The 56918-nt window shown below is 68.2% G+C and carries 51 protein-coding genes (2 of these 51 cut by a window edge); 27 read left to right on the top strand and 24 right to left on the bottom strand.

What is annotated here, in order from left to right; all coding sequences use genetic code 11:
* Positions 1–317: the 3' portion of an SRPBCC domain-containing protein gene (locus tag B7P44_RS14120; RefSeq protein ID WP_084905125.1), read on the top strand. Its footprint begins 766 nt before the window's first position; the window shows 317 of its 1083 coding nt (coding positions 767–1083); its start codon lies off the left edge, out of view; its stop codon occupies positions 315–317.
* Positions 318–438: 121 nt separating this feature from the next.
* Here B7P44_RS14120 and argF read toward each other — a convergent pair whose 3' ends face one another.
* On the bottom strand, positions 439–1368 hold the full coding sequence (argF, locus tag B7P44_RS14115) for an ornithine carbamoyltransferase (protein WP_059749657.1): 930 nt from the start codon (positions 1366–1368) through the stop codon (positions 439–441).
* 412 nt (positions 1369–1780) lie between these two features.
* Here argF and B7P44_RS14105 point away from each other — a divergent pair, with 412 nt between their 5' ends.
* Entirely contained in the window at positions 1781–2101 is a 321-nt protein-coding gene (locus B7P44_RS14105; RefSeq protein WP_084905124.1) for a DUF3579 domain-containing protein, read from the top strand.
* 156 nt (positions 2102–2257) lie between these two features.
* On the opposite strand, the gene rpsT is transcribed toward B7P44_RS14105, so the two are convergent.
* Positions 2258–2530 carry a 30S ribosomal protein S20 gene (rpsT, locus tag B7P44_RS14100; RefSeq protein WP_006398494.1) on the bottom strand — a complete coding sequence of 91 codons (273 nt, stop codon included), beginning with the start codon at positions 2528–2530 and terminating at the stop codon, positions 2258–2260.
* A gap of 301 nt (positions 2531–2831) precedes the next feature.
* Here rpsT and murJ point away from each other — a divergent pair, with 301 nt between their 5' ends.
* Both murJ and B7P44_RS14090 read left to right on the top strand, forming a co-directional pair.
* Positions 2832–4382: a murein biosynthesis integral membrane protein MurJ gene (murJ, locus tag B7P44_RS14095; protein WP_084905122.1), complete on the top strand. Its 1551-nt coding sequence runs from the start codon at positions 2832–2834 to the stop codon at positions 4380–4382.
* An 8-nt stretch (positions 4383–4390) separates the two neighbouring features.
* Complete coding sequence (locus B7P44_RS14090; RefSeq protein ID WP_084906692.1) at positions 4391–5233, top strand: SirB1 family protein; 843 nt, start codon at positions 4391–4393, stop codon at positions 5231–5233.
* Between the two features lie 81 nt (positions 5234–5314).
* On the opposite strand, the gene B7P44_RS14085 is transcribed toward B7P44_RS14090, so the two are convergent.
* From B7P44_RS14085 to lpxK, 5 genes are all read right to left on the bottom strand, one after another.
* Positions 5315–6073 carry a 3-hydroxyacyl-CoA dehydrogenase gene (locus B7P44_RS14085; RefSeq protein ID WP_084905120.1) on the bottom strand — a complete coding sequence of 253 codons (759 nt, stop codon included), beginning with the start codon at positions 6071–6073 and terminating at the stop codon, positions 5315–5317.
* Between the two features lie 186 nt (positions 6074–6259).
* Entirely contained in the window at positions 6260–6922 is a 663-nt protein-coding gene (gene adk, locus B7P44_RS14080) for an adenylate kinase (RefSeq protein ID WP_084905119.1), read from the bottom strand.
* A gap of 208 nt (positions 6923–7130) precedes the next feature.
* A complete protein-coding gene (gene kdsB, locus B7P44_RS14075; protein ID WP_010090897.1) occupies positions 7131–7922 on the bottom strand; it encodes a 3-deoxy-manno-octulosonate cytidylyltransferase in 792 nt (263 codons plus the stop codon).
* A gap of 98 nt (positions 7923–8020) precedes the next feature.
* Complete coding sequence (locus B7P44_RS14070; protein WP_010090898.1) at positions 8021–8215, bottom strand: Trm112 family protein; 195 nt, start codon at positions 8213–8215, stop codon at positions 8021–8023.
* The gene (gene lpxK / locus B7P44_RS14065; protein ID WP_084905117.1) at positions 8196–9224 is read right to left on the bottom strand and encodes a tetraacyldisaccharide 4'-kinase; all 1029 of its coding nucleotides are present in this window, start codon (positions 9222–9224) and stop codon (positions 8196–8198) included. Before lpxK ends, B7P44_RS14070 begins: the two co-directional genes overlap by 20 nt.
* A 449-nt stretch (positions 9225–9673) precedes the next feature.
* Here lpxK and xseA point away from each other — a divergent pair, with 449 nt between their 5' ends.
* The 5 genes from xseA (at position 9674) to B7P44_RS14040 (ending at position 15838) form a co-directional block, all read left to right on the top strand.
* Entirely contained in the window at positions 9674–11056 is a 1383-nt protein-coding gene (gene xseA / locus B7P44_RS14060) for an exodeoxyribonuclease VII large subunit (RefSeq protein WP_084905115.1), read from the top strand.
* Positions 11057–11236: 180 nt separating this feature from the next.
* Positions 11237–11815 (top strand): superoxide dismutase [Fe], encoded by a 579-nt coding sequence (gene sodB / locus B7P44_RS14055; protein WP_017333980.1) that lies wholly within the window; start codon positions 11237–11239, stop codon positions 11813–11815.
* A gap of 264 nt (positions 11816–12079) precedes the next feature.
* On the top strand, positions 12080–12931 hold the full coding sequence (locus B7P44_RS14050) for a hypothetical protein (protein WP_133117958.1): 852 nt from the start codon (positions 12080–12082) through the stop codon (positions 12929–12931).
* Positions 12932–13160: 229 nt separating this feature from the next.
* Positions 13161–14471, top strand: coding sequence for an MFS transporter (locus B7P44_RS14045; RefSeq protein WP_084905111.1), 1311 nt, complete (start codon positions 13161–13163; stop codon positions 14469–14471).
* A 17-nt stretch (positions 14472–14488) separates the two neighbouring features.
* Complete coding sequence (locus tag B7P44_RS14040) at positions 14489–15838, top strand: MFS transporter (RefSeq protein WP_084905109.1); 1350 nt, start codon at positions 14489–14491, stop codon at positions 15836–15838.
* Between the two features lie 42 nt (positions 15839–15880).
* Here B7P44_RS14040 and B7P44_RS14035 read toward each other — a convergent pair whose 3' ends face one another.
* Entirely contained in the window at positions 15881–16594 is a 714-nt protein-coding gene (locus tag B7P44_RS14035) for a Crp/Fnr family transcriptional regulator (RefSeq protein WP_084906689.1), read from the bottom strand.
* 82 nt (positions 16595–16676) lie between these two features.
* On the opposite strand from B7P44_RS14035, the gene B7P44_RS14030 reads away from it, so the two are divergent.
* The 3 genes from B7P44_RS14030 (at position 16677) to B7P44_RS14020 (ending at position 18920) form a co-directional block, all read left to right on the top strand.
* Entirely contained in the window at positions 16677–17204 is a 528-nt protein-coding gene (locus B7P44_RS14030) for an Mpo1 family 2-hydroxy fatty acid dioxygenase (RefSeq protein WP_084905107.1), read from the top strand.
* A gap of 7 nt (positions 17205–17211) precedes the next feature.
* Positions 17212–18219, top strand: coding sequence for a 2-dehydropantoate 2-reductase (locus B7P44_RS14025; RefSeq protein WP_193834329.1), 1008 nt, complete (start codon positions 17212–17214; stop codon positions 18217–18219).
* Between the two features lie 95 nt (positions 18220–18314).
* Positions 18315–18920 (top strand): class I SAM-dependent methyltransferase, encoded by a 606-nt coding sequence (locus tag B7P44_RS14020; protein WP_084905105.1) that lies wholly within the window; start codon positions 18315–18317, stop codon positions 18918–18920.
* Between the two features lie 49 nt (positions 18921–18969).
* On the opposite strand, the gene B7P44_RS14015 is transcribed toward B7P44_RS14020, so the two are convergent.
* Positions 18970–20244, bottom strand: coding sequence for an EAL domain-containing protein (locus B7P44_RS14015; protein ID WP_084905104.1), 1275 nt, complete (start codon positions 20242–20244; stop codon positions 18970–18972).
* 182 nt (positions 20245–20426) lie between these two features.
* Positions 20427–21863: a multidrug transporter subunit MdtD gene (gene mdtD, locus B7P44_RS14010; protein WP_084905102.1), complete on the bottom strand. Its 1437-nt coding sequence runs from the start codon at positions 21861–21863 to the stop codon at positions 20427–20429.
* A gap of 245 nt (positions 21864–22108) precedes the next feature.
* Between mdtD and B7P44_RS14005 the strand changes: the two genes are divergently transcribed.
* Entirely contained in the window at positions 22109–22432 is a 324-nt protein-coding gene (locus B7P44_RS14005) for a DUF2917 domain-containing protein (protein WP_084905100.1), read from the top strand.
* Here B7P44_RS14005 and B7P44_RS14000 read toward each other — a convergent pair.
* Entirely contained in the window at positions 22405–23637 is a 1233-nt protein-coding gene (locus B7P44_RS14000) for a citrate/2-methylcitrate synthase (RefSeq protein ID WP_084905098.1), read from the bottom strand. The two genes, B7P44_RS14005 and B7P44_RS14000, sit on opposite strands and share 28 nt — an antisense overlap.
* 139 nt (positions 23638–23776) lie before the next feature.
* Here B7P44_RS14000 and B7P44_RS13995 point away from each other — a divergent pair, with 139 nt between their 5' ends.
* On the top strand, positions 23777–25171 hold the full coding sequence (locus tag B7P44_RS13995; protein ID WP_084905096.1) for a CoA transferase: 1395 nt from the start codon (positions 23777–23779) through the stop codon (positions 25169–25171).
* A gap of 24 nt (positions 25172–25195) precedes the next feature.
* Here the strand turns inward: B7P44_RS13995 and B7P44_RS13990 are convergent, their stop codons facing one another.
* Positions 25196–25942 carry a GntR family transcriptional regulator gene (locus B7P44_RS13990; protein WP_084905094.1) on the bottom strand — a complete coding sequence of 249 codons (747 nt, stop codon included), beginning with the start codon at positions 25940–25942 and terminating at the stop codon, positions 25196–25198.
* A gap of 166 nt (positions 25943–26108) precedes the next feature.
* Between B7P44_RS13990 and B7P44_RS13985 the strand changes: the two genes are divergently transcribed.
* Both B7P44_RS13985 and B7P44_RS37940 read left to right on the top strand, forming a co-directional pair.
* Positions 26109–26954: an aldo/keto reductase gene (locus B7P44_RS13985; RefSeq protein WP_084905092.1), complete on the top strand. Its 846-nt coding sequence runs from the start codon at positions 26109–26111 to the stop codon at positions 26952–26954.
* A gap of 37 nt (positions 26955–26991) precedes the next feature.
* Positions 26992–27321: a hypothetical protein gene (locus tag B7P44_RS37940; protein WP_205128700.1), complete on the top strand. Its 330-nt coding sequence runs from the start codon at positions 26992–26994 to the stop codon at positions 27319–27321.
* A gap of 1480 nt (positions 27322–28801) precedes the next feature.
* Here B7P44_RS37940 and B7P44_RS13960 read toward each other — a convergent pair.
* From B7P44_RS13960 to B7P44_RS13940, 5 genes are all read right to left on the bottom strand, one after another.
* A complete protein-coding gene (locus tag B7P44_RS13960; RefSeq protein ID WP_084905088.1) occupies positions 28802–29812 on the bottom strand; it encodes a HoxN/HupN/NixA family nickel/cobalt transporter in 1011 nt (336 codons plus the stop codon).
* A gap of 163 nt (positions 29813–29975) precedes the next feature.
* The gene (gene fusA, locus B7P44_RS13955) at positions 29976–32090 is read right to left on the bottom strand and encodes an elongation factor G (RefSeq protein WP_084905086.1); all 2115 of its coding nucleotides are present in this window, start codon (positions 32088–32090) and stop codon (positions 29976–29978) included.
* Between the two features lie 198 nt (positions 32091–32288).
* On the bottom strand, positions 32289–32789 hold the full coding sequence (locus tag B7P44_RS13950; protein WP_084905084.1) for a DUF192 domain-containing protein: 501 nt from the start codon (positions 32787–32789) through the stop codon (positions 32289–32291).
* Positions 32790–32950: 161 nt separating this feature from the next.
* Positions 32951–33175: a hypothetical protein gene (locus tag B7P44_RS13945; RefSeq protein ID WP_071733224.1), complete on the bottom strand. Its 225-nt coding sequence runs from the start codon at positions 33173–33175 to the stop codon at positions 32951–32953.
* Between the two features lie 267 nt (positions 33176–33442).
* A complete protein-coding gene (locus B7P44_RS13940; RefSeq protein ID WP_084905082.1) occupies positions 33443–34021 on the bottom strand; it encodes a pseudouridine synthase in 579 nt (192 codons plus the stop codon).
* Positions 34022–34294: 273 nt separating this feature from the next.
* Here B7P44_RS13940 and icd point away from each other — a divergent pair, with 273 nt between their 5' ends.
* Both icd and B7P44_RS13925 read left to right on the top strand, forming a co-directional pair.
* Entirely contained in the window at positions 34295–35551 is a 1257-nt protein-coding gene (icd, locus tag B7P44_RS13930; RefSeq protein WP_084905079.1) for an NADP-dependent isocitrate dehydrogenase, read from the top strand.
* A gap of 221 nt (positions 35552–35772) precedes the next feature.
* A complete protein-coding gene (locus B7P44_RS13925; protein ID WP_084905077.1) occupies positions 35773–38001 on the top strand; it encodes an NADP-dependent isocitrate dehydrogenase in 2229 nt (742 codons plus the stop codon).
* 84 nt (positions 38002–38085) lie between these two features.
* Here B7P44_RS13925 and B7P44_RS13920 read toward each other — a convergent pair whose 3' ends face one another.
* Positions 38086–38310: a hypothetical protein gene (locus B7P44_RS13920; protein ID WP_084905075.1), complete on the bottom strand. Its 225-nt coding sequence runs from the start codon at positions 38308–38310 to the stop codon at positions 38086–38088.
* 603 nt (positions 38311–38913) lie between these two features.
* Here B7P44_RS13920 and B7P44_RS13915 point away from each other — a divergent pair.
* The gene (locus B7P44_RS13915; RefSeq protein WP_084905074.1) at positions 38914–40518 is read left to right on the top strand and encodes a multicopper oxidase family protein; all 1605 of its coding nucleotides are present in this window, start codon (positions 38914–38916) and stop codon (positions 40516–40518) included.
* 284 nt (positions 40519–40802) lie between these two features.
* Here B7P44_RS13915 and B7P44_RS13910 read toward each other — a convergent pair whose 3' ends face one another.
* Positions 40803–41006, bottom strand: coding sequence for a cold-shock protein (locus B7P44_RS13910; RefSeq protein ID WP_004196460.1), 204 nt, complete (start codon positions 41004–41006; stop codon positions 40803–40805).
* 541 nt (positions 41007–41547) lie between these two features.
* Between B7P44_RS13910 and clpS the strand changes: the two genes are divergently transcribed.
* From clpS to B7P44_RS13890, 4 genes are all read left to right on the top strand, one after another.
* Entirely contained in the window at positions 41548–41862 is a 315-nt protein-coding gene (gene clpS / locus B7P44_RS13905) for an ATP-dependent Clp protease adapter ClpS (RefSeq protein ID WP_006398529.1), read from the top strand.
* On the top strand, positions 41859–44159 hold the full coding sequence (clpA, locus tag B7P44_RS13900; protein ID WP_084905072.1) for an ATP-dependent Clp protease ATP-binding subunit ClpA: 2301 nt from the start codon (positions 41859–41861) through the stop codon (positions 44157–44159). Before clpS ends, clpA begins: the two co-directional genes overlap by 4 nt.
* Positions 44160–44262: 103 nt before the next feature.
* Positions 44263–45642 (top strand): amino acid permease, encoded by a 1380-nt coding sequence (locus B7P44_RS13895; protein WP_084906685.1) that lies wholly within the window; start codon positions 44263–44265, stop codon positions 45640–45642.
* A 122-nt stretch (positions 45643–45764) separates the two neighbouring features.
* Positions 45765–46532 carry a COG4705 family protein gene (locus tag B7P44_RS13890; protein WP_084905070.1) on the top strand — a complete coding sequence of 256 codons (768 nt, stop codon included), beginning with the start codon at positions 45765–45767 and terminating at the stop codon, positions 46530–46532.
* 46 nt (positions 46533–46578) lie between these two features.
* Here B7P44_RS13890 and dut read toward each other — a convergent pair whose 3' ends face one another.
* The 5 genes from dut to B7P44_RS13865 all read right to left on the bottom strand — a co-directional run bounded on the left by dut (position 46579) and on the right by B7P44_RS13865 (position 52808).
* A complete protein-coding gene (gene dut, locus B7P44_RS13885; protein WP_084905068.1) occupies positions 46579–47025 on the bottom strand; it encodes a dUTP diphosphatase in 447 nt (148 codons plus the stop codon).
* A gap of 57 nt (positions 47026–47082) precedes the next feature.
* The gene (gene coaBC / locus B7P44_RS13880; RefSeq protein WP_084905066.1) at positions 47083–48294 is read right to left on the bottom strand and encodes a bifunctional phosphopantothenoylcysteine decarboxylase/phosphopantothenate--cysteine ligase CoaBC; all 1212 of its coding nucleotides are present in this window, start codon (positions 48292–48294) and stop codon (positions 47083–47085) included.
* Between the two features lie 80 nt (positions 48295–48374).
* A complete protein-coding gene (gene lspA, locus B7P44_RS13875) occupies positions 48375–48875 on the bottom strand; it encodes a signal peptidase II (protein WP_084905064.1) in 501 nt (166 codons plus the stop codon).
* Complete coding sequence (gene ileS / locus B7P44_RS13870; protein ID WP_084905062.1) at positions 48876–51713, bottom strand: isoleucine--tRNA ligase; 2838 nt, start codon at positions 51711–51713, stop codon at positions 48876–48878.
* Positions 51714–51815: 102 nt separating this feature from the next.
* Complete coding sequence (locus B7P44_RS13865; protein ID WP_084905060.1) at positions 51816–52808, bottom strand: bifunctional riboflavin kinase/FAD synthetase; 993 nt, start codon at positions 52806–52808, stop codon at positions 51816–51818.
* Between the two features lie 122 nt (positions 52809–52930).
* On the opposite strand from B7P44_RS13865, the gene purN reads away from it, so the two are divergent.
* From purN to B7P44_RS13845, 4 genes are all read left to right on the top strand, one after another.
* Entirely contained in the window at positions 52931–53593 is a 663-nt protein-coding gene (gene purN, locus B7P44_RS13860) for a phosphoribosylglycinamide formyltransferase (RefSeq protein ID WP_084905058.1), read from the top strand.
* Positions 53590–54855, top strand: coding sequence for an RsmB/NOP family class I SAM-dependent RNA methyltransferase (locus B7P44_RS13855; RefSeq protein WP_084905056.1), 1266 nt, complete (start codon positions 53590–53592; stop codon positions 54853–54855). Before purN ends, B7P44_RS13855 begins: the two co-directional genes overlap by 4 nt.
* Positions 54856–54873: 18 nt before the next feature.
* Positions 54874–56232: a mechanosensitive ion channel family protein gene (locus tag B7P44_RS13850; protein ID WP_084906682.1), complete on the top strand. Its 1359-nt coding sequence runs from the start codon at positions 54874–54876 to the stop codon at positions 56230–56232.
* Positions 56233–56423: 191 nt separating this feature from the next.
* Positions 56424–56918 carry the 5' portion of a DesA family fatty acid desaturase gene (locus B7P44_RS13845; RefSeq protein ID WP_084905053.1) on the top strand. The gene runs 702 nt beyond the window's last position, so the window shows 495 of its 1197 coding nt (coding positions 1–495); it begins with the start codon at positions 56424–56426; its stop codon lies beyond the right edge, outside the window.

Raw genomic sequence — 56918 nt, 5'->3', positions numbered from 1 at the left:
CGATGGTGCGCCGCTACGTGCTGCAGTACGTGTTTCCGAAGGGCGAGAACGGCCAGCCCGATCACGCGGTGATCGACGCTGCGCTGCCCGACATCGACAAGCATCTGCAGGTGTTCGATGCGGCGTACGGCGCGCGCGACTATCTGGTCGGTACGGCGCTGTCGATGGCGGACCTGTTCCTCGCGCCGATCCTCGCTTACGTCGGCATGTTTGCCGAGGGCGCCGAGCTGTTGAAGAAGTATCGCAACATCGAGCGTGCGCAGGCGGCGATGCGGGCGCGGCCGAGCTTCACCGCCACGCAGCCCGTGACGGGTTGACGCGAAGCCGCATGACGCGCGCGGCCGGTGCGTGCGCGCGACCGTCGTGCCGAAGCAGGCGGGCAAATGAAAAAGCGCCGATCGTCGATCGGCGCTTCTCTTCGTCAGGCGGTGCCCGTGGTCAGTGCTTGAGCTGGCCGAGCAGCAGGAATTCCATCAGCGCCTTCTGCACGTGCAGGCGGTTCTCCGCTTCGTCCCAGACCACGCTTTGCGGGCCGTCGATCACGCCAGCCGTCACTTCCTCGCCGCGGTGCGCGGGCAGGCAGTGCATGAAGAGGGCGTCGGGGTTCGCGTGGCCCATCATTTCCTCATCGACGCACCAGTCGGCGAACGCCTGCATGCGCGCCTCGTTCTCGGCCTCGAAGCCCATGCTCGTCCACACGTCGGTCGTCACGAGATCGGCGCCCTTGCACGCTTCGTTCGGATCGTCGAAGACTTCATAGAACGGCGCGCTTTCCGGCGCGACCAGCTTCATGTCGAGCGCATAGCCCGGCGGCGTCGACAGGCGCAGCTTGAAGCCGAGGATTTGCGCAGCCTGGATCCACGTGTACAGCATGTTGTTCGCGTCGCCGACCCATGCGACCGTCTTGCCGGCGATCGGGCCGCGGTGCTCGTAGTAGGTGAAGATGTCGGCGAGCACCTGGCACGGGTGGAATTCGTTGGTCAGGCCGTTGATCACCGGCACGCGCGAATTTTCGGCGAAGCGCTGGATGATCTCCTGCTCGAACGTGCGGATCATGATGATGTCGACCATCCGCGAGATCACCTGCGCGGAATCTTCGACCGGTTCGCCGCGGCCGAGCTGCGTGTCGCGGGTGCTCATGAAGACGGCATGGCCGCCGAGCTGGAAGATGCCGGCCTCGAACGACAGGCGCGTGCGCGTCGAGCTCTTCTCGAAGATCATCGCGAGCGTGCGGTCGTGCAGCGGGTGATAGGTCTCGTAGTTCTTGAACTTGCGCTTCAGGATTCCCGTGCGTTCGAGCACGTACTCGTAGTCTTCCAGCGAGAAATCCTTGAACTGCAGGTAGTGACGAATGGTCTTGGCGGTCATGAAACGAAATGCGGCGGGTTCTACCCGGCCGCCGGGGCCGGACGGCGCCGCCGTCGGATGTGGATAACTTCAAAGCAGCATAAAGGATTTTCTGTGCTTTGACGAGCCACGCCGAAAACCGGGGCGTGATCGTTGCAGACCGTGTCGGCGCGCCGCAGAGGGTGCGCAAAACGACGCGCGATGGCGCGCTGCGGTATAATTGCGCGGTTTTCTCAAGCCCGGCAGGCAAGCATTCCCCCGCTCTGCCGGACACAAGCCGTGCGCTGCACAAATCCGGTGCGGCGTGCCGGGCGGATCGTGCCGACGGCCTGTCTTCAGGCATGCGGCGCGGGCTTACCGGCTTCTTCCTGCTTCGTGTTTGCGTGTCCAGGCCGTCGCCTGCGCATCGCCGGGCCGTCACCTGGGTAACAACATGGCTGAAACCCCTCCGACCGAATACTTCATTCAGGGCATCACGAAAGATGGGAAAACGTTTCGCCCGAGCGATTGGTCGGAGCGCCTCGCTGGCGTGATGGCATGTTTCGGGCCCGGTGCAAGCGGTCCGAATGCGCGGCTGAAGTATTCGCTGTACGTGCGTCCGACGATGCTGGGCGGCACGAAATGCGTGATTCTCGATTCCCGTCTGCGCGACGTCGAGCCAATGGCCTTCGATTTCGTGCTGTCCTTCGCAAAGGACAACAACCTCGTCGTCACCGAGGCGTGCGAGCTGCCCGACTACAGCGAAAAGAAGTAAGTGCCGCGCGCGGGCGCATGCTGCGCCCGGCCGGTGCGTCCATCCGCGCGTGCCGCGTATCGGCGGACGCCGAACCAAACAAAAAAGCCCGCGCATGCGGGCTTTTTCATCGATCGCAGGAAACAGGAACGCCCGCGCGAGGCGGGCGCACCGGATTTACGCTGCTGCCTGCAGGCCCTTGACGGCTGCGGCGAGGCGGCTCTTGCTGCGAGCGGCCTTGTTCTTGTGAACGATCTTCTTGTCGGCGATCGTGTCGATCGTCTTCACGGCAGCCTTGAACAGCTCGGCAGCCTTGGCTTGGTCGCCGGCGTCGACAGCCTTGCGAACAGCCTTGATCGCGGTACGGAATTTCGAGCGCAGCGCCGAGTTGTGCGAGTTTGCCTTCGCTGCCTGACGGGCGCGCTTGCGTGCTTGTGCGGAGTTAGCCATGACGGTTCCTTATCCTGTCCTGTTTCCAGAGCTTGGAGCCTGACGGCCAAGCGCTGCTTTTCGATCCGTCCCCTGAGAGCGATTGCCCAGGGGCGCATAAAAAACGTTGGTTTTATCCGAGACCGAGACACGAAAACGGCAGGTGCCGCGCATGCAACAGGCTCAGAAACCGATGATTATAGCAACAAAATCAAGCGCGTGGCAAGTTTGGCGTCGCTTGCCGCGGGGAAAGGGCGCAACGGACGTCCTTTTCGGCCTGCACCGTCGCCGGGCCGCGCAACGTCCGTATAATAAGCGCCCCATGAATCTATTCCGAGCCCTGCTGACGGTCAGCGGCTTCACGCTGCTGTCGCGCGTGACCGGACTGGCCCGTGAGACGCTGATCGCCCGTGCGTTCGGCGCCAGTCAATATACCGACGCGTTCTACGTCGCTTTCCGCATACCGAACCTGCTGCGCCGCCTGTCCGCGGAAGGCGCGTTCTCGCAGGCGTTCGTGCCGATCCTTGCCGAGTTCAAGAACCAGCAGGGGCACGATGCGACGAAGGCGCTCGTCGACGCAATGTCCACCGTGCTCGCGTGGGCGCTCGCCGTGCTGTCGGTGGTCGGCATCGTCGGCGCCTCGTGGGTCGTGTTCGCGGTCGCGTCCGGGCTGCGCACCGACGGGCAGGCGTTCCCGCTCGCCGTCACGATGACGCGCATCATGTTCCCGTACATCGTGTTCATCTCGCTGACGACGCTCGCGTCCGGCGTGCTGAACACGTACAAGAGCTTCTCGCTGCCCGCGTTCGCGCCGGTGCTGCTCAACGTCGCGTTCATCGTCGCGGCGGTGTTCGTCGCGCCGCACCTGAAGGTGCCCGTGTACGCGCTCGCGTGGGCGGTCATCGCCGGCGGCGTGCTGCAGTTCCTGGTCCAGCTGCCCGGTCTGAAGAAGATCGACATGGTGCCGCTGATCGGGCTCAACCCGCTGCGCGCGCTGCGGCATCGCGGCGTGAAGCGCGTGCTCGCGAAGATGGTGCCGGCCACCTTCGCGGTGTCGGTCGCGCAGCTGTCCCTCATCATCAACACCAACATCGCGTCGCGGCTCGGGCAGGGGGCGGTGTCGTGGATCAACTACGCGGACCGGCTGATGGAGTTCCCGACCGCGCTGCTCGGCGTCGCGCTCGGCACGATCCTGCTGCCGAGCCTGTCGAAGGCGCACGTCGACGCGGACGCGACCGAGTATTCGGCGCTGCTCGACTGGGGGCTGCGCGTCACGTTCCTGCTCGCCGCGCCGAGCGCGCTCGCGCTGTTCTTCTTCGCGGCGCCGCTCACGGCGACGCTGTTCAATTACGGCAAGTTCGACGCGTTCACCGTGACGATGGTCGCTCGCGCGCTTGCGACCTACGGGATCGGTCTCGTCGGCATCATCCTGATCAAGATCCTCGCGCCGGGCTTCTACGCGAAGCAGGACATCAAGACGCCGGTGAAGATCGCGATCGGCGTGCTCGTGGTCACGCAGTTGTCGAACTACGTGTTCGTGCCGCTGATCGGCCACGCGGGCCTCACGCTGAGCATCGGCGTCGGCGCGTGCCTGAATTCGCTGCTGCTGTTCATCGGCCTGCGCCGGCGCGGCATCTACCTGCCGTCGGCGGGCTGGTTGCGCTTCTTCGCGCAGCTCGCCGGCGCATCGCTCGTGCTCGCGGGCGCGATGCACTGGTTCGCGATCAGCTTCGACTGGACCGGGCTGCGCGCGCAGCCGATCGAGCGCATCGCGCTGATGGCCGCGTGCCTCGTGCTGTTCGCTGCACTATATTTCGGTATGTTGTGGGTGATGGGCTTCAAATACGCTTACTTCAGAAGGCGCGCCAAGTGACGACCGCAATGACCCGCGTCCTCGATTATTTCAGCACGCTCGTGGCGGAGGACGAAAGTCTGCCCGTCACCGAGGCGGCGCTGTCGCTCGCGCAGGACGCGTACCCGGACCTCGACCTGCAGGGCACGCTCGCCGAGCTCGACATGCTCGCGGCGCGCCTGCGCCGGCGGCTGCCCCACGACGCGGGCCTGAAGGACCGCGTCGTTGCGCTCAATGCGTTCTTCTTCAGCGAACTGGGCTTCGCGTGCAATCACAATGACTACTACGATCCTGACAACAGCCACCTGAACATCGTGCTGAAGCGGCGGCGCGGCATCCCGATCTCGTTGTCGGTGCTGTACCTCGAACTCGCGGAGCAGATCGGCGTGCCGGCGCGGGGCGTGTCGTTCCCGGGCCACTTCCTGCTGCGCGTGACGCTGTCGGACGGCGACCTGATCATCGATCCGACCAATGGCCATTCGCTGTCCGAGGCCGAGATGGTCGAGATGCTGGAGCCGTACGTCGCGCGCGCGGCCGGCGCGGTCGACAGCGCGTTGCGCGCGCTGCTGCAGCCGGCGACGAGCCGCGAGATCATCGCGCGGATGCTGCGCAACCTGAAGACGATCTATCTGCAGACGGAACGCTGGCAGCGGCTGCTCGCGGTGCAACAGCGGCTCGTGATCCTGTTGCCGGGGCAGCCCGACGAAGTGCGCGACCGCGGCTTCGCGTATGCGCGTCTCGACTACCTGCGGCCGGCGCTCGAGGATCTCGAGCATTATCTCGACGAGCGGCCGGACGCCGACGACGCGACCGTCGTCGAGTCGCAACTGACCGAATTGCGGCAACGGATGCAGCGCGGCGACGAAGACTGAGCGCGCCACACCCCCGGATGCGAAACGCCCGCCATGCGCATTGCGCGTGGCGGGCGTTTTTTCTGGCGCGCGGGCCGCGCGTTATTTCGGCTGCATCCGGATCGCGCCGTCGAGGCGGATCACCTCGCCGTTGAGCATCGGATTCTCGACGATCTGCCGGACCAGCATCGCGTATTCGGCCGGCTTGCCGAGCCGCGGCGGGAACGGCACCATCGCGCCGAGCGCATCCTGCACCTCCTTCGGCATGCCGAGCAGCATCGGCGTCTCGAAGAGGCCGGGCGCGATCGTCATCACGCGGATCGCGTTGCGCGACAGGTCGCGCGCGATCGGCAGCGTCATGCCGGCGACGCCCGCCTTCGACGCCGCATAGGCGGCCTGGCCGATCTGGCCGTCGAACGCGGCGACCGACGCAGTGCTGACGATCACGCCGCGCTCGCCGAGCGCGTTCGGTTCGTTCGCCGACATCGCGACGGCGGCAAGGCGGATCATGTTGAACGTGCCGATGAGGTTCACGTTGATCGTCTTCGCGAACACGTCGAGCGGATGCGCGCCGTCCTTGCCGACGGTCTTCGCGGCGGGGGCGATGCCCGCGCAGTTCACGAGGCCGCGCAGCGTGCCGGCGCGCGTCGCGGCGTCGATCGCCGCCTGCGCGTCCTCCTCGCGCGACACGTCGCACTTGACGAACACGCCGCCCAGTTCCTGCGCGAGCGCCTCGCCCGCTTCCTGGTTGAGGTCGGCGAGCACGACCTTGCCGCCTTCCTGCGCGAGCATCCGGGCGGTGCCCGCGCCGAGGCCCGATGTGCCGCCCGTGATCAGAAAGACGTTCCCGCGAATCTCCATGACTGTCTCCTTGCTGGTGTACGCGCCGGCCGGCCCGCCTGCATGCGGGCGGCCGAATACGATCGATCCGGCCGATTGTACGGGGCGCCGCTGTCGACCGGAGAAAAGCGAACGATCGTGCGAATAATGCCGGCGCGAAAAAAAAGCCGCCTGGCTCAGGCGGCTTCGCGATGCGGGACGCGGCGCTTACTTCAGCGCGTCGAACGCACGGTCGCGGATCTCGCCGACGGTGCCGAGACCGGAGATCTTCCGGTACTGAGGCGCCTTCAGGCCGTTCTCCTCGCCGCGCGTCGCCCAGTCGCCGTAGTAGGTGATGAGCGGCTTGGTCTGCGCTTCGTACACTTCGAGACGCTTCTTGACCGTCTCTTCCTTGTCGTCGTCGCGCTGGATCAGCGGCTCGCCGGTGACGTCGTCGATACCTTCGACCTTCGGCGGGTTGAACTTGACGTGATAGGTGCGGCCCGACGCCGGATGCGTGCGGCGGCCGCTCATGCGCTCGATGATTTCCGAGAACGGCACGTCGATTTCCAGCACGTAGTCGATCGCGACGCCGGCTTCCTTCATCGCGTCGGCCTGCGCGATCGTGCGCGGGAAACCGTCGAACAGGTAGCCGTTCGCGCAGTCCGCTTCCTTCAGGCGCTCCTTCACGAGGCCGATGATCAGATCGTCCGTCACGAGCTTGCCTTCATCCATGAAGCGCTTCGCCTCGATGCCGAGCGGGGTGCCGGCCTTCACGGCCGCGCGCAGCATGTCGCCCGTCGAGATCTGCGGGATGCCGAATTTTTCCTTGATGAAGTTTGCCTGGGTGCCCTTTCCCGCGCCGGGCGCGCCCAACAGGATCAAACGCATGGTGATATCTCCAAGTATGTAGATTCGTATGGCGAGGCTCAAAGGCGTCGGCAACAACGTGCGCGGGGCTTGCCTGGCGCGCGGCGGGACCGGTCTGACGCGGCGCGTCGGCTCGGCGACGCGCGGCTGCCGGCAGGGCCGCGGGCGGGGTCAAGCGAGGACGCGCAGGTTGCGGACGGCTCGCACAACCGTCCGATTATGCCACGGCTTATTTTGAATCCGGCCGAAAAAGGGCCTGCACGCGTTCGAGATCGGCCGGCGTATCGATGCCGGCTTCGGGCGCGTGCGCGGTGATCATCACGGCGATCCGCTCGCCGTGCCACATCGCGCGCAGCTGTTCGAGCTGCTCGGCCTGCTCGATCGGCGCCTGCGCGAGCGACGGATACGTGCGCAGGAAACGTGCGCGGTACGCGTAGAGGCCGATGTGCCGGTACACCGGAAACGCCGGCGCGGGCATCGCCGCGACGTCGGGCCAGTGCGGCTGGTACGCGTCGCGGCTCCACGGAATCGGCGCGCGCGAGAAGTAGAGCGCGACGCTTTGCGCGTCGAGCGCGACCTTCACGATGTTCGGGTTGAACACGTCGGCCGCCGTGTGGATCGGGTGCGCGGCGGTCGCGATCGCGCAGGCCGGATGCGCGGCCAGGTGCGACGCTACGTCGCGGACCAGCGCCGGGTCGATCAGCGGCTCGTCGCCCTGCACGTTGACGACGACCGTGTCGTCGCTCCATCCGAATGCGGCCGCGACTTCGGCGAGGCGGTCGGTGCCGGACGGATGGTCGGCGCGCGTGAGCACCGCCTCGAAGCCGTGCTCGCGCGCGGCGTCGAGCACGCTCTGCGCGTCGGATGCGACGAGCACCTGCTGCGCGCCCGCTTCGCGCGCCCGTTCGGCGACGCGCACGACCATCGGCTTGCCGCCGAGGTCGGCGAGCGGCTTGTTCGGAAGCCGGGTCGAGGCGAGCCGGGCGGGAATGACGGCGATGAAGGGCTGCGGGTGAGTCATCGGATGGAGCGCAAGCGGGTGACGGAAGCGGCGGGCGGCGCGGGTGCGGCGCCCGCGGGGCGGCAGGGACGCGCCGGGGCCGGGATGAGCGGTCGGGTTTAACGACCGGCCGGGTCGACCGGCGTGCCTTCGACGGTCTGGCGCGCCTCGTCGACCAGCATCACGGGAATGCCGTCGCGGATCGGATAGGCGAGCTTGTCCGCGTTGCAGATCAGCTCCTGCGCGGCGCGGTCATAGTGGAGCGGGCCTTTGCAGATAGGGCACACAAGGATTTCAAGCAGGCGAGCGTCCACGGAGTTTCTCCACAACGAGGGCAATGAGGCGAGGATCGAGCGCGGCTTCGACGGGGACAACCCAGATTCGAGCGTCGCGCCAGGAAGCGCCCAATTTTACTGCATCCTTCTCGGTGATCAGGATCGTGTCGACCTGATCGTCGTCGAACGGATTGTGCGCGAACGCGTAGTGGTCGGGCAGCGCGCGGGTCGCCGGCGCGAGGCCGGCCGCGCGCAGCGTCGCGAAGAAGCGTTCGGGCGCGCCGATGCCGGCCGCCGCGAGCACGCGCTCGCCGGCAAACTGCGACAGCGGGCGGCGCAGCGCCGGCTGGTCGAGATGCCACGCGGCGCCGGGCGCGAGCGCGAGCGCATAAGTGTCGGGCCACGGCGGCAGCGCGCCGCTGTACGGATCGTTGACGAGGGTCGCGTCGCGGCGCCGCGACAGCGGCTCGCGCAGCGGTCCGGCCGGCAGCAGGAAGCCGTTGCCGCCGAGCCGGTGGTCGAACACGACGAGCTCGACCGTGCGCGCGAGGCGGTAGTGCTGCAGGCCGTCGTCGCTAACGATCACGTCGACGTCCGGGTGCGCGGCGCGCAGCGCCTGTGCGGCCGCGACGCGATTCGGGCAGACCCAGACGGGCGCATCGGTGCGGCGGGCGATCAGCAGCGGCTCGTCGCCGGCCTCGCTCGCGCGCGAGCCGGGCGTCACGGGGGTCGGCGTGCGCACGTTCGCGCCGTAGCCGCGCGACACGACGCCGGGCGTGAAGCCCGCGGCGCGCAGCGCATCGACGAGCGCGATCACGGTCGGCGTCTTGCCGGTGCCGCCGACGGTCACGTTGCCGACCACGACGACCGGCACGCCGACGTCGACCGGCTTCTTCCAGCCTTGCGCATAGGCTGCGCGGCGCAGCGCCGCGCACAACCCGAACACGCAGGCGAACGGCGTGAGCGCCCACGCGAGCGCGCCGCGGCGCTGCCATTCGCGCGTGAGGCGCGTCTCGAGCCGGGCGAGCGGGCCGCCGGGCGTGCTCATCGGTCGGCGCGCGGCATGTGGCGCCGCGTGGCGTGGGACGGGGTCGTCAAGGCGAATTCTCCGGATGGCGGCACAGGCCGCGGGTTCTGCGGAAGGCGGCACTCTAGCGCGCGGCGAGCCGGCCCGGCAAGCGCCGCACCGCCACGCCGCAGGCGGGGCCGGATCGCGCGGGCTTGTGGATAACTCTGTGAAGAACCCGGCGGGCGATCGCCGCACATGCCCGTGGGGCGGACCTCGAATCGGATGAGAATCATTCCGGAAGTTTTAAAACGTTTTAAAAATCAAGGCGTTGTCACAAATTGTCAGGGGTTTTGGGGAGTTTTGCGGGGTTTTTTGCAGTCGATTGCCGAGGTGTGGACACTTTCCGCTTTGTGCAATGCACCCAGCGCCGCTGGACGCCGGGCGGATGTCGGACTATCGTGTCGCCGCCAGCATTCAACCGATCGTCCATGCAATCCGACTCCTCATTTACCGCGCCGGGCGCGACGCGCGGCGGCGACGAAGTGATTCCCGTCTCGGCCCTCAACCGCGCGATCTCGACGATGCTCGAGCGCTCGTTTCCGCTGCTGTGGGTCGCGGGCGAAGTGTCGAACTTCACGCGCGCCGCGAGCGGCCACTGGTATTTCTCGATCAAGGACCAGCAGGCGCAGATGCGCTGCGTGATGTTCCGCGGCCGTGCGCAATACGCGGAGTTCACGCCGCGCGAAGGCGACCGGATCGAGGTGCGCGCGGTCGTCACGATGTACGAGCCGCGCGGCGAGGTGCAGCTCAACGTCGAGGCCGTGCGGCGCACCGGGCAGGGGCGTCTGTACGAGGCGTTCCTGCGGCTCAAGGCGCAGCTCGAGGCGGAAGGCCTGTTCGCGCCCGAGCGCAAGCGGCCGCTGCCCGCGCATCCGCGCGCGATCGGCATCGTCACGTCGCTGCAGGCTGCCGCGCTGCGCGACGTGCTGACCACGCTCGCGCGCCGCGCGCCGCACGTGCCGGTGATCGTCTATCCGGCGCCCGTGCAGGGCGCGGGTTCGGCCGAGAAACTCGTCGCGGCGGTCGAGACCGCGAACGCGCGGCGCGAGGTCGACGTGCTGCTCGTGTGCCGCGGCGGCGGCTCGATCGAGGATCTGTGGTCGTTCAACGACGAGGCGCTTGCGCGCGCGATCGCGGCGAGCGCGCTGCCCGTCGTCAGCGGCGTCGGGCACGAAACCGATTTCACGATCGCCGATTTCGCCGCCGACGTGCGTGCGCCGACGCCGACCGGCGCGGCCGAACTGGCGAGCCCGCAGCGCGCGCTGCTGCTGCGCGAGGTGAGCGACCGGCAAGGCGCGCTCGCGCGCGGGATGCGCCGCACGCTCGAACAGCGTGCGCAGCAGCTCGACTGGCTCGCGCGCCGGCTTGTCAGCCCGGCCGAACGGCTGCAGCGGCAGCGCACGCATGTCGAGCAGCTCGCGGTGCGCCTCGCGTCCGCGGCGGCGCGGCCGGTGCGCGACGCGCGCGCCCGCTTCGCGCTCGCGCAATTGCGCTGGCAGCGCGCGCGGCCCGACGTGACGCAGGCGCGTTATGTGCTCGCGGGGCTGGAGCAACGTCTTTCGGTCGCGCTGCAGCGCCGTCACGAACGCGACACGGCGCGCGTGGCAGCCTGTGCGGCGCGGCTCGAGGTGCTGAGCCCGCAGCGCACGCTCGAGCGCGGCTATGCGGCGCTCATCGATGCGCAGACGGGCCGCGCGGTGCGCGCGCCGAGCGCGCTGAAGCCGCAGCGGCGGCTGACCGTGCATCTCGCCGAAGGCTCGGCGGACGTGTCGCTCGCCGACGTGCAGCCGCGGCTGTCGGATACGTTCTGACGCGTTCCGGCGGAACGGCTGCGCAGCGTGCCCGTCCCGCCAGTCGCTGCGCGAACGCCGCTTTTCCGCATACCGCGGATAAATGGCCCGCGGGTTTGCGGGGTTATTCGTCCTCGCCTACAATCGGACGCTCGGCAGCATTCAACACAGCCTCCCTACATACTCAACGAAGGAATCGCCATGGCTCATACGCTCCCGCCGCTCCCGTACGCTGAAGACGCGCTCGCGCCGACCATCTCGCAAGAGACGATTCAGTACCACTACGGCAAGCATCACCAGGCTTATGTGACGAACCTGAACAACCTGATCCCCGGCACGGAATTCGAAAACCTGTCGCTGGAAGAGATCGTGAAGAAGTCGTCGGGCGGCATCTTCAACAACGCCGCGCAAATCTGGAACCACACGTTCTTCTGGAACAGCCTGTCGCCGAACGGCGGCGGCGCACCGACGGGCGCGCTGGGCGACGCGATCAATGCGAAGTGGGGTTCGTACGACGCGTTCAAGGAAGCCTTCACGAAGGCGGCAGTCGGCACGTTCGGCTCGGGCTGGGCATGGCTCGTGAAGAAGGCGGACGGTTCGCTCGACATCGTGTCGACGAGCAACGCGGCAACGCCGCTGACGACGGCCGACAAGGCGCTGCTGACGATCGACGTGTGGGAGCACGCGTACTACATCGACTACCGCAACGCGCGTCCGAAGTTCGTCGAAGCGTTCTGGAACATCGTGAACTGGGACTTCGCAGCGAAGAACTTCGCGTAAGTCACCGACGCGTTTGCCGCGCCCCGCACCGGGCGCGCGGCATCCCGAAAAAAGCCCTCGCTACGAGGGCTTTTTGTTTTTCGACGATCGGTCTTGAAACACGTCCGGGAATGAAACGGGCGTCTTGTCGGTAATTCGTAACATATGAGGGTAGTTTCGGATCAGTAGAATGCCGCGTAGTCGCCTACTGTGGGTAAGTGCGAAACTGCAGACGCTACGACCATGCGATCGGCATGACGCAATCGGCAACGGCGGGGGCGTGTCATGGTTTTTCTGGAAAGAAAGGTTGCGTTGAATTTCGTCGAGCGGAAGGATCACGCCCTCGAACATGTCGGGTTCGACAACGAGAAACGCACGTATTACCCCGCCATGACCCTGTGGTTGAAGCTCGGGCAGCTTCAGGTGGTGCAACAGCTCGCAGAGCCGCTGGACGCGGAAAAGCAGCCGGTGCTTGCCATGTCGCTGCACGGCGTGGCCCATCTGGAGGGCCAGGAGCTGTCGATCATCGGCGCCGATCAACACACGACGCGCACGCTGCAGGTGTCCTTCGACGCGCGCGACGTCAGCACGGCTGACCGGCTGGGCCTGCGTGCGCTGGAAGACGAGCTGGGCAACGCATTGTCCGACGTGGTGCTCGGCAGTGCCCGGCTCGGCTTCAATCGTGCCGACGACGGCGCCGACGAGCCCGACCAGTGGTGGCTCGCCTGCCACATTCCCGGCGCCTGCCTGCAGGCGCTGGCGAAGGCCATCGCGGATGGCCAGCTGGGCGCGGTGGAGCTGGGGCTGGCCATGCGGCACCTGTATCTGGCGGAAAGTGCGGCGGTTGACCCGACACGCCAGCCCCGCCTTTTTCTCAGGCCCAACGCCGGCGACGACGCGATCGAATGGCCAAGCATCGCAACCGGCTATGTCACCCATCTGCGGATCGACTTTGCGACGACCACATTGCGCGGCGCGGCGGCGAGCAACGGCCAGGACGGGGACGTCACGGCGAAGCTCGTCGCGGATGCGGTGAATTCGCTGGGACTCAGGCTCCTCAATCTCAGATTGACGCTGAGGTGGATCGGCATCCTCATCGTCGTGTTGCTGTTCCTTGAAGTCATCGAGCGGCTCTGATCCGTCGCATCGCCGGCCAAGCCCTCGCTACGAGGGCTTTTCTTTTATCGGCCGCCGTGCAGCCGACGGCCGGCCGGGCCTTATAACCGGAGGCAATCAGTCGATGCCATAAATTCAATAGACGCTCGACGGCCCGGCTCCGACACTTCTCCAGCAATTCGTGACACGAATGACGGCGCGCATCGAGACCCCGGCCACGGGGCCGCGCACCGCTCCTGGAGGAGACACCATGTTTCAACGCCCCCGCGTTAGTCGGTCGGTCCTCGCGCTGATGTGCGCGATGTCGTTCATCATGTACCTCGATCGCGTGAACCTGTCGGCGTCCGCCGGCGTGATCCGCGACGACCTGCATCTGTCCAATACCGGCGTCGGCCTCGTGTTCGCGGCATTCGCGTACACGTACGCGATCTGCCAGGTGCTCGGCGGCTGGGCGAGCGACCGCTACGGCGCGAAGCGCACGCTGATCGCGTGCGCGACGATCTGGATCGTCGCGACCGTCGCCACCGGGCTCGCCGGCGGCCTCGTGTCGCTGTTCTGCGCGCGCATGCTGCTCGGCGTCGGCGAGGGTGCGGCGCTGCCCGCACAGGCCCGCGCGCTGACCAACTGGTTCCCCGCCGGCCGGCGCGGCTTCGTGCAAGGGCTCACGCATTCATTCTCGCGGCTCGGCAACGCAGTGACGCCGCCGTTCGTCGCGTTCGTCGTCGCGATCGCATCGTGGCGCGCGTCGTTCGTCGCGGCGGGGGCGCTCACCGCCGTGTGGGTGATCGTCTACGCGTGGTACTTCGCCGACGATCCGCGCCGGCACCGCCACCTGTCCGCCGACGAAGCGGCCGACCTGCCGCCGGCCCGCTCCGCAGCCGACTCGCCGGCGCACACCCGCACGCCGTGGCGGCGGCTGCTCGCCCGCATCGCGCCGACGATGGTCGTGTACTTCTGCTACGGCTGGACCGGCTGGCTGTTCTTCACGTGGCTGCCGACCTTCTTCATGCACGGGCGCGGCCTCGACCTGAAGCAGTCCGCCCTGTTCTCGGCCGGCGTGTTCCTGTCGGGCGTCGTCGGCAACACGGTGGGCGGCGTGCTCAGCGATCGCGTGCTGAAGCGCACCGGCAACGTCGTCGCCGCGCGCCGCAACGTGATCATCGTCGCGTTCGCCGGCGCGCTCGTGTTCCTCGCGCCGGTGATGTTCGCGCAGTCGCTGACCGTGACGGCCGCGTCGATGAGCCTGTCGTTCTTCTTCCTCGAGATGACGATCGGGCCGATCTGGGCGGTACCGATGGACATCACGCCGCGGCACGTCGGCGTCGCGAGCGGCCTCGTGAACGCCGGCTCGGCGATCGCGGGCATCTTCACGCCGATCGTGTTCGGCTTCGTCGTCGACCGCACCGGCAGCTGGACGCTGCCGTTCGCCGGCTCGATCGCGCTGCTCGTGCTCGGCATCGCGATGACCTTCTTCATGCGGCCCGACCTGCCGCTGCGCGACGACGCGCATGCGCACGCGGGCGACGCGGCTTTCGAACTGGCCGGACCGTCCGGACGCTGAACAGGGAGACGACCTCGATGAACCTGCCAACCATGGACGCATCGCCGGCACTGGATGCCGCCACCGCCAAGGCCCGCGCACGCCTGCTGCCGTTCCTCGTGCTGATGTACGTGCTCGCGTTCGTCGATCGCGCGAACGTCGGGTTCGCGAAGAACGTGCTGCAGGCCGACACCGGCCTGAGCGATGCGGCGTTCGCGTTCGGCGCCGGCATCTTCTTCGTCGGCTACGCATTGTTCGAAGTCCCGAGCAACCTGCTGATGCATCGCTTCGGCGCGCGCGTGTGGATGAGCCGCATCATGCTCACCTGGGGCATCGTGTCCGCGTGCACGGCGTTCGTGCACGACGCGGCGAGCTTCTACCTGCTGCGCGTGCTGCTCGGCATCGCGGAAGCGGGCTTCTTTCCCGGCATCATCCTGTTCCTGTCGAACTGGTTCCCCGCGCGAATCCGCGCGCAGGCGATGGGCCTGTTCTACTTCGGGCTGCCGCTCGCGCTCGTGCTCGGCAGCCCGGTGTCCGGCTGGCTGCTCGACCTGCCGATGCCGTTCGGCCTGCATCCGTGGCAGGGGATGTTCGCGGTCGAGGGGCTCGCGGCATCCGTGGTCGGCGTGATCGCGTTCTTCTACCTGACCGACCGGCCCGCCGACGCGCGCTGGCTGTCGGCCGACGAGCGCGCGGCGCTCGCGGCGACGCTCGGCGACGAGGACGCGCACAAGCGCGCGCACGGCCCGGCATCGGTGGCGGCGGCATTGCGCGATCCGCGCGTGCTGTTCTTCAGCGCGATCTATTTCGCGGTCCAGGTCAGCGTGTACGGCGTCGTGTTCTACCTGCCGACGCGCATCGCCGGGCTGACGGGCGGCCACGTCGGCACGGCGGTGGGCCTCCTGACCGCGATCCCGTGGTGCGCGGCGATCGCCGGCACATTCGTCGTCACGCGGCGCGCGGACCGCTCGGGCCGGCACCGCGCATGGGCGGCCGCGATGCTGGCGCTCGCGGCGGCGGGCATCGCCGCGTCGGCGCTCGGCGCGTCGCTGCCGGTCGTGCTGGTTGCATTCTGCGTGGCCGCGACCGGGTTCGTCGCGGTGCAGCCGCTGTTCTGGACCTTGCCGACCGGCTATCTGGGCGGCGCGGCCGCGGCGGGCGGGATCGCGTTCATCAATTCGGTCGGCAATCTCGGCGGCTTCGTCGCGCCGAACCTGAAGAGCGTCGCGGAGCGCGTCGCCGGGCATCCGCAGGCCGGCATGCTGACGCTCGCGCTGTTCGGCTTCGTCGGCGCGGCGCTGTTGATGAGGGCGCGAGGGGCAGGCACGCGCGGGGATGCGTCGCGCGGCGACGGCGTCGCGTGGCGCGGGGAGCCGGGGCGGTCGTGACGGTCGTGACGGTCGTGACGGGCGTGGCGGGCGGTCGGCTGGTCAGCCCGGCAGCCCGCTCGCGCGACGCAGCGCGTCGACGTCGACGAGTTCGATCTCGCCGACGTGCAGCCGCACCACGCCGTCCGTCTCCAGCGATTTCAGCAACTGATTCGTGGTCTGCCGCGTCAGCGACAGCATCGCCGCGAGCTTTTCCTGCGACAGCCGGATGCGCGTGCGTCCGGCGCTGATTCCGCCGTAGCCGTCGGCGATCATCAGCAGGCGCGCGGCGAGCCGCTGCGCGGCCGGCATCACGCTCATCGACTCGACGGTCAGGAAGCTGAGCCGCAGCTTCTGCGCCATCAGCAGCGCGAATTGCCGCCAGTATTGCGGCGTCGCGTCGAGGATCGCGAGCAGCGCGGCCTGCGGCACGTGCAGCAGCAGCGTGTCGTCGAGCGCGATCGCGTCGTGCGTGCGCGGCCGGCCGTCGAACAGCGCGATCTCGCCGAACCACGTGACCGGCTCGGCGACCGTCAGCAGCGCCTCCTTGCCCTGCGGATCGACCGCGCCTATCGTGAGGGAACCGCTCAGCACCGCGTACAGCCCGCACGGCGGGTCGCCGCGGCGGAACAGCGCCTGGCCGGCCGGCAGGCGGCGCAGCGCGGCGCGCGCGAGCAACGCCGCGCGCAACGCCTGCGGCAGCGCGGCGAACCACGGGTGCGCGTCGAGTTCCGGCAGGTATCGGTCGAAAGGCTCTGGGTCGAGGGACTCGGGCATGGGCGGCGCGATGTCGGGTAGCCGACAGAGGTTCTCGGGCGTGACGGGCATCATAGCGCGCATCGAACGACAAGGAGACGCCATGAAGACGCTCGAAGACCATCTCTCCCAGTACGCGGCCTATCACCGCGACGCACGCAACATCGCGACGCACCTGGTCGGCATCCCGATGATCGTGTTCGCGGTCGAGGTGCTGCTGTCGCGGCCCGCGCTCGGCGCGCCGGCGGGCGTCGCGCTGTCGCCGGCGCTGCTGCTCACGATCGCGTTCGTCGTGTTCTACCTGCGCGTCGACCTGCGCTTCGGCGTCGTGATGACGGCGCTGTTTGCCCTCGGCCTGTGGGCCGGGCAGACGCTCGCCGCGCTGCCGACCGCGCAATGGCTCGGCATCGGGATCGGCGCGTTCGTCGTCGGCTGGATCGTGCAGTTTGTCGGGCACTGGTTCGAAGGGCGTAAGCCCGCGTTCGTCGACGATCTCGTCGGGCTGATGGTCGGGCCGCTGTTCGTCGTTGCCGAGATCGCGTTCTTCGCGGGGCTGCGCGGCGACGTGCGGCGTGCGGTCGAGGAGCGGGCCGGGCCCGTGCACGGCGGCGCGCACGACGCGCATGTCTGAACCGTCGATGGCGCGCATCTGCGTGGTCGGCGCGGGCGTGGTCGGCTGCTATCTCGGCGGCCGGCTCGCGGCGGCGGGGCAGCCCGTCACGCTGATCGGCCGCGCGCGGATCGGCGACGCGATCCGGAGCCACGGGCTGACGCTGTCGGATCATCGCGGGTATCGCGCGCAGCTTGCGCCGACGGACGTCGCGTTCGACACCGACATGGCTGCCGCGGCCGACGCGTCGCTCGTGCTCGTCACGGTGAAGTCGGCGGCGACGCCGGCGCTCGCCGCACAGCTCGCCGGCGTGCTGCGGCCGGGCGCGCGCGTGATCAGCTTCCAGAACGGCGTGCGCAACGTCGACACGTTGCGCGCGGCGTTGCCGCAGGCCACGGTGTTCGCCGGCATGGTGCCGTTCAACGTGATCGAGCGCGGGCCGGGCGCGTTTCACCAGGGCTCGGCGAGCCGGCTCGCGGTCGACGCGTCGCCTGCGCTGCAGCCGTTCGCCGAAGCGTTCGCGCGCGCCGGGCTGCCGCTTGCGCTGCGGCGCGACATGCCCGCCGTGCAGTGGGCGAAGTTGCTGTTCAACCTGAACAACGCGGTCAACGCGCTCGCGAACCTGCCGCTGCGCGACGAACTCGCGCAACGCGCGTATCGCCGCTGCGTCGCGCTCGCGCAGCGCGAGGCGCTGCTCTGGCTCGCCCGGGCCGGGATCCGGCCGGCGCGCGTCACGCCGTTGCCGGCGGCATGGATTCCGGTGCTGCTCGACGCGCCCGATCCGCTGTTCCGCGTGCTCGCTGCGCGGATGCTCGCGATCGATCCGCTCGCGCGCTCGTCGATGTCCGACGACCTCGCCAGGGGGCGGCCGACCGAAGTCGACTGGATCAACGGCGAGGTGGTGCGGCTGGCCGAAGGCTTCGGTGCGTCAGCGCCCGTGAATGCGCGGCTGTGCGCGCTCGTGCACGCCGCGGAGGCCGCCGCGCAACGGCCCGCGTGGCGCGGCGACGCGCTGTGGGCCGCGCTGGCGGCGTGAGCGCCGGACGCCAAACGATTGCGTGCCGGTGTCGCGCCGTGCAACGACTAAGATGGGATTGGCGTCATGTGACGCCTTTGCGGAGCGCAATCGCCATGGTGGATCGCCCGACACTCGACGCGTACGACACCTACGCCGCCGACTATGCGCAGCTCTGGCTCGACGAGGGGCCGCCCGACGACATGTATGCGCTCCTCGAACAGCATTTCGCGCCGGGACCGACGGCGGACGTCGGCTGCGGCGCGGGACGCGATACGGCCTGGCTTGCGTCCCGCGGCTTCGACGTGCGCGGCTACGACGCGAGCGCGGCGCTGCTCGACGAGGCGCGCCGCCGCCATCCCGGCCTGCGCTTCGAGCAGGCGGCGCTGCCGGCGCTTCCCGGCGTGCCGTCCGGCGCGTTCCGCAACGTGCTGTGCGAGACCGTGGTGATGCACCTGGACCATGTCGAGGCGGCGGCCGCCGCCGCGCGGCTCGTCGAGCTGCTCGCGCCGGGCGGCACGCTGTACATGAGCTGGCGGGTCGCCGGCAGCGGGTCGCTGCGCGACGAGCACGGGCGCCTGTACACGGCGCTCGACGGCGCCCGGATGCGCGCGGCGCTCGGCGGCGGCGTGCAGGTGATCGACGAGCATGAGGTCGTCAGCCCGTCGTCGGGCAAGCGCGTGCACCGGCTGATCGTCCGCAGGGCGGACGGAGCGGCCTGACGCGGGCGCAAGCCGGTCGTTCGCGCGCACCGGATCCGCCGCCGGGGCGTCAGTCGCGGTGCGCGGCCGCTTCCCAGTTGATGTCGACGCAGAGCACCTGCATCCCGCCGGCGACGGGTGCGGCGATCGACGCGGTTACGCACAGGTGCGCCTCGTTGATCGACAGATAGGGCGGCGTCAGGTGCACGCGGCCCGGCATGCGCATCGCGTGGATGAAGTACGGACGGCGCTCCCAGCTCGCGCCTTCGGAGTGCAGCAGCGGGCGGAAGCGCTTCGCGCGTTGCGACACGCTGCCGCGCGCGAGCACGTTGTCGCCGATCTGCCGCCCGGACGCGTCGAGCAGGAAGCAGCGCGCGGTCTCGGGCAGGCCGAGCACCGTGGCGGCCGCGTCGATGAGCGTGCTGCCCGCGCCGAGCTTCGTACCGGCCTCCTCGAGCGCGGCGACGTACGGCGCGAGCCGCGTCGCCTGCATGCGCTCGCGTTCCGCGACGCGCAGGCGCAGCGCGGCCGACAGCGTATCCATGCAGCCCGCCGCGGCCTGCGGCTGCACCGGCTCGACGCTCGGGCCCGCGAAATACTGGCCCTGCACGAAATCGACGTCGCATTCGAGCGCGATCAGCGCGTCGCGCTCGGTCGCGAGGCCGCCCATCAGCACGAGCTGGCCGGATTCGTGCAGCAGCGACACGAGCCCCGGCAGCACCCGTTCGAGATGCGAATGCTCGCTCGCCTGCGCGAGGATGCCGCGGTCGAGCGTGACGATGTCGGGGTGCAGGTGCCAGACGCGGTCGATGTTCGAATGCTTCGCGCCGAAGCCGCCGAGCGCGATCAGGAAGCCGGCCTTGCGCAGGCCGTCGACGATCGCCGCATAGCGCGGCGTCTCGCCGCCCGCCTGCTCGGGCACTTCCAGCACCACGCGGTGCGGCGGCAGGCCGAGCGCCTTCAGGTTCGCGAGCAGCGCGTCGCCGTAGACGGTGTCCATCAGCGCCGCGGGATGCAGGCTCAGGAAGAGCCATTCGTCGTGGCTGTCGAACGCGTGGAAGTTGCCGAGGTGCAGCGATTCGGCGAGCCGGCCGAGCTCGAGCAGGTCGCCGCGCCGCGCGGCCTGCGTGAAGACCTCGTGCGACGCGACCTGGCGGCTTTCCTCGTCGTGCGCGCGCAGCGACGCGTGATAGCCGATCGCGCGCCGGTGCGACACGGAAAACACCGGCTGGAACACGCTGAAGACGGTGTAGCCGCCGTACAGCACGGTACGCCGGTTGCCGTCGTCGCCTGCAACGGGGCGGGGCGGCTGAAAGCCGGGGGGATCGATGTCGATCATGCTCATGATGTCGGCCGGAGGAAGGCTGCCAGTTTACCTACAGAATAGGCGAGCAAGAAGCGTGCGCAATCGCGCGGCCGGTGCGGCCTGCCGACGCGGTGCGAGCGCGCGCATCGGCCGTGCCGGTTGCACCGTCGTGGTGCGCCGCATGCCGGTGCGCCGTCCGAACCGGGGCGCGCCGGCCCGCGTCATGCGCGCTCGGACGGATCGGTCTTGCGTGCCGCGCCGCGGATTTCCGGCGCGAGTTGCGCGAAGATCCACGCGGACCCCGCGGTGATCACGCCGACGCAGATGAAGGTCGCGTGGAACGCGGGCAGCGTGTTGCTTGGCGTCACGGTGCGCAGCATCCCGGTGAAGGTCGCGAGCAGCGCGCCCGCGACCGTCACGCCGAGGCTCATCGACAGCATCTGCACGAGTGAGAACAGGCTGTTGCCGCTGCTCGCGCCGCCGGTGCCGAGATCCTTCAGCGTCAGCGTGTTCATCGCGGTGAACTGCATCGAGTTGAAGCCGCCGAACAGCGCGAGCTGCGCGACCTTGAGCCACACGGGCATCGCATCGTGCATCAGCGCGAAGCTCGCCATCATCACGCCGACCATGATCGTGTTCGCGAGCAGCACGTTGCGGTAGCCGTGCTTCATGATCAGGTGCGTGATGAGGCGCTTCGAGGACATCCCGGCCGCCGCGACCGGCAGCATCATCAGGCCCGCCTCGAACGCGGTGTAGCCGAGGCTCACCTGCAGCAGCAACGGGATCAGGTAGGGCATCGCGCCGCTGCCGATCCGCGCGAACAGGTTGCCGAGCAGGCCGACGCTGAACGTGTGGATCCGGAACAGCTCGAGCGAGAAGATCGGCTGCGGCGCGCGCACCGCGTACAGCCCGTAGGCGACGAAGCACGCGAGGCTCAGGATCAGCAGCACGAGCACGGCCGCATGCTGCATGCCGAGGTCGGCGAGCCCGTCGAGCGACAGCGAGATCGCGACCATGCCGATCGTCAGCAGCAGATAGCCCTTCAGGTCGAAGCGGCCGACGGCCGGGTTGCGTGCGTCGGGCATCGAATAGTAGGTCGCGATGCAGCCCGCGACGCCCACCGGCACGTTGATCAGGAAGATCCAGTGCCACGACGCGACCTTCACGAGCCAGCCGCCGAGCGTCGGGCCGATCAGCGGGCCGATCAGGCCCGGAATCGCGACGAACGACAGCGCCGGCAGGTAGCGCTCGGCCGGGAACGTGCGCAGCACCGCGAGCCGTCCGACCGGCAGCAGCATCGCGCCGCCGATCCCCTGCACGACGCGGAACGCGACGAGCTGCGGCAGCGTGTGCGCGTTCGCGCACAGCAGCGAGCCCAGCGAAAAGACCAGGATCGCGCTGAGGAACACCCGCCGCGTGCCGAACGTATCGGCGAGCCAGCCGGATACCGGGATCATCACCGCCATCGTCAGCGAATACGCGATCACGACCGACTGCATCCGCAGCGGCGATTCGCCGAGGCTCGCCGCCATCGACGGCAGCGCGGTGTTGACGATCGTCGCGTCGAGCGTCTGCATGAAGAAGCCCGTCGCGACGAGCCAGAGCATCACGGTGAGGTTCTTTTCGCCGGGGGCGGCGACGGGCGGGCGTTGAAACATGGGTGGCGGGCGAACGTTGGAACGTGGACACGCGGGCGGCGCCGCGCGGACGCAGGACAGCCGACATTGTAGGGAAAGCCGCCGCGCCGCGCAGTTTCGACCCCGTGCCTGCGCGCCGCCGGCTGAGGTGCGTCGCCCGATGGACCGGTACAGTTCAGCCGAAAGTGTCTGCGGGCGTATCTGTGAGCGTGCTGCCACTGTCCGGATACTGGACGGGTGCGAACCACCTCGACCGGGAGCGGGCCATGCGTGAACTGCGACTCTACGAACTGGATGCCGACGAGCCCGCCGGGCGGTGGCGGCTGGTCCGCCGCAGCGTGCTGCGCGTCACGGCGGGCGAAGTGTGGCTGACGATCGAAGGCGAGCCCGCCGATCACTGGCTGCGGCCCGGCCACACGCTGGCGCTCGGGCCCGGCGCGCGGATCTGGATCAGCGCCGGATCGCGCGGGGCGCGCTTCACGCTGAGCCGCGCGGATGACCGGGCGGCGCCGTTCGCCGCGGCGCTGCGGCAGCGCCTGGCCGCGTGGCGCGGGCGCCGCCGTCAGGCCGGCGCGTCGCTGCCGACGTAGCGTGCGCGCGGCCGGATCAGCTTGCCGTCCGCGTACTGTTCGAGTGCGTGCGCGATCCAGCCGGCCGTGCGGCCGGCCGCGAACAGCGTGAACGCGGCGCCGTCGGGCAGCGCGAGCGTGCGTTCCAGCGCCGCGAGCGCGTAATCGATGGCCGGCCGCTGCCCGGTTGCCGCTTCGACGCGCGCGGCGAGCGCGAGCGCAGCGCGCAACGCGGGGCGGTCCGGCGCCGCAGCCTGCAGTGCGCCGAGCAGCGCCTGCGCGCGCGGGTCGCCGGCCGGATAGAGCGGATGGCCGAAGCCGGCCAGCGCCGTGCGGCCGCCGGCCGCGCGTTCGTCGTGCGCGACGCGCAACGCCAGATAGTGGTCGGGGTCGGCCGCGCGGGCCGCTTCGTCGAGCAGCGTGCCGGCCCGGAACGTCTCGCCGCCGTGGCGCGGGCCGGCCAGCGCCGCGAGCCCGCCCGCGATCGCGCCGAACAGGTGGCTGCCGGTCGACGCGATGCAGCGCACCGCGAACGTCGACGGGTTCAGTTCGTGATCCGCGCACAGCACGAGCGCCCGGCGCAGCAGGTCGGCCTCGGCGCGTCCGCGCACCTGCCACGCGTCGGCGAGCTGGCGATGCAGCGGCGCGTCGCCGGGCGCGATGCCCGCGAGCGCGGCGGTCGCGACACGCAGCAGCAGTGCGGCGGTATCGAGCTGCGCATCGCGCCCCTGCGCCCGGATGCGGGGGATCGACGCGGCGGCGGCCGGCAGCAGCACGAGCGTGCGCTCGAGCGGCGCGAGATGCGCCCACCGGCGCGCCCAGTCCTGCCACTGCGCGGCGTCGAAGCCGCCGGTCGCGGCGGAGGCTGCGGCAAGCCGTGCGGGCGGGCAGTCCCAGAGCCGCGCGGCAGTGGCTTCCAGCGTTGCATCGGCAGCGAGCGCGATCGCGTCGGCGCCGCGATAGAAGAGGCGGCCGTCGGCGATCTGCGTGATGCGCGATTCGAGCACCGGCACGCCCCAGTCGAGCGAGCGTTCGGCGACGCCGCCGGCGCGCTTCGCATCGGCGCGGCGGCGTGCGAGCAGGCGCACTTCGTCCGCATCGTAGCGGCGGCGCTTGCTCTCGCCGTCCGGCAACGAGCGCAGCAGGCCGCGACTCACGTACGCATAGAGGGTGCTCACGCTGACACCCAGTACGTCGGCGGCTTCGGGGGCGCTGAGAGACGTCATGCGGATCGCTCCTGTCGGGCCGCGTCGCGTGCGGCCCCGCTGCAGTCAATCGTGGTGGAGGGATGCGCGATCGAGGTTGATCGCGCCTGCGGCGAATTCTAGACTCGATTCGTTAGTCCCTTCCGCGAGGCGACCGATCATGACGCCCAGGCTCGCGTTGACGCATCTCTGGCAGCTCGCGCACGGCGAGCCCGGCGCGCTTGCGCGCGTCGCGATCGACGGGCAGGATCCGGCGCTGCCGTCGGCGTTCCATGTCGGCACGCTGGCCGCGGCGTCGGTCGCGGCGGCCGGGCTCGCGGCTGCCGAGTGCCATCGGCTTCGCACGGGCGTCGCGCAGCGGGTAGACGTGTCGGTGCGCGACGCGCTCGTCGCGTTTCGCAGCGAACGCTACCTGCGCGTCGACGACGGGCCGCCGCCCGAGCTACGGCATCCGGTGACGGGTTTCTACGAGACGCGCGATGCGCGCTGGATCCAGCTGCACGCGAACTTTCCGCATCACCTGCGCGGCATCCTCGGCGTGCTCGGCTGCGGCGAGCGCCGCGCGGAGGTCGAGGCGGCGATCCGCACGCGGGACGGCGAAACGCTCGACGCCGCACTCGCGGACGCGGGCCTGTGCGCGGCGCTGATCAGAACACCTGACGAATGGGCGGCGCACGAGCAGGCGCGCGCGCTCGCGGCGCTGCCGCTGTTCGAGATCGAACGCATCGGCGACGCGCCGGTGCAGGCGCTCGGCGGCGGCGAGGCGAGCCGGCCGCTCGCGTGCGTGCGTGTGCTCGATCTCACGCGCATCATCGCGGGCCCGGTCGCGGGCCGCACGCTCGCGTCGCATGGCGCGCAGGTGCTGCTCGTCAATGGCCCGCATCTGCCGAACATCGCGCCGCTCGTGATCGACAACGGGCGCGGCAAGCGCTCCGCGTGGCTCGACCTGCGCGACGCCGCGGGCGTCGACGCGCTGCAGCGGCTCGCGCGGCAGGCGGACGTGTTCGTCGACGCGTATCGTCCCGGCGCGCTTGCGCTGCGCGGCTTCTCGCCGGACGCGTTGGCGGCGCTGCGGCCGGGCATCGTGTGCGTGTCGATTTCCGCGTACGGGCATGAGGGGCCGTGGTCGCGGCGGCGCGGCTTCGACAGCCTCGTGCAGTCCGCGAGCGGGATCGCCTGGCGCGAGCGGCAGGCGGCCCACGCGGACGCGCCGTGCCACCTGCCGTGCCAGGCGCTCGATCATGCGACCGGCTATCTCGCGGCGTTCGGCGCGATGATCGCGCTGGCGCGCCGCGCGCGCGAAGGCGGCAGCTGGCGGGTGCGGCTGTCGCTCGCGCAGACGGGCCGCTGGCTGCAGTCGTTCGGTCTCGTGCCGGACGGTGCGCACGCGCCAGAGATCACGCCCGACGACGTGTGCGACCGGCTCGACCGGATCGCGTCGCCGTTCGGCGTCGTCGATGCGGTGCGCCCGGCGGAACGGCTGTCGGCGACGCCGCCGTTCTTCGCGTTGCCGCCCGTGCCGCTCGGCGCGGACGAACCGCGCTGGATCGATTAGGGGCCGCTCGCGCGAGGTCGCGGATTACTTGCGCAGCTCGACGACGAAGTCGTAGTAGTCGTTGCGGCAGTAGGTGTCGGTCAGCTCGATCGCGCGCTGGTCGGCCGTGTAGCCGATCCGCGTGATCAGCAGCAGCGCGTCGTGCGGCGCGATGCCCATCTGCCGCGCGATCTCGTCGGTCGCGTTGACCGCGCGGAAGTGCTGCAGCGCGCGCACGATCGGCGTGCCGCGCGCTTCGAGGTAGCTGTACAGCGAATCGCCGATCGCTTGCGGATCGGGAATCAGCGTTGCGGGAAACGTCGAGTTCTCGACGGCCATTACGATGCCGTCGGCGAGGCGCAGACGTTTCAACCGTGTAACCGACGCGGCCGGCGACAGGCCGAGCTGGATCACTTCGTCGCGGCTCGCGGGCTGGATCTCGCGCGAGAGCCACTGCGAACTCGGCTTGAAGCCGCGCCGTTCGAGCATCTCGCTGAAGCTCGACAGGCGCGACAGCGGATCCTCGTAGCGCAGCTGGATGAAATTGCCCGCGCCTTGCGTGCGCCGGATCAGCCCCTGTTCGACGAGGAGCGCGATCGCCTTGCGCGCGGTGATGCGCGACACGCCGAGCGCCTCCGACAGCACGCGCTCGGACGGCAGCGCCTCGCCAGCTCGCCAGCGGTTGTCGTGAATCGCGTCGCCGAGCTTGCGGGCGAGCTGCAGATAGAGCGGAGTATCGTTGTCGGGGTCGGGGCGCAGGTCCTGCCAGCGGTCGTCCGTCGTTGACTTCATGGAATGGGTATCGATCAGGTTGCGGCCATTCTAAGTCATCATGCGGCGCCGTTATAGCCGGTTTTTGCCGCACGGCGCTTGTGCGCGGCGCCGAATGGCTACACTGATGCGTCGCATTCCGTACCACCGCCGCCGCGCGCGGCCACGAATTTGCAGTGAGGAACGCATGACAGACACGAGCGCCACGGTCGTCCTGCCTGACGGCGAGACGATCCCGAAGCTGGGGCAGGGGACGTGGGAGATGGGCGAGCGCGCGTCCCGGCGCGCGGACGAGATTGCCGCGCTGCGCGAGGGCATCGCGCTCGGCATGACGTTGATCGACACCGCCGAGATGTACGGCGACGGCGCGACCGAGGAACTCGTCGGCGACGCGCTCGACGGCTTGCGCGACGACGTGTTTCTCGTCAGCAAGGCGTATCCGCATCATGCGAGCCGCCGGGGCGTCGTGGCCGCGTGCGAGGCGAGCCTCAAGCGCTTGCGCACCGATCGCATCGATCTCTATCTGCTGCACTGGCGCGGCTCGGTGCCGCTCGAGGAGACGGTCGAGGGCTTTGACGCGCTACGCCGCGCCGGCAAGATTCGCCACTGGGGCGTGAGCAACTTCGATACGGCCGACATGCAGGAGCTCGTCGACGAGGCGGGCGGCGCGGCGTGCGCGACCAACCAGATCCTCTACAACATCGCGCGGCGCGGGCCGGAATTCGATCTGCTGCCGTGGCTCGCGGCGCGCCGGATCCCGGCGATGGCGTACAGCCCGGTCGATCATGCGCGCCTGCCGAAACGCTCGCCGCTCGACGAGATCGCCCGCGTGCGCGGCGTGTCGGTGATGCGTGTCGCGCTTGCCTGGGTGCTCGCGCAGCCCGGCGTGTTCGCGATCCCGAAGGCGGCGCGGATCGAGCACGTGCGCGACAACCACGCCGCGCTCGATCTCGTGTTGAGCGATGACGAGCGCGTGCAGCTGGACGCGTACTTCCGTCCGCCGCGCAGCAAGCGCGCGCTCGAAATGCTCTGACCACGATGGCGCCGGAGGGCGCCGCCGATCAGTGGCCGTGGCTGCCCGACCCACCGTTGCCGTGGCCGCCGGTGCCGTTGCCATTGCCGACGCCGTTGCCGCCACCGTTGCCGCCGCCGCCACTGCCGTTGCCATTGCCGTTGCCGCCACCGTTGCCGTGACCGCCGTTACCGTGGCCACCGTTGCCATGACCGCCAGCACCACCGCCAGCACCACCGCCAGCACCACCGCCAGCACCACCGCCAGCACCACCGCCAGCACCACCGCCTGCGCCGCCGCCGGCACCACCGCCAGCACCACCGCCAGCACCACCGCCAGCACCACCGCCAGCACCACCGCCAGCACCACCGCCAGCACCACCGCCTGAGCCGCCGCCTGAGCCGCCGCCAGCACCACCGCCTGCGCCGCCGCCGGCACCACCGCCGGCACCGCCGCCAGCACCACCGCCAGCACCACCGCCAGCACCACCGCCAGCACCACCGCCAGCACCACCGCCTGCGCCGCCGCCAGCACCACCGCCAGCACCACCGCCAGCACCACCGCCTGCGCCGCCGCCGGCACCACCACCGGCACCACCACCGGCACCACCACCGGCACCACCACCGGCACCACCACCGGCACCACCACCGGCACCTCCGCCTCCGCCTCCGCCTCCGCCGTTACCGTGACCACCGCTGCCGCTGCCGCTGCCGCCGCCGCCGCCGCCGCCGCCGCCGCCGCTGCTGCCGCCGCCGCCGCCGTTGCCGCCGCCGTTGCCGCCGCCGCCGTGACCACCATGTCCGCCGTGGCCTCCACAGCCGCAATTGCCGCCACCCGAAGTACCGCCACCCGAAGTACCGCCACCCGAAGTACCGCCACCCGAAGTGCCGCCACCCGAAGTGCCGCCACCCGAAGTGCCGCCACCCGAAGTGCCGCCGCCCGAAGTGCCGCCACCCGAAGTGCCGCCACCCGAAGTACCGCCACCCGAAGTACCGCCACCCGAAGTGCCGCCACCCGAAGTGCCGCCGCCCGAAGTGCCGCCACCCGAAGTACTGCCACCCGTAGTGCCGCCACCCGAAGTGCCGCCACCCGAAGTGCCGCCACCCGAACTCCCGCCGCCGGATCCGCCATTGCTGCGGCCATTGCCGGTTGTGCCGCCCGTGGTCGAGCCCACCGTTCCGCCGACACTTGCGGGCCCGACGGCGCCGTTTCCGTTACTCCCGCTGCTGCCGCTGCCCGGGCTGGTGCCGCTTCCGCTGCCGGCGCCACCGTGGCCGCCGACACCGCCGCTGGCGTACTTGCCTGGCGCGCACGCAGACGGATCGGCGGCGCACGCGGCTGCGTGTCCGGCAACGGGCATCGTGATGTCCGCGCCGTCGGGCATCGCGTTCTGCGCGACCTGCAATGGCGCGGTGAAGGGTGGAGTGTCGTCGCCGGACTGTCCGGCGACGGGTCCGATTGACGTTGCTTCCTGCGCGACGGCATACGAACCGCAGCAGCAAGCGAACGCGGCCGCGGCCAGCAAGGTCGCGCGATAGCACCGTCCCGCCGCGCGGAACGGCAGTTTCGTCTTATGCATCATTGGCCTCCCAAAGCGCGCGATGCCTCGTAGCCGCGCGACTGTATGCGTGTGGTGCCCGGGAGCCTGTGATGCGGTGTGGTTTCGGCGGCCGATCCCGTCCAGGCCGGCGCATGGCGTCGGTCGGGGACGTCGATCGGCACGCGGGCCCGCCGTGCGCAGCCCTATCTGCGAGATCCGTGCCATCGGCCGCTCACGCCCGCGCCGCAAGGCGCGCGCGTTGCGTAAGACGGATGCTGAAACGTCTGGGAGGGGGTTATGTTTCCGGAATGAAACGTCTGGAGGAAGGTCAGCGCGCCGGCGCGTCGGCCGCGCGCTGCCAGCGATGGAACAGGATCGACGCGATCCAGCAGACCAGGAACAGCGCGACGATCCCGTATCCGACTGCGCCGAACCGCTCGCCGACCGCGTCGAGCGCATCGCGCACGGGGCCCGTCAGCGCGAGCTTGTCCGCGAGCAGCCCGGCGGCCTCGATGCCGCCGATCGCAAGCGCGACGGCCGCCGAGACGAACGTGATGCTCGCGTTGTACAGCAGCTTGCGCTGCGGATCGTCCATCGCCCAGCCGTATGCGTGGATCATCAGCACGTTGTCGGTCGAGTCGATCAGCGTCATGCCGGCCATGAACAGCGCGGGAAACAGCAGGATCGCGTAGAGCGGCAGGCCCTGGCTCGCCTGCGCGGCGGCGATCGCGAGCAGGCCGATTTCCGTTGCAGTATCGAAACCGAGCCCGAACAGCACGCCGACCGGATACATGTGCCAGCTCTTCGTGACGAACCGGAACAGCGGACGCAGCAGGCGCGCGATGACGCCGGCCCGGCGATGCGCGTGCGTGGCGTCATCGCCACCCGACCCGCCGTCGCGGTAACGCCGCCACACATCGCGCAGGATCGCGAGGTTCACGCACGCGAGCACGAGCAGGAACGTCGCGGACACCGCGGTGCCGATCGTGCCGCCGATGTCGCGGAACGCATCGAAGCGCTCGCGCAGCGCGAACGCGGTCAGCGCGACGCCGAGCGTCGCGGCGACCACGATCGTCGAGTGGCCGAGCGAGAAGAACAGGCCGACCGTCAGCGGACGCCGGCCGTCCTGCATCAGCTTGCGCGTCGCGACGTCGATCGCGGCGATGTGATCGGCGTCGACCGCGTGACGCAGCCCGAGCCCGTACGCGATCGCGGCCGTGCCGAGCAGCAGCGGCCGCTCGCGCAGCGCCGCGAGCGCCCACAGCCAGACGGCCGCATTGGCGGCGAGCAAGCCCGCATAGAGCATCAGCAGGCGGCGCAGGGCAGGGGTGGGCGGCATCGGCAATGATTCGTCTGACGGATTGCAGCGGATTGTGGCACGGGCAAAAAAAGCGCTGCAGCGCGGTCAAAATTCCCGCGCTGCGTTCCCCGGCAACCCGCGATGAACCAAAAAAAAAGCCCGTCCGCGAACGGACGGGCTTCGGGTGCGGCCTTGGCCGACGTTACCGCGTGTCGGTGCGCTTCGCGTTGATCACCGCCTCCGACACGTTCGTCGGCGTCTCCGCGTAGTGCTTGAACTCCATCGTGTACGTGGCGCGACCCTGGGTCGCCGAACGCAGCGACGTCGAGTAGCCGAACATCTCGGCGAGCGGCACTTCGGCGCGCACGAGCTTGCCGCCGCCGCCCGCGATGTCCTCCATGCCCTGCACGATGCCGCGGCGGCTCGACAGGTCGCCCATCACGTTGCCCATGAAGTCCTCGGGCGTCTCGACCTCGACCGCCATCATCGGCTCGAGCAGCACCGGCTTCGCGCGGCGCATCGCTTCCTTGAACGCCATCGAGCCGGCCATGCGGAACGCGTTTTCGTTCGAGTCGACGTCGTGGTACGAGCCGAACGTCAGGTGCACCTTCACGTCGACGACCGGATAGCCCGCGAGCACGCCGCTCTTCAGCGTCTCCTGGATGCCCTTGTCGACCGCCGGGATGAACTCGCGCGGAATCACGCCGCCCTTGATCTCGTCGAGGAACTCGTAGCCCTTGCCGGGGTTCGGCTCGAGCTTGATCACAGCGTGGCCGTACTGGCCGCGGCCGCCCGACTGCTTGACGAACTTGCCCTCGACGTCGTCGGCGGCGGTGCGCACCGTCTCGCGATACGCGACCTGCGGCTTGCCGACCGTCGCCTCGACGCCGAACTCGCGCCGCATCCGGTCGACGATGATCTCGAGGTGCAGCTCGCCCATCCCGGAGATGATCGTCTGGCCCGATTCCTCGTCGGTCTGCACGCGGAACGACGGGTCTTCCTGTGCGAGGCGGTTCAGCGCGAGGCCCATCTTTTCCTGGTCGACCTTGGTCTTCGGCTCGACCGCCTGCGAGATCACCGGCTCCGGGAATTCCATCTTCTCGAGGATGATCGGCTTCACCGGATCGCACAGCGTGTCGCCCGTCGTCGCTTCCTTCAGGCCGACCGCGGCCGCGATGTCGCCCGCGCGCACTTCCTTGATTTCCTTGCGCTCGTTCGCGTGCATCTGCAGGATCCGGCCGAGCCGTTCCTTCTTGTCCTTGGTCGGGTTCAGCACCGTGTTGCCCGATTCGACGACGCCCGAATACACGCGGAAGAAGATCAGCTGGCCCACGAACGGGTCGGTCATGATCTTGAACGCGAGCGCGGAGAACGGCTCGTCGTCGCTCGGATGACGTTCCGCTTCCTTGTCGTCGAGCGTGTGACCGAGGATCGCGGGCACGTCGGCGGGCGACGGCAGGTAGTCGATCACCGCGTCGAGCATCGCCTGCACGCCCTTGTTCTTGAACGCGCTGCCGCACAGCATCGGCACGATCTCGTTGGCGATCGTGCGCTTGCGCAGCGCGGCCTTGATCTCGTCCTCGGTCAGCGAGTTGTGGTCGGTCAGGTACTTCTCGAGCAGTTCCTCGCTGGCTTCGGCGGCGGCCTCGACCATCTTCTCGCGCCACTCGTGCGCGAGCTCGACGAGGTTCGCCGGGATATCCTCGTACGCGAACTTCACGCCCTGGCTCTCGTCGTCCCAGACGATCGCCTTCATCTTGACGAGATCGACGACGCCCTGGAAATGGTCCTCCGCGCCGATCGGAATCTGGATCGGCACGGCGACGCCTTTCAGGCGCTCGCCGATCTGCCGCTGCACGCGGAAGAAGTCCGCGCCGACGCGGTCCATCTTGTTGACGAACGCGATGCGCGGCACCTTGTACTTGTTCGCCTGGCGCCACACGGTTTCCGACTGCGGCTGCACGCCGCCGACGGAGTCGTAGACCATGCACGCGCCGTCGAGCACGCGCATCGAACGCTCCACTTCGATCGTGAAGTCGACGTGCCCGGGGGTGTCGATGATGTTGATCCGGTGTTCCGGATAATTGCCGGCCATGCCCTTCCAGAACGCGGTCGTCGCGGCCGACGTGATCGTGATGCCGCGTTCCTGCTCCTGCTCCATCCAGTCCATCGTGGCCGCGCCATCGTGCACTTCGCCGATCTTGTGGCTCACGCCGGTATAAAACAGGATGCGCTCGGTAGTCGTGGTTTTGCCGGCATCGATGTGAGCGCTGATCCCGATATTGCGATAGCGCTCGATGGGGGTTTTGCGGGGCACGTGAACCTCCAGTGGTTCGGGTCGTAAGCCGGCCGGCGGCGGACGCCGGACCGGGGAATCAAGTGAGACTTAAAGCATAGCGCTTGCGTGTGGCTTTTGCAGATGCGGGCCGCATGGCCGGAATCAAGGCGGGCGCCGGGCGAAAAAAAAGCCGGCGCGCGCAAGGCGGCCGGCATGCATGGCGTCGCGCCGCGCGCGTCACTGCGGCTTCGGCAGCCCGTCGAGCTTCATGCCGGGCTTGATGCCCTTTGCCGCGAACCAGCCCTTGCCCATCTCGAGCGCATAGACGCCGTTGTTGCGCGGGCAGTGGTTGCTGGTCGTCTCGGCCTGCATCTCGTCGATGTCGGTGATCGTGCCGTCCGCGCGGATGAAGGCGATCGACAGCGGGATCAGCGTGTTCTTCATCCAGAAGCAGTGCACCGCGTTCTCGTTGAACACGAACAGCATCCCTTCGTTCGGCGCGAGCTGCGAGCGGTACATCAGCCCCTGTTCGCGATCGGCGTCGTTGGCCGCGACGGCCGCGTCGATCACGTACATGCCGGCGCGCAGCTTCGCGCGCGGAAACTCGCTCGGCTGCTTGGCGCCGGGCGGCACCTGCGCGACGGCGGTTTGCATGCCGAGCGCGGCGACGGTCAACGCGACGGGAAACATGGCGGCGCGCGCAAGGCGGCCGAGCGACGAGCGCAGGGAGAATCGCACAGCAGGGCTCCTTTCGGGAAAACGAGACCCGCATGGTACGCGAAGCGCACGTACGGGCACACAAAAGAAAAAGGCAGATCGCCTTGCGGTGACCTGCCTTTCAACGCCGTAAGAACGGCAACTGCTAGTTCTTGACTGCGTTATTTTTACAGCTTGCTTACTTAGTTCGAAGCAGCAGCCGGGGCTTCAGCGGCGCTAGCAGCAGCCTTCTTCGAAGCGTGGTGCTTCTTTGCGTGGTGCTTCTTAGCAGCCTTCTTCGCCGGTGCCGAAGCAGCTTCTGCCTTTTCTGCTGCCGGAGCTGCCGGAGCAGCTGCCGGTGCCGAAGCTTGTGCGAAAGCTGCCGTTGCGAAGAGACCAGCGACCAGAGCGGCGATCAGTTTGTTCATGTTGTGTTCCTCAGCTTTAGTTAATTAACCAAATGACCCGGCATAGGAGTCATGACGTCTAACGGTGCCATCCACCTTTCGGTTGACAGACGCTCCAAGAAATTTCTCTTTGCGCTGCGGGCGCCGAATCGCATTCGAAAAAACGTCGTTTGCACGACGCAAAAGCGGCTCGGGCGCCAATGCCGGATAGCTCAGGGTGGCATCTGCGTCGTTTAACGCATGATCTTCGCAGGTGGTTGACGAAAAAAATCACGCGTCACGCAAATGTCATTCGATGCGCGCGAAACCGTCCCACGGCGCACGCGGCGGCAGGGTGATTGTTTCTCCTGGCGCAATGCCGAGCGTGAATATATCCAGCGAGCCGATGCCGACCCGCACGAGACGCAGCGTCGGAAAGCCGATCGCCGCCGTCATCCGGCGCACCTGGCGGTTCTTGCCCTCGGTGATCGCGAGTTCGATCCAGGTGGTCGGGATCGCCGCGCGGTAGCGGATCGGCGGATTGCGCGGCCACAGCGCGTCGGGCGGCTCGATGAACTCGGCGCGGCACGCTCGCGTCACGTAATCGCCGAGATCGACGCCGCGCGCGAGCGCCTTCAAGTCGGCCGGCCCCGGCGCGCCTTCGACCTGCGCCCAGTAGCGCTTGACGAGCTTGTGGCGCGGCTCGGCGATGCGGGCCTGCAGCGCGCCGTCGTCGGTGAGCAGCAGCAGGCCTTCGCTGTCCGCGTCGAGCCGGCCGGCCGCGTAGACGCCGGGCGTCTTTACCCAGTCGCCGAGCGACGGCCGCGTCTCGTGCGCGGAAAACTGGCAAATCGTACCGAACGGCTTGTTGAGGGCGATCAAGGTCATGGCAGGGACGCGCGCCCGGCGTGGCGGTGCGCGCCGGGCGGTCTATGGCAAATGGCGGAATCTTAATGCATAATACGGAACGCCAAGTCATCTGTCTTATATAAGACATAAGGGACGACTTGATACGCAGCGCCGCGCATCGCGCCGCCGCTCCCGAATCGGGCGCTAGAATAGCGGCTCGCTGTGGCACTCACGGGGGTGGCCTTGATGCGCTCCCTGGCGCACGCAGCTTCGACCAGAATTACCTGCTCAGCCACGTCACTGGAGTCGATCATGCCGTATCAGCACATCAAGGTTCCGGACGGCGGTGACAAGATCACCGTCAACAAGGATTACACGCTCAACGTTTCCGATCAGCCGATCATTCCCTACATCGAAGGCGACGGTACGGGCTTCGACATCACGCCGGTCATGATCAAGGTCGTCGACGCCGCGGTCGAGCGGGCGTACAAGGGCAAGCGCAAGATCCACTGGATGGAGATCTACGCGGGCGAGAAGGCGACGAAGGTCTACGGCCCGGACGTGTGGCTGCCGGACGAGACGCTGCAGGTGCTGAAGGAATACGTGGTGTCGATCAAGGGGCCGCTGACGACCCCGGTCGGCGGCGGCATCCGCTCGTTGAACGTCGCGCTGCGCCAGGAGCTCGACCTGTACGTGTGCCTGCGCCCGGTCCAGTACTTCAAGGGCGTGCCGTCGCCGGTGCGCGAGCCGCAAAAGATCGACATGGTGATCTTCCGCGAGAACTCGGAAGACATCTACGCGGGCATCGAATGGGCGGCCGGCTCGGAGCAGGCGAAGAAGGTCATCAAGTTCCTGCAGGACGAGATGGGCGTGAAGAAGATCCGCTTCCCGGAAACCTCGGGGATCGGCGTCAAGCCCGTGTCGACGGAAGGCACCGAGCGTCTCGTGCGCAAGGCGATCCAGTACGCGATCGACAACGACCGCAAGTCCGTCACGCTGGTGCACAAGGGCAACATCATGAAGTTCACGGAAGGCCTGTTCCGTGACGCCGGCTATGCGCTCGCGCAGAAGGAATTCGGCGGCGAGCTGATCGACGGCGGCCCGTGGATGCGCGTGAAGAACCCGAAGACGGGTAACGAGATCGTCATCAAGGACTCGATCGCCGACGCGTTCCTGCAGCAGATCCTGCTGCGTCCGGCCGAATACGACGTGATCGCGACGCTGAACCTGAACGGCGACTACATCTCCGATGCGCTGGCCGCGCAGGTCGGCGGCATCGGCATCGCGCCGGGCGCGAACCTGTCGGATTCGGTCGCGATGTTCGAGGCCACCCACGGCACCGCGCCGAAGTACGCGGGCAAGGATTACGTGAACCCCGGTTCCGAGATCCTGTCGGCCGAAATGATGCTGCGCCATCTCGGCTGGACCGAGGCGGCCGACACCATCATCGCCGCGATGGAGAAGTCGATTCAGCAGAAGCGCGTCACGTACGACTTCGCACGCCTGATGGAAGGCGCGACGCAGGTGTCGTGCTCGGGCTTCGGTGAAGTGCTGATCGAGAACATGTAAGTCCCTCCGGGGTGTGCCGGCGCATTGCCGGCCGCCCCGGTGCGCGCAAACGCGACGCCGCATCGCGGTCCGTGCGCCCTGCAAGGTAGAACATGACGGTCCTCGCAACACCCGCGCCCGGCTAGACGCGCGGTTCCCCATTCGCGACCGACCCGGTCGCCGTCCCGCCGGTTACCGCCGGCGATCTTCAGTCCCAATTTTCACGTAGCAACGCATCGACCATGTCCACTTCGCCCAAGATCATCTACACCCTCACCGACGAAGCGCCCGCGCTCGCGACCTACTCGCTGCTGCCGATCGTCAAGGCCTTCACGCGTTCGTCCGGCGTCGCCGTCGAGACGCGCGACATCTCGCTCGCCGGCCGCATCATCGCCGCATTCGCGGACGTCCTGCCGCCCGAGCAGAAGGGTTCGGACGATCTGGCCGAACTGGGCCAGCTCACGCTGAAGCCGGAAGCGAACATCATCAAGCTGCCGAACATCAGCGCGTCGGTGCCGCAGCTGAAGGCCGCGATCGCCGAACTGCAGGCGCAGGGCTACAAGCTGCCGGCCTATCCGGAAGAGCCGTCGACCGATGAAGAGAAGGCCGTCAAGGCCCGTTACGACAAGATCAAGGGCAGCGCGGTGAACCCGGTTCTGCGCGAAGGCAACTCCGACCGCCGCGCGCCGCTGTCGGTCAAGAACTATGCACGCAAGCATCCGCACAAGATGGGCGCGTGGCAGGCCGACTCGAAGGCGCACGTCGCGCACATGAGCGAAGGCGACTTCTACGGCAGCGAGAAGTCGGCGCTGATCGCCGACGCCGGCAGCGTGAAGATCGAGCTGACGAAGGCCGACGGCACGAAGCAGGTCCTGAAGGAAAAGACGGCCGTCAAGGCCGGCGAGATCATCGACGCGTCGGTGATGAGCAAGAAGGCGCTGCGCAGCTTCCTCGAAGCGCAGATCGCCGACGCGAAGGCGCAGGGCGTGCTGTTCTCGGTGCACCTGAAGGCGACCATGATGAAGGTCTCGGACCCGATCCTGTTCGGCCACGCCGTGTCGGTGTATTACCAGGACGCACTTGCGAAGCACGCCGACGTGCTCGCGCAGGCCGGCTTCAACCCGAACAACGGCATCGGCGACCTGTACGCGCGCCTGAAGGACCTGCCCGCCGACACGCGTGAAGCGATCGAAGCCGACATCAAGGCCGTGTACGCGGCGCGTCCGCGCCTCGCGATGGTCAACTCCGACAAGGGCATCACGAACCTGCACGTGCCGAGCGACGTGATCGTCGACGCGTCGATGCCGGCGATGATCCGCGAGTCGGGCTGCATGTGGGGCCCGGACGGCGAGCTGTACGACGCGAAGGCCGTGATTCCGGACCGCTGCTACGCGGGCGTCTACCAGGCCGTCATCGAAGACTGCAAGCAGCACGGCGCGTTCGACCCGGTCACGATGGGCAGCGTGCCGAACGTCGGCCTGATGGCGCAGGCGGCCGAAGAGTACGGTTCGCACGACAAGACGTTCCAGATTCCGGCGGCCGGCGTCGTGCGCGTCACCGACGAAGCGGGCAACGTGCTGCTCGAGCACGCGGTCGAAGCGGGCGACGTGTGGCGCATGTGCCAGGCGAAGGATGCGCCGATCCAGGACTGGGTGAAGCTCGCGGTGAACCGCGCGCGCGCGACCGGCGCGCCGGCCGTGTTCTGGCTCGATCCGGCGCGCGCGCACGACGCGCAGGTCATCGCGAAGGTCGAGCGCTACCTGAAGGATCACGACACGAACGGCCTCGACATCCGCGTCATGACGCCGGTCGACGCGACCCGCTTCTCGCTCGAGCGCATCCGCGCGGGCAAGGACACGATCTCGGTGACGGGCAACGTGCTGCGCGACTACCTGACCGACCTGTTCCCGATCATGGAACTCGGTACCAGCGCGAAGATGCTGTCGATCGTTCCGCTGATGGCGGGTGGCGGCATGTTCGAAACGGGTGCGGGCGGCTCCGCGCCGAAGCACGTCCAGCAGTTCGTCGAAGAGGGCTTCCTGCGCTGGGATTCGCTCGGCGAATTCCTCGCGCTCGCGGCGTCGCTCGAGCACCTCGGCCAGGCTTACAGCAACCCGAAGGCGCTCGTGCTCGCGAAGACGCTCGACCAGGCGACCGGCAAGTTCCTCGACGAGAACAAGTCGCCGGCGCGCAAGGTCGGCGGCCTCGACAACCGCGGCAGCCACTTCTACCTGTGCCTGTACTGGGCGCAGGCGCTCGCCGCGCAAACCGAGGACGCAGCGCTGCAGGCGCAGTTCGCCGGCGTCGCGAAGGCGCTCGCCGACAACGAGGCGCGCATCCTCGAGGAACTGGGCGCGGCGCAGGGCAAGCCGGTGAGCATCGGCGGCTACTATCGCCCGAACGTCGACCTGACGAGCCAGGCGATGCGTCCGAGCGCGACGCTGAACGGCATCGTCGACGCCGTCGCCTGACGACGCGCGCGGCCTGGCATCAAGGCTGGCCGGAAAGCGAAACGCCCCGCACGCGCGGGGCGTTTTTCGTTGCAGGGCCGTCACTTACACGTGGACGATTTCCCATTCCGCGATTTCGTGCGGAACCTCGAGCGTCGCCGTGTCCAGATCGGACAGTTGCGGGCAGTCGCCGCGGGAGATGTGGTCTGCGGCATGCTCGGGGCACGAGAACGCGCCGAGCAAAGCATTGCCGAACGTCGCTTCCCAGCCGCCGTTGCCCGGCAGGATGTAGAACGACCCGAGCGCTGAACCAAAGCGAAATCCCTTCATTTCCGTTCTCCCTTTCTGATCACACGCGATTCCTTTGCGCCGCCTGCCGGCGTCCGGCAGGTCCTGGCTCGACTGGCGGTTGCGTCGGGTTCGTCGGTGGTGTGTGCCGAACGTCGCTGCGTAACGCCAGTGCATGTGAAGAAGTCTACGTCCGGGGCCCGCTCGGATGGTGCGCTTAGAAGCACTGACCCAAACAAAAATTCACTTTTAAAAACAAAGGATTATTCGCTTCGTTTTGTATTGCGGAACGGTTTTCGGCATCGCGAAACAGGATATTTGTGCTCTGCACCACGAATTTTTACAAGGCAGGGGCTTGTTCCGCATCGTGAAATCTTGGCGGACTTGACGCGCGAGGCGCGCGACCGGGCGCAACAGGCTCGGCGCAACAGGCTCGGCGCGACAGGCGCGGAGTGACCATCGTGCATGTGATCACGAGGAGGTGGAGCGATGGGAGAGGCGCGCGTGTACGCCAGGGCATGCGGCGTTTCGCCGCCTGGATGGGGCGGTCACTTAACAGGGCGGGCGCCCGGTTATGATGATGCGGGCAGCCCCGCGGACAGCCGCCGCTTCCCGAACCATACCGCCGAGAACGAGGAACGATTGATGATACGCAGAACCTTCCTGTCGCGCGCCGTCGGCGTCGCTGTTGCGTCGCTGGTCGCGCGCAGCGCGTGGGCGCAGCACGCGGGTCACGCCGGCATGGCCGACATGGAGATGGACGACATGCCCGGGATGTCGGGCATGGCGTCGCACGGGCAGCACGGCAAGCATGCGCCGGCGGCGCGTCCGGCCCCGCTCGCCGCCGCCGATGCGTTGCCGGCCGGCGCGTCGCTGGCATCGCTGCGCACGCTCGCGAACGAGAGCCGCGAGCCCGGCATGTTTCGCGCGACGCTCGTCGCGCAGCCGGTCGCGCGCCCGATGCTGCGCGGCGCTCGCCCGACGACGTTCTGGCAATTCGGCGACGGCGCCCAGGGGCCGGTCGTCGGGCCGCTGATCGACGTGCGCGAAGGCGATACCGTCGAGATCCGTTTCGTGAACCGGCTGCCGCAACCGTCGACGATTCACTGGCACGGGCTGCCGGTGCCGCCCGACCAGGACGGCAATCCGTCCGCGCCGGTCGCGCCTGGCGCGTCGCACGTCTATCGGTTCACGCTGCCGAAGGGGAGCGCGGGCACGTACTGGTATCACCCGCATCCGCACATGATGACGGCCGAGCAGGTGTTTCGCGGGCTGGCGGGGCCGTTCGTCGTGCGCGCGGCGGACGACCCGCTCGCCGGCTGGCCGGAACGCAACCTGTTCGTGTCCGACCTGAAGCTCGCTCGCGACGGCACGATTGCGCCGAACGACATGATGGACTGGATGAACGGCCGCGAAGGGCAGTTCGTGCTGGTCAACGGTGCGCGACGGCCGCGCGTCGAGGTCGCTGACGACGAGCGCTGGCGCGTGTGGAATGCGTGCAGCGCGCGCTACCTGCGGCTCGCGTTCGACGACGGCCGCGCGTTCGAGCAGGCCGGCACCGACGGCGGGCTGCTGGAGACGCCGCGCCGCGTCACGTCGCTGCTGCTCGCGCCGGGCGAGCGCGCGGAGTTGCTGGTGCGCGCGGGCGAGCGCGCGTCGCGCGCGGTGCTGGTCGCGGCCGAATACGACCGGCGCAAGATGGCGATGTCGGACGACGGGCACGGCAGCCTGCCGCCGGATCCGGCGCTGCCGCTCGCCGACGTCGCATTCGCGCCGGCCGTCGCGCGATCGCTGCCTGCGACGCTGCGCGCGGTGCCCGAGCTCGGGAAGCCTGTCGCGGACAAGACGGTGGCGTTCGGCGAGGAAATGGACATGGACGCGATGATGGCCGCGCCGGCGCACGGCCGTCCGGCCGGCATGCGCTTCACGATCAACGGTGACGTGTATGCCCCGCACCGCGCGACGCTGACGAGCCGCGCGGGCGACGTCGAACGATGGACGATCCGCAACGAAACCGACATGGATCACCCGTTCCACTTGCACGGCACGCAATTCCAGGTGATCGATCGCGCGTCGGGCGGCGCCCGTACGCCGGAGCCGTTCCGCGCATGGCGCGATACGGTGAACGTGCGCAGCGGCGAAACCGTGACGTTGCTCACGACGCAGGACCTGCGTGGCGAGCGCATGTTCCACTGCCACATCCTCGAGCACGAGGATCTCGGCATGATGGGAACGCTGAAGGTCGTATGACACGCCGTCGACGACGGTCGACGATTCCGCCCGCCCTGCACGTTGGTGCGGGGCGGGCGTTTAGCTCAGGCGAGGAGCGTGACGTTCGGTTGACATCGTCGTGACACGCGTCGCCGTTGTTTCACAAAACGGCATGCCGCTGCGATCTGAACGCATGGCAAGATAATCGACGGCGTCCCATCGCGATTAGACGAAACGCTCGGCCAATCGAAAAGCACGCTTGGCGACTACAAAAAAAGAAACCCGGCGTTTCGCCGGGTTTCCTCGTCCGAAATCCGTTGCCCTTAGGCGGCCTGGATATTCGAAGCCTGCTTGCCTTTCGGTCCTTGGACGACCTCGAAGCTCACCTTCTGGCCTTCCTTCAGGGTCTTGAAGCCCTGCATGTTGATGGCCGAGAAGTGTGCGAACAGATCCTCACCGCCCTCGTCGGGGGTGATGAAACCGAAGCCCTTCGCGTCATTGAACCATTTGACAATACCAGTTGCCATACCTACTTCCCCTGTCACACAGTCGCTACCTACCACGAGCACGCTCGAAAAGCCAAACGACCGGAAAATACAGCCGTTCCCCCCTCACAGCTCACCTCGGCCTTTCTCGTTTTGCCGTTCAGACAAATTGAAAAAAGTGCCAGCTTGATTGTTGGCGCTCTTTATTTGAGTGTCAAGAAAATTTTTAGACGTATAGGGGGCCGTTGTAAAGAACCCATTTTCAGGGTTTTTCCGGCTTTGCCGGTCGGCATCGTCGCAAGCGCGTGGACTTGAAAAGTCGCATAATCGGCTCATATACCAGGCTCGAGTGACACGCGTTCGAGCTTCCCTTGCTTGTGGGATACTGGATGCGGACGCGACGTCGCGGGACGATTCCCCGAGACGGTGCGTGTCCCGCGCCACCTGTGAAAGCCGGCACCGCAGCCGGCTTTCGTATGGTGCGAGCGCAAGCGCGTGGTTCCGGGCTTCCGGGGAGGGCGCCGGCCGGTCGGTCGGGTTATGGCAGGATTGCGGGCCTGTCCGAGTTGTTTAGAATGGGTGTATGGCGATTATCCCGGACAAGCAGGACAGCACCGTCCTGGAACGCAAGCAGCAGAAGTTGAAGCCGCCTTCGATGTACAAGGTGGTGCTGCTCAACGACGACTTTACGCCGATGGAGTTCGTCGTGATGGTCGTGCAGGAGTATTTCAAGAAGGATCGCGAGACGGCCACGCAGATCATGCTGAAGGTCCATCGCGAAGGGCGAGGGGTTTGTGGGGTCTATACGCGGGACATCGCGTCGACCAAGGTTGAGCAAGTCGTTACCCATGCGCGGCAGGCCGGGCATCCGCTGCAGTGCGTGATGGAGGAAGCATGATTGCCCAGGAATTGGAAGTTAGCCTGCACATGGCGTTCATGGAAGCACGTCAGGCGCGCCATGAGTTCATAACGGTCGAGCATCTGCTGCTGGCCCTGCTGGATAATCCGACGGCGGCCGAGGTGTTGCGCGCGTGTGCGGCGAACATCGAGGACCTGCGTCAGAACCTGCGCAATTTCATCCACGACAACACGCCCACGGTCCCGGGCACCGACGACGTCGATACGCAACCGACGCTCGGTTTCCAGCGCGTGATCCAGCGCGCGATCATGCATGTGCAGTCGACGTCCAACGGCAAGAAGGAAGTGACCGGCGCGAACGTGCTCGTCGCGATCTTCGGCGAGAAGGACTCGCACGCGGTGTACTACCTGCAGCAGCAGGGCGTCACCCGCCTCGACGTCGTCAACTTCATCTCGCACGGCATCGCGAAGACGAACAGCGGCGAGGCCGCGAAGGCGAGCGACGCGAATGCCGAGAGCGAGGACGCGAACGCGCAGAAGGAAACCCCGCTCGCGCAGTTCACGCAGAACCTGAACCAGATGGCGAAGGACGGCCGCATCGATCCGCTGATCGGGCGCGAGCCCGAAGTCGAGCGCGTCGTGCAGGTGCTGTGCCGCCGCCGCAAGAACAATCCGCTGCTCGTCGGCGAGGCCGGCGTCGGCAAGACCGCGATCGCGGAAGGCCTCGCGTACCGCATCACGCGCGGCGAAGTGCCGGACATCCTCGCGAACGCGCAGGTCTACTCGCTCGACATGGGCGCGCTGCTCGCGGGCACCAAGTATCGCGGCGATTTCGAGCAGCGCCTGAAGACGGTGCTGAAGGAACTGAAGGAACGGCCGCACGCGATCCTGTTCATCGACGAGATCCATACGCTGATCGGCGCGGGCGCCGCGTCGGGCGGCACGCTCGACGCGTCGAACCTGCTGAAGCCGGCGCTGTCGTCGGGCACGCTTAAGTGCATTGGCGCCACGACGTTCACCGAATATCGCGGCATCTTCGAGAAGGATGCGGCGCTGTCGCGGCGCTTCCAGAAGGTCGACGTGACCGAGCCGACCGTCGAGCAGACGGTCGCGATCCTGCGCGGCCTGAAGTCGCGCTTCGAGGAGCACCACGGCGTCAAGTATTCGGCGGGCGCGCTGTCGGCGGCGGCCGAGCTGTCGGCACGCTTCATCACCGACCGCCACCTGCCCGACAAGGCGATCGACGTGATCGACGAGGCGGGCGCCGCGCAGCGCATCCTGCCGAAGTCGAAGCAGAAGAAGACGATCGGCAAGAGCGAGATCGAGGAAATCATCGCGAAGATCGCGCGCGTGCCGGCGCAGAGCGTGTCGCAGGACGACCGCAGCAAGCTGCAGACGCTCGACCGCGACCTGAAGAGCGTCGTGTTCGGCCAGGATCCGGCGATCGACGCACTGGCGGCATCGATCAAGATGGCGCGAGCGGGCCTCGGCAAGATGGACAAGCCGATCGGTTCGTTCCTGTTCTCGGGCCCGACCGGGGTCGGCAAGACCGAAGTGGCGCGCCAGCTCGCGTTCACGCTCGGCATCGAGCTGATCCGCTTCGACATGTCGGAATACATGGAGCGCCACGCAGTGAGCCGCCTGATCGGCGCGCCGCCGGGCTACGTCGGGTTCGACCAGGGCGGCCTCCTGACCGAAGCCGTCACGAAGAAGCCGCACTGCGTGCTGCTGCTCGACGAGATCGAGAAGGCGCATCCGGACATCTTCAACGTGCTGCTGCAGGTGATGGACCACGGCACGCTGACGGACAACAACGGGCGCAAGGCGGATTTCCGCAACGTCATCATCATCATGACGACGAACGCGGGCGCCGAGTCGATGCAGAAGGCGACGATCGGCTTCACGACGCGCCGCGAAACCGGCGACGAGATGGCCGACATCAAGCGCCTGTTCACGCCGGAGTTCCGCAACCGTCTGGACGCGATCATCAGCTTCCGCTCGCTCGATGAGGAAATCATCATGCGCGTGGTCGACAAGTTCCTGATCCAGCTCGAGGAGCAACTGCACGAGAAGAAGGTCGATGCGCTGTTCACCGACACGTTGCGCAAGCATCTCGCGAAGCACGGCTTCGACCCGCTGATGGGCGCGCGGCCGATGCAGCGGCTGATCCAGGACACGATCCGTCGCGCGCTCGCCGACGAGCTGCTGTTCGGCAAGCTGGTGAACGGCGGTCACGTGACGGTCGACGTCGACGAAAGCGACAAGGTGCAGCTGTCGTTCGACAAGCTGGCGAATCCGCCGCACAAGCCGAACGAGGAAACGGTCGAAGTCGAATAAGCCACGGTCAATCCGTTTCAGCCAACGGCGCGGGAAGTCTTCCGCGCCGTTTCGTTTTATCCGGCGCCGGCGGCGCCAGCGCGGGTGCAGGGGAGTGAGGGAAGTGTCACAACAACAACGGTCGTTCGACAGCATCGTCGAACGCGAACAGGGGCTGCGCCACGCATTGTCGTCGGGGCAGATGGCGATGATCGCGATCGGCGGCGCGATCGGCACCGGGCTGTTTCTCGGCAGCGGTTTCGCGATCGGGCTCGCCGGCCCGAGCGTGATGATTTCGTATGCGATCGGTGCGCTGATCGCACTGCTGCTGATGGGCGCGCTCGCGGAGATGACCGTCGCACATCCGACCGCCGGCTCATTCGGCGCGTATGCGGAGCATTACGTCGGCCCGCTCGCCGGCTTTCTCGTGCGCTACGCGTACTGGTTCGCGGTCGTGTTCGCGATCGGCACCGAGATCAGCGCGATCGCGGTGTTCATGAAGTACTGGTTCCCGACGGTGCCCGGGTGGTACTGGGTGGTCGGCTTCTCGGCGCTGCTGATCGCCGTGAACATGGCGAGCGTTACGCTGTACGGGGCGGTCGAGTATGCGTTCTCGATGCTGAAGATCGCGGCGATCGTCGTGTTCGTCTTGCTCGGCGCGTATCTGGTCTGGTCGGCGCCGGCCGCGTCCGGCATCGGCTTCGCGAACTACACCGCGCACGGCGGCTTCCTGCCGAAGGGGCCGTGGGGCACCTGGGTCGCGGTGATCGTCGCGATCTTCAGCGACATGAGCATCGAAGCCGTCGCGATCGCGGCGGGCGAGGCGCGCGACCCGGAGCATGCGGTCACGCGCGCGTTTCGCTCGACCGTGTTCCGGCTCGTGCTGTTCTATCTGCTGACGCTCGCGCTGATGCTCGCGATCGTGCCGTGGACGCAGGCCGGCACCGACGAAAGCCCGTTCGTGAAGGTGATGGCCGCGACGCGCGTGCCATATGCGGCCGGCGTGATCAATTTCGTCGTGCTGGTCGCCGCGCTGTCGGCGATGAACAGCCAGCTCTACGTGACGACGCGAATGATGTTCAGCCTGTCGCGCGCGCGCCTGGCGCCGGCGGTGTTCGGCCGGCTCGGCGCGAACGGCGTGCCGCGCGCGGCGCTGTGGGTTTCGACGAGCGGCGTCGCGGTCGCGGCCGTGCTGGTCGCGCTGTCGCCGGACACCGCGTTCACCGTGATGATGGCGATCGCAATGTTCGGCGCGCTGTTCACGTGGCTGATGATCTTCGTCACGCATCTGCGCTTTCGCCGGCATTATCGCGGCCCGGCGCTCGCGTTCCGGATGTGGTGGCACCCGTTCGGCAGCCTGCTCGGCGCGGGCCTGCTCGCCGCGATCCTCCTGACGACCGCGTTCACGCGCGAGTTCCGGATGACGATGGTGGTCGGCGTCGCGTTCGTCGTGCTGCTGACGCTCGCTTACGCGCTGCATTACCGGCACCAGCACGCGCGCTGATCGCACGGCCGCTCCATCGAGATGCACGCATGCTAAGGCTGCGTTAAGCGTGCGCCGATTACATTCGAACCATCCGCGCGGAGGTGGCTGATGCCGCCTCGCGCCTTCCGCATGAGGTTCGAATGAAAAAACTGCCCGAAATCACCCTCGCATTCTGGATCATGAAGATCTGCGCGACCACGCTCGGCGAAACCGGCGGCGACCTGCTGTCGATGACGCTGAACGTCGGCTACGCAGTGAGCTCGATCCTGCTGTTCGGTTTCTTCCTCGTCACGCTCGGCGCGCAGCTGAAGACGACGCGCTATCGTCCGGCGATCTACTGGGCGGTGATCGTCGCGACCAGCACCGCCGGCACGACGATGTCCGATTTCATGGATCGCACGCTCGGCCTCGGCTATGCGGCCGGCTCGTCGATCCTCGTCGCGATCCTGCTGGCGATCTTCGCGGCCTGGCGCCTGTCGGGCGAGTCGCTGTCGGTCGACACGATCCGCACGCGCAAGGTCGAGCTGCTGTACTGGGTGGCGATCCTGTTCTCGAACACGCTCGGCACCGCGCTCGGCGATTTCCTCGCGGACAGCTCGGGCCTCGGCTTCGCCGGCGGCGCGCTGCTGATCGGCGGCCTGCTCGCGGCGATCGTGCTGGCGCACTATTTCACGCGGATCTCGGGCGTCTTCCTGTTCTGGGCGGCGTTCGTGCTGACGCGCCCGTTCGGCGCGACGGTCGGCGACCTGCTGACGAAGCCGGTCGCGAAGGGCGGGCTCGCGCTCGGCACGGCCGGCTCGTCGGCGGTGCTGCTGGGCGTGCTGGTGGCGATGGTGGCCTATGCGAGCATCGCGCACGCGCGGCGCGAACTCGTGCCCGCGCGGATTGCGCAGCCGGTCGAGGAGTGACGGCGCAGGGGAAAAAAGAAAGGGGCCGCGAGGCCCCTTTTGTCGTTCAGTGACGGCCGGTGCTGCCGAAGCCGCCCGCGCCGCGATCGCTTGCAGCGAAGTCGTCGACGATGTTGAACTGCGCCTGCACGACCGGCACGATCACGAGCTGCGCGAGGCGTTCGAACGGGTTCAGCACGAACTCCGTCTGACCGCGGTTCCACGTCGAGATCATCAGCTCGCCCTGGTAGTCGGAGTCGATCAGGCCGACCAGGTTGCCGAGCACGATGCCGTGCTTGTGGCCGAGGCCCGAGCGCGGCAGGATCAGCGCCGCGTAGCCGGGGTCGGCGAGATGGATCGCGAGACCGGTCGGCACGAGCGTGGTCTCGCCCGGCTTCAGCGTCAACGGCGCGTCGAGGCACGCGCGCAGGTCGAGGCCGGCGCTGCCGGTCGTCGCGTAGGCGGGCAGGTAATCGCGCATGCGCGCGTCGAGGATCTTCAGGTCGAGTTTCATTCGGTCGTCGATTCGGGGAAAGGATGCGCGGCAGCCGAAGCGCCGCCGCGCAGGGCGTCAGATCAGTCGGTTGTCGGGCAGGCGCTTCGCGATTTCGTCGACGAGCACGTGCGCGAGTTCGTCCTTCGGCGCGCGCGGCAGGCGCGTGATGCCCGCCGCCTCGAACAGCACGACTTCGTTGTCGTCGCGGCCGAACGTGAGCGGGCCGAGATTGCCGACGAGCAGCGGCACGTTCTTGCGCTTGCGCTTCTCGTCGCCGTGCACGTCGAGATCGTTGCTCTCGGCCGCGAAGCCGACGCAGAACGGCGGATCGGGGAGGGCTGCGACCGACGCGAGGATGTCCGGGTTCTCGACGAACGTCAGCGCGGGCATCTTGCGGTCGGCGCTCTTCTTCATCTTGTGCTCGGCAGGCTGCGCGACGCGCCAGTCGGCGACCGCGGCCACCGCGATGAAGATGTCCGCGTCGGCCACCGCATGCATCACCGCGTCGTACATCTGCTGCGCGGTCTGCACGTCTTGCCGGTACACGCCCCACGGCGTGTCCAGCGCAACGGGGCCGGCGACCAGATGCACTTCCGCGCCGGCCTGCTGCGCCGCGCGCGCGAGCGCGAAGCCCATCTTGCCGCTCGAGCGGTTGGTGAGCCCGCGCACCGGATCGAGCGGTTCGAACGTCGGGCCGGCCGTGATCAGCACGCGCCGGTGCGCGAGCCGCTTCGGCTGGAAGTGCGAGACGATCGCTTCGTAGATCGCCTCCGGCTCGAGCATGCGGCCGTCGCCGACCTCGCCGCACGCCTGCGCGCCCGAATCGGGACCGAGCACCGACACGCCGTCCGCGCGCAGCTGCGCGACGTTGCGCTGGGTGGCCGGGTTCTGCCACATCTGGCGGTTCATCGCGGGCACGACGAGCAGCGGGCAATCGCGCGCGACGCACAGCGTCGACAGCAGGTCGTCCGCGAACCCGTGCGCGAGCTTCGCGAGGAAGTCGGTCGACGCGGGCGCGATGACGATCGCGTCGGCTTCGCGCGACAGGTCGATGTGCGCCATGTTGTTGTCGACGCGCGGGTCCCACTGGCTCGTGTAGACGGGCCGGCCGGACAGCGCCTGCATCGTGACGGGGGTGATGAACTGGGTCGCGGCTTCGGTCATCGCGACCTGCACGGTCGCGCCCGCCTTGGTGAGCAGGCGGGTGAGCTCGGCGATCTTGTAGCAGGCGATGCCGCCCGTCAGGCCGAGGACGAGGTGTTTTCCTGCGAGTTCTGCGTGTGCCAACTCGGGCCTCCGAAGGGGTCGATCAAGACGGCCGGCGCGAGGCCGGCCGTCGACGCAGAGTATGCGCGCTTTATGCGGGCTCAGCGCGCGCCGCGCACGCGACGCAGTTCGTCGTAGATCAGCAGCACCGCGCCGACCGTGATCGCGGAATCGGCGAGGTTGAACGCCGGGAAATGCCAGGCGCCGACGTGGAAGTCGAGGAAGTCGATCACGTGGCCGTAGACGAGCCGGTCGATCACGTTGCCGAGCGCGCCGCCGAGGATCAGCGCGAGCGACAGGCTGAACAGGCGCTGGTGGCCGTGGCGCTTGAGCAGGTAGCAGATCACGATCGTCGCGCCGATGCCGAGCGCGGTGAACGCCCAGCGCTGCCAGCCGCCCGCCGCCGCGAGAAAGCCGAACGCGGCGCCCTGGTTATAGACGAGCACGAGATTGAAGAACGACGTCAGCGCATGCTGCGCGCCGTACGCGAAGGTCTTCAGGATCGCGATCTTCGTCAGCTGGTCGAACAGGATGACGATCAGCGAAATGCCGAGCCACGGCGCGAGCGCGCCACTTGCCGATTTCGACAGGGTTTTCGCCATTTATGCAGCGCTCCGGAGTTCACCGTTTTCAAACAGGTTCGAGAAGCAGCGGCCACACAGCGTCGGGTGGTCGGCGTGCGCGCCGACGTCCTCGCGGTAGTGCCAGCAGCGCTCGCACTTCTGGTACGTCGACGCGGCCACGTCGACGCTCTCGTGCGCTTCGTCGTCGACCTTGACCACCGTTGCCGCCGACGTGATCAGCACGAACTTCAGGTCGTCGGCGAGGCTCGTCAGCGCGTCGTAGCGCGCGCCGCTCGCATGCACCGTGACTTCCGCCTGCAGCGACGAGCCGATGCGGTTCGCGGTGCGCGCTTCCTCGAGCGCCTTCGTGACGTTGCCGCGCACGTCGCGCAGGAGCGTCCACTTCGCGATCAGCGCGTCCGCTTCGGCGACGTCCGGATACGCGTAGTACGTTTCCGTGAAGATCGTGTCGCTGGCCGGCTGGAACACCTTCCACGCTTCCTCGGCGGTGAACGACAGGAACGGCGCGAGCACGCGCAGCAGGCCCTGCGTCAGGTGATAGAGCGCCGTCTGCGCGGAGCGGCGCGCCTTCGAATCGGCCGCGCTCGTGTACAGGCGATCCTTCAGCACGTCGAGGTAGAAGCCGCCGAGGTCTTCCGAGCAGTACGTCTGCAGCTTCGCGACGACCGGATGGAACTCGTACTTCTCGTAGTGCGCGAGCAGCTCCGCCTGCAGCTGCGCGGAGAACGCGACCGCGTAGCGGTCGATCTCGAGCCATTCGCCGACCGGCAGCGCATGCTGCGCATAGTCGAAGTCGGACAGGTTCGCGAGCAGGAAGCGCAGCGTGTTGCGGATGCGGCGATAGCCTTCCGTCACGCGCTTCAGGATTTCCTCGGAGATCGCGAGCTCGCCCGAGTAGTCGGTCGATGCGATCCACAGGCGGATGATTTCCGCGCCGAGGCGGTTCGCGACTTCATGCGGGTCGATGCCGTTGCCGAGCGACTTGCTCATCTTGCGGCCTTCGCCGTCGACGGTGAAGCCGTGCGTGAGCAGGCCCTTGTACGGCGCGCAGCCGTCGATCATCGACGCGGTCAGCAGCGACGAGTGGAACCAGCCGCGGTGCTGGTCCGAGCCTTCGAGGTACAGGTCGGCCGGGAACTGCAGCGCGTCCTTGTGCGAGCCGCGCAGCACGTGCCAGTGGGTCGTGCCCGAGTCGAACCACACGTCGAGCGTGTCGCGGTTCTTCTCGTACATGTTCGCGTCGTCGCCGATCAGCTCGCGCGGATCGAGCGATTGCCAGGCTTCGATGCCCGACTGCTCGACGCGCTTCGCGACTTCTTCCAGCAGCTCCAGCGTGCGCGGATGCAGCTCGCCGGTTTCCTTGTGCACGAAGAACGCCATCGGCACGCCCCATTGGCGCTGGCGCGACAGCGTCCAGTCCGGGCGGTTCTCGATCATGCTGTGCAGGCGCTGCTTGCCCCACGACGGGTAGAACGCGGTCGCGTCGACGCCCGCGAGCGCGGTTTCGCGCAGCGTCTTGCCGCCGTCGTGCGGCGTCACGTCCATGCCCGCGAACCACTGCGACGTCGCGCGGTAGATGATCGGCGTCTTGTGGCGCCAGCAGTGCATGTAGCTGTGCGCGTACTTCTCGTTGCGCAGCAGCGTGCCGGCTGCGTTCAGCGCGTCGACGACCTTCGGGTTCGCGTCCCAGATCGACAGGCCGCCGAACAGCGGCAGCGATTCGATGTAGCGGCCGTCGCCCATCACCGGGTTGATGATGTCCGAGTCGGTCATCCCGTGCGCCTTGCAGGAAACGAAGTCCTCGACGCCGTACGCGGGCGACGAGTGCACGACGCCGGTGCCGGTGTCGGTCGTCACGTAGTCGCCGAGATAGACGGGCGCCGTGCGCTTGTAGCCGGGGTGGGCCGCGGCGAGCGGGTGGTTGAAGCGCAGGTTGACGAGCTTCTCGCCGGGCGTCGTCGCGACGACGCGGCCGGTCAGCTTGAAGTCCTCCATGCACGCGGCGACGCGCTCTTCCGCGATGATCAGCAGGCCGCGCTCGGTGTCGACGAGCGCGTAGACGATCTCCGGATGCAGGTTCAGCGCCTGGTTCGCCGGGATCGTCCACGGCGTGGTGGTCCAGATCACGATGCCGCCATCGGCGCGCGGCAGCGCCGGCAGGCCGAACGCCTGCGCGGTCTTTTCCGGCTCCGCGAACGGGAACATCACGTCGATCGTCGGGTCGGTGCGGTCCTTGTACTCGACTTCCGCCTCGGCGAGCGCCGAGCCGCAGTCGAAGCACCAGTTCACCGGCTTCAGGCCGCGATACACGTAGCCCTTCTCGATGATCTTGCCGAGCGCGCGGATCTCTTCCGCCTCGTTGACGAAGTTCATCGTCTTGTACGGGTTGCCCCAGTCGCCCAGCACGCCGAGCCGCTTGAAGCCGGCCTTCTGCTTCTCGATCTGCTCGGTCGCGTACGCGCGCGCCTTGGTCATCACTTCGGCCGCCGGCAGCGACTTGCCGAACTGCTTCTCGATCTGGATCTCGATCGGCATGCCGTGGCAGTCCCAGCCCGGCACGTACGGCGCGTCGAAGCCCGCCATGTTGCGCGACTTGACGACGATGTCCTTCAGGATCTTGTTCACCGCGTGGCCGAGGTGGATGTCGCCGTTCGCGTACGGCGGGCCGTCGTGCAGGATGAACTTCGGCCGGCCCTGGCTGGCCGCGCGGATCTTCTCGTAGATGCCGCGCGCTTCCCATTCCTTGACCCACTGCGGCTCGCGCTTCGGCAGGTCGCCGCGCATCGGGAACGGCGTGTCGAGCAGGTTGACCGGATACTTGGCCTGCGGTTTCGAATCGGCTTTCTTGTTGCTCATGATGAGATCGCTATCAAATCGAGGGACGCTCGTGCGTCGTGAATCGGGTGAGCGCGCGCGTCGGCGGCGCCGGGATGCGGCGCACAGCGCCGCCAGCCGGGGTCAGCTAATTCGGTCGGTGGCCGACGTCGAGAAGCCGGTCGTGCGGCTGCCGGGCGCGTGGTCGCGCGCCGCGAAGTACGCGCGGGCATTCGCGACGTCCTGCGCGATCGCGCGCGACAGCGCTTCGAGATCGTCGAACTTCGCTTCGTCGCGCAGCTTCTGCAGGAATTCGACGCGCACGAGCTTGCCGTATGCGTCGCCGTGCCAGTCGAGCAGGTGCACTTCAAGCAGCACGCGGCCCGAATCGACGACGGTCGGGCGCAGCCCGAGGCTCGCGACGCCGGGCAGCGGGGTGTCGGCGAGGCCGTGGACCTGGACGACGAAGATGCCCATCAGCGCCGGCCGCTTGTGCGCGATCGGCAGGTTCAGCGTCGGGAAGCCGAGGTCGCGGCCGAGCTTCAGGCCGTGCGTGACGTGGCCGCTGATCGCGTAGCCGTGGCCGAGCGCCTGCGCGGCCGCGGCGAGATCGCCCGCCGCGAGCGCGGCGCGCACGCCCGAGCTGGAGATGCGCGTGCCGTCGCTGCCGGCGACCGTGCCCATCTGCTCGACCTCGAAGCCGTACTGCTCGCCGGCCGCCTTCAGCGTGTCGAACGTGCCCGCGCGCTTCGCGCCGTAGCAGAAATCGTCGCCGACCATCATCCAGCGCGTGTGCAGCCCGCCCACGAGCGTGCGCTCGACGAACGCCTGCGGCGACTGGCTGGCGAACGTGTGGTTGAAGTGCTCGACGACGACCCGGTCGACGCCGTGCTCGCGCAGCGCTTCCAGCTTGTCGCGCAGCATCGCGATGCGCGGCGGCGCGCCGGCGGGATTGAAGAATTCGCGCGGGTGCGGCTCGAAGGTCATCACGCAGACGGGCAGGCCGCGCGCGTCCGCTGCCGCGCGCACGCGCGCGAGCAGGGCCTGGTGGCCGCGATGGACACCGTCGAAGTTGCCGATCGTCAGCGCGCACGGGGCGCGGCTTTCGGCGTTGGGCAGGCCGCGGAAGACTTTCACGATAGCGGGTGCAGCGTCGGGGAATGAGCGGATCGAGGCCGCAAAGCAGAAGATTATAAACGTTCGGGCGGGCCGGCGGCTCAGGCGGCGGGAAACCCGAGGCCGAATGGTAAAATTCGCGGATGAAAAAACTCGTGATCCTGATTTCCGGTCGCGGCAGCAACATGGAAGCCATCGTCCGCGCGTGTGCGCAGGAGCGGTGGCCCGCCGAGGTTGCCGCCGTGATCGCCAACCGGCCCGACGCGGCCGGCCTGGCTTTTGCCGCGTCGCACGGGGTGGCGACCGCGGTGGTCGACCACCGGTCGTTCGACGGCCGCGACAGCTTCGACGCGGCGCTCGCCGCCGAAATCGACCGTTTCGAGCCTGACCTCGTCGTCCTCGCGGGCTTCATGCGCATCCTCACGCCGGCATTCGTCAGACAATACGAGGGCCGGCTGCTGAACATCCATCCGTCGCTGCTGCCGAGCTTCAAGGGCATCCACACGCACCAGCAGGCGCTGGACGCGGGTGTCGCGCTGCATGGCGCGAGCGTGCATTTCGTGATTCCCGAACTCGACAGTGGCGCGATCGTCGCGCAGGGCGCGGTGCCCGTGCGCGCGGGCGACGACGCGGCGGCGCTCGCGCAGCGCGTGCTGACGGTCGAGCACGTGCTGTATCCGCGCGCGGTGCGCTGGTTCGTCGAAGGGCGCCTGCGCCTCGAGAACGGCCGCGCGGTCGTGGCGCCGGAAGAGGCGCGCTGGATTTTCGCGGACCAACCGCATACCGAAACAAGTGAGGGCGTATGAAGCTGCACGGATTCCTGATCGGCCAGACCGAGACTTTGCTGGCCGAGGTGCTGAAGTTCGCCGGCCCCGCCGACGCGACGACGAGCCGGTTCTTCCGCGCGCACCCGAAGCTCGGGCATGCCGAGCGCGGCGTGATTGCCGAGGCCGTGTTCGCGGTGCTGCGCCGGAAGATGGAGTTCGCGCACCTCGCCGAGAGCGGCACGGGCAGCCCCGCGCGGCGCCTGACGCTGCTCGGCCTGATGCAGACGGTCGGCCGCAACGCGCTGAAGCCGTTCGTGTCCGACGCGGAAGCGGCCTGGCTCGAACACGTGTCGAAGATCGATCCGGCGAGCCTGCCGGTGCGCGTGCGCACGAACCTGCCGGACTGGATCCACCAGGCGCTGTCGTCGCGCTTCGACGCCGAGGAACTCGCGCAGCTTGCCGCCGCGATGAACTACCCGGCGCCGCTCGACCTGCGCGCGAACGCGCAGAAGGCGACCCGCGACCAGGTGATCGACGCGCTGCGCGCGAACGGCATTGACGCGGGCGCGACGCCGTTCGCGCCGTTCGGCGTGCGCGTCGTCGGCAAGCCGGCGCTCACCAAGCTCAGGCTGTTCGAGGAAGGCCAGATCGAGGTGCAGGACGAGGGCAGCCAGCTGCTGTGCTCGCTCGTCGCGCCGCGCCGTGGCGAGATGGTCGTCGATTTCTGCGCGGGCGCGGGCGGCAAGACCCTCGCGCTCGGCGCGATGATGCGCTCGACCGGCCGCCTGTATGCGTTCGACGTGTCCGAGAAGCGGCTCGCGAAGCTGAAGCCGCGCCTTGCGCGCAGCGGCCTGTCGAACGTGAACCCGGTGCTGATCGACAGCGAGCACGACGCGAAGATCAAGCGGCTCGCCGGCAAGATCGACCGCGTGCTGGTCGACGCGCCGTGCAGCGGCCTCGGCACGCTGCGCCGCAACCCGGACCTGAAGTGGCGCCAGTCGCGCACGTCGATCGAGGAGCTCGCGCCGAAGCAGGCGTCGATCCTCGCGAGCGCCGCGCGTCTCGTGAAGAAGGGCGGGCGGCTCGTCTACGCGACCTGCAGCGTGCTCGACGCGGAGAACGAGGCGATCGTCGCGCAGTTCCTCGCCGATCATCCGGAGTTCGTGCTGGTGCCGGCGCAGAAGGTGCTGGCCGACCAGCGCATCGCGCTCGATACCGGCGACTACCTGTCGCTGTGGCCGCACCGCCATGCGACCGACGGCTTCTTCGCCGCCGTGCTCGAGCGGCGCGCGCAGGCGTAACGGCTGGCCACACGGATGATGCAGAACCTGCAGAGCCGCCTGCTGTCGCGGCGCCTCGCGTCGGTGGTCCGGGACTTCAACCAGCCGGTGATGCTCTGGCAGGCGGCAGTCCTGGTCGGCGCGCTGTGCTTCGCATGGCTCGCCGCGCGCTTCGTGCACGGCCGCATCGACGCGCGCCGCCGCGCGGCCGGGCGCGGGCCCGGCGCCGGCGCGCAGAGCCTGAAGCGCGCGCTGTTCCCGCTGTTCGGCGGCGTGTTCGTCTGGATCGCGCAGCTCGCGTTCGACCCGTTCATGTCGACGGCGCTGCTGTCGCTCGCGCTCGTGCCGCTCATCGGCATCGGGCTCATCTACGTGCTGTTCTTCTTCGCGCGGCGGGTGTTCGCGCGCGACGGCAGCACCAACGCGTGGCTGTCGATCGTCGAGAAGATCGTGTCGACCGTCGTGTGGGCCGCGATGGTGCTGACCGTGCTCGGCATCCAGCGCGACGTGCTCGCGTGGCTCGACAGCGTGCAGTTCCGCGTCGCGAACGCGCACCTCACGCTGCTGTCGCTGATCTCCGGCGCGCTGTGGATCTGCGTGACGCTGCTGGTCGCGATGTGGCTCGGCTCGGTGCTCGAGGATCGCCTGACGCGCTCGACGACCCTCGACGCGAACCTGAAGGTCGTGCTGTCGCGGGTCGGACGCGCGCTGCTCGTGTTCGCGGCGGTGCTGATCGGGCTGTCGCTCGTCGGCATCGACGTGACCGTGCTCGGCGTGTTCGGCGGCGCGGTCGGCGTCGGGCTCGGCTTCGGCCTGCAGAAGATCGCGAGCAACTACGTATCGGGCTTCATCATCCTGCTCGACCGGTCGCTGCGGCTCGGCGACGCGATCAGCGTCGGCGGGCTGCAGGGCATCGTCACGCAGATCCGCACGCGCTACACGGTCGTGCGCGGCCTCGATGGCAACGAGACGCTGATTCCGAACGAGAAGCTGATCACCGACGTCGTGCAGAACCAGTCGTCGTACCTGACGCGCGGCTACGCGAAGGTCGCGGTGCAGATCGCGTACACGAGCGACGTCGAGCACGCGCTGACGCTGCTCGCCGAAGCCGCGAAGGGCGTGCCGCGCGTGCTCGAGGAGCCGGCGCCGACGCCGTATCTCGTGAGCTTCGGCGCGGACGGCATCGATCTCGAGCTCGGCTTCTGGATCGAGGATTCCGCGAAAGGCACGTCGGGCGTGCGCTCGACGGTGAACCGCAACATCTGGCGGCTGTTTACCGAGCACGGGGTCTCGATCCCGTTCCCGCAGCGCGAGGTGCGCGTCGTCGGCCTTCCGGACGGTTTCGCGGCGACGCGCGCCGAGGACGGCGAGAGCACGGCCGGCCGCGCGGTCGTGTAAGCCGGCCAGACGCGGAGCGCCGGGCCGGCGGAGTCCGCCGATGGACTGGCGGCGTTGCGTCAAGGCAAGAAATAGTCATTTTTTACAAAGACTTGGAACGGTTGAAGTAAAATTCTGGTCTATCCAGCGGTATGCTTTCATTTTTCTGACGCCGGTGCGTGCCGGCGTCGTTCACTCCACAGGTAACTGCCTTGTTGAATTCCCTGCTCGACTTTCTTGCTCACGGGCTCCTGCGCTTCTCGTGGTGGCAGATCGTGCTGTTCGCGCTCGCCGTCACGCACGTGACGATCATCGGGGTGACGGTCTACCTGCATCGCTGCCAGGCGCACCGCGCGCTGGAGCTGCACCCGATCGCCAGCCATTTCTTCCGCCTCTGGCTGTGGATGACGACCGGGATGCTGACCGGCCAGTGGGCGGCGATTCACCGCAAGCACCACGCGAAGTGCGAGACCGAGGAAGATCCGCACAGCCCGCAGACGCGCGGCATCTGGAAGGTGTTCCTCGAAGGCGCCGAGCTGTACCGTGCGGAAGCGAAGAACGAAGAGACGATGCGCAAGTTCGGCCACGGCACGCCGAACGACTGGATCGAGCGCAACATCTACTCGAAGTACCCGATTCTCGGCGTCAGCCTGATGATGGTGATCGACGTCGCGCTGTTCGGCGTGCTCGGCCTGACCGTGTGGGCC

This window comes from Burkholderia ubonensis subsp. mesacidophila (assembly GCF_002097715.1).
In the GTDB taxonomy this organism is placed as follows: domain Bacteria; phylum Pseudomonadota; class Gammaproteobacteria; order Burkholderiales; family Burkholderiaceae; genus Burkholderia; species Burkholderia mesacidophila.
This window is presented reverse-complemented; position numbering and strand designations above follow the sequence as displayed.

Bases quoted from the DNA above. Each gene is read 5' to 3' on its own strand.
- B7P44_RS13985 (WP_084905092.1), top strand. From the start codon at position 26,109: ATGACAGACACGAGCGCCACGGTCGTCCTGCCTGACGGCGAGACGATC.
- B7P44_RS14000 (WP_084905098.1), bottom strand. From the start codon at position 23,637: ATGACGTCTCTCAGCGCCCCCGAAGCCGCCGACGTACTGGGTGTCAGC.
- dut (WP_084905068.1), bottom strand. From the start codon at position 47,025: ATGAAACTCGACCTGAAGATCCTCGACGCGCGCATGCGCGATTACCTG.
- argF (WP_059749657.1), bottom strand. From the start codon at position 1,368: ATGACCGCCAAGACCATTCGTCACTACCTGCAGTTCAAGGATTTCTCG.
- adk (WP_084905119.1), bottom strand. From the start codon at position 6,922: ATGCGTTTGATCCTGTTGGGCGCGCCCGGCGCGGGAAAGGGCACCCAG.
- B7P44_RS14050 (WP_133117958.1), top strand. From the start codon at position 12,080: ATGGTTTTTCTGGAAAGAAAGGTTGCGTTGAATTTCGTCGAGCGGAAG.
- B7P44_RS13910 (WP_004196460.1), bottom strand. From the start codon at position 41,006: ATGGCAACTGGTATTGTCAAATGGTTCAATGACGCGAAGGGCTTCGGT.
- purN (WP_084905058.1), top strand. From the start codon at position 52,931: ATGAAAAAACTCGTGATCCTGATTTCCGGTCGCGGCAGCAACATGGAA.
- B7P44_RS13920 (WP_084905075.1), bottom strand. From the start codon at position 38,310: ATGAAGGGATTTCGCTTTGGTTCAGCGCTCGGGTCGTTCTACATCCTG.
- B7P44_RS14020 (WP_084905105.1), top strand. From the start codon at position 18,315: ATGGTGGATCGCCCGACACTCGACGCGTACGACACCTACGCCGCCGAC.
- ileS (WP_084905062.1), bottom strand. From the start codon at position 51,713: ATGAGCAACAAGAAAGCCGATTCGAAACCGCAGGCCAAGTATCCGGTC.
- B7P44_RS13850 (WP_084906682.1), top strand. From the start codon at position 54,874: ATGCAGAACCTGCAGAGCCGCCTGCTGTCGCGGCGCCTCGCGTCGGTG.
- B7P44_RS13940 (WP_084905082.1), bottom strand. From the start codon at position 34,021: ATGACCTTGATCGCCCTCAACAAGCCGTTCGGTACGATTTGCCAGTTT.
- kdsB (WP_010090897.1), bottom strand. From the start codon at position 7,922: ATGACTCACCCGCAGCCCTTCATCGCCGTCATTCCCGCCCGGCTCGCC.
- clpS (WP_006398529.1), top strand. From the start codon at position 41,548: ATGGCGATTATCCCGGACAAGCAGGACAGCACCGTCCTGGAACGCAAG.
- B7P44_RS14085 (WP_084905120.1), bottom strand. From the start codon at position 6,073: ATGGAGATTCGCGGGAACGTCTTTCTGATCACGGGCGGCACATCGGGC.
- B7P44_RS13990 (WP_084905094.1), bottom strand. From the start codon at position 25,942: ATGAAGTCAACGACGGACGACCGCTGGCAGGACCTGCGCCCCGACCCC.
- B7P44_RS14030 (WP_084905107.1), top strand. From the start codon at position 16,677: ATGAAGACGCTCGAAGACCATCTCTCCCAGTACGCGGCCTATCACCGC.
- B7P44_RS14025 (WP_193834329.1), top strand. From the start codon at position 17,212: ATGGCGCGCATCTGCGTGGTCGGCGCGGGCGTGGTCGGCTGCTATCTC.
- B7P44_RS14015 (WP_084905104.1), bottom strand. From the start codon at position 20,244: ATGAGCATGATCGACATCGATCCCCCCGGCTTTCAGCCGCCCCGCCCC.
- B7P44_RS14090 (WP_084906692.1), top strand. From the start codon at position 4,391: ATGACCCGCGTCCTCGATTATTTCAGCACGCTCGTGGCGGAGGACGAA.
- B7P44_RS14005 (WP_084905100.1), top strand. From the start codon at position 22,109: ATGCGTGAACTGCGACTCTACGAACTGGATGCCGACGAGCCCGCCGGG.
- B7P44_RS13995 (WP_084905096.1), top strand. From the start codon at position 23,777: ATGACGCCCAGGCTCGCGTTGACGCATCTCTGGCAGCTCGCGCACGGC.
- B7P44_RS13855 (WP_084905056.1), top strand. From the start codon at position 53,590: ATGAAGCTGCACGGATTCCTGATCGGCCAGACCGAGACTTTGCTGGCC.
- rpsT (WP_006398494.1), bottom strand. From the start codon at position 2,530: ATGGCTAACTCCGCACAAGCACGCAAGCGCGCCCGTCAGGCAGCGAAG.
- lpxK (WP_084905117.1), bottom strand. From the start codon at position 9,224: ATGAGCACGCCCGGCGGCCCGCTCGCCCGGCTCGAGACGCGCCTCACG.
- sodB (WP_017333980.1), top strand. From the start codon at position 11,237: ATGGCTCATACGCTCCCGCCGCTCCCGTACGCTGAAGACGCGCTCGCG.
- murJ (WP_084905122.1), top strand. From the start codon at position 2,832: ATGAATCTATTCCGAGCCCTGCTGACGGTCAGCGGCTTCACGCTGCTG.
- B7P44_RS14045 (WP_084905111.1), top strand. From the start codon at position 13,161: ATGTTTCAACGCCCCCGCGTTAGTCGGTCGGTCCTCGCGCTGATGTGC.
- lspA (WP_084905064.1), bottom strand. From the start codon at position 48,875: ATGGCGAAAACCCTGTCGAAATCGGCAAGTGGCGCGCTCGCGCCGTGG.
- B7P44_RS13945 (WP_071733224.1), bottom strand. From the start codon at position 33,175: ATGAACAAACTGATCGCCGCTCTGGTCGCTGGTCTCTTCGCAACGGCA.
- B7P44_RS13960 (WP_084905088.1), bottom strand. From the start codon at position 29,812: ATGCCGCCCACCCCTGCCCTGCGCCGCCTGCTGATGCTCTATGCGGGC.
- B7P44_RS14040 (WP_084905109.1), top strand. From the start codon at position 14,489: ATGAACCTGCCAACCATGGACGCATCGCCGGCACTGGATGCCGCCACC.
- B7P44_RS13915 (WP_084905074.1), top strand. From the start codon at position 38,914: ATGATACGCAGAACCTTCCTGTCGCGCGCCGTCGGCGTCGCTGTTGCG.
- icd (WP_084905079.1), top strand. From the start codon at position 34,295: ATGCCGTATCAGCACATCAAGGTTCCGGACGGCGGTGACAAGATCACC.
- mdtD (WP_084905102.1), bottom strand. From the start codon at position 21,863: ATGTTTCAACGCCCGCCCGTCGCCGCCCCCGGCGAAAAGAACCTCACC.
- clpA (WP_084905072.1), top strand. From the start codon at position 41,859: ATGATTGCCCAGGAATTGGAAGTTAGCCTGCACATGGCGTTCATGGAA.
- B7P44_RS13925 (WP_084905077.1), top strand. From the start codon at position 35,773: ATGTCCACTTCGCCCAAGATCATCTACACCCTCACCGACGAAGCGCCC.
- B7P44_RS14105 (WP_084905124.1), top strand. From the start codon at position 1,781: ATGGCTGAAACCCCTCCGACCGAATACTTCATTCAGGGCATCACGAAA.
- B7P44_RS14035 (WP_084906689.1), bottom strand. From the start codon at position 16,594: ATGCCCGAGTCCCTCGACCCAGAGCCTTTCGACCGATACCTGCCGGAA.
- xseA (WP_084905115.1), top strand. From the start codon at position 9,674: ATGCAATCCGACTCCTCATTTACCGCGCCGGGCGCGACGCGCGGCGGC.
- B7P44_RS13890 (WP_084905070.1), top strand. From the start codon at position 45,765: ATGAAAAAACTGCCCGAAATCACCCTCGCATTCTGGATCATGAAGATC.